Source organism: Lunatimonas sp., from assembly GCF_020832325.1.
GTDB lineage: Bacteria > Bacteroidota > Bacteroidia > Cytophagales > Cyclobacteriaceae > Lunatimonas.
Window position 1 is genome coordinate 1 of record NZ_JAFIEU010000028.1, and the last position, 57,671, is coordinate 57,671.

47 protein-coding genes and 3 tRNA genes (1 of these 50 running past the window's edge) are annotated in these 57,671 nt (G+C 47.7%); 25 read left to right on the forward strand and 25 right to left on the reverse strand.

What is annotated here, in order from left to right:
- Positions 1 to 366: 366 nt before the first annotated feature.
- Together JJU34_RS10425 and JJU34_RS10430 are read right to left on the reverse strand one after the other, a co-directional pair.
- Positions 367 to 1,749 carry a RagB/SusD family nutrient uptake outer membrane protein gene (locus JJU34_RS10425; RefSeq protein WP_228692301.1) on the reverse strand — a complete coding sequence of 461 codons (1,383 nt, stop codon included), beginning with the start codon at positions 1,747 to 1,749 and terminating at the stop codon, positions 367 to 369.
- 19 nt (positions 1,750 to 1,768) lie between these two features.
- Positions 1,769 to 4,738, reverse strand: a complete 2,970-nt coding sequence (locus JJU34_RS10430; RefSeq protein WP_228692302.1) for a SusC/RagA family TonB-linked outer membrane protein — start codon at positions 4,736 to 4,738, stop codon at positions 1,769 to 1,771.
- Between the two features lie 525 nt (positions 4,739 to 5,263).
- Between JJU34_RS10430 and JJU34_RS10435 the strand changes: the two genes are divergently transcribed.
- Together JJU34_RS10435 and JJU34_RS10440 are read left to right on the forward strand one after the other, a co-directional pair.
- Positions 5,264 to 5,932: a YdcF family protein gene (locus JJU34_RS10435; protein WP_228692303.1), complete on the forward strand. Its 669-nt coding sequence runs from the start codon at positions 5,264 to 5,266 to the stop codon at positions 5,930 to 5,932.
- A 203-nt stretch (positions 5,933 to 6,135) separates the two neighbouring features.
- Positions 6,136 to 7,836 (forward strand): hypothetical protein, encoded by a 1,701-nt coding sequence (locus JJU34_RS10440; protein WP_228692304.1) that lies wholly within the window; start codon positions 6,136 to 6,138, stop codon positions 7,834 to 7,836.
- 50 nt (positions 7,837 to 7,886) lie between these two features.
- On the opposite strand, the gene gldD is transcribed toward JJU34_RS10440, so the two are convergent.
- The 3 genes from gldD to JJU34_RS10455 form a co-directional block, all read right to left on the reverse strand.
- The gene (gene gldD / locus JJU34_RS10445) at positions 7,887 to 8,528 is read right to left on the reverse strand and encodes a gliding motility lipoprotein GldD (RefSeq protein WP_228692305.1); all 642 of its coding nucleotides are present in this window, start codon (positions 8,526 to 8,528) and stop codon (positions 7,887 to 7,889) included.
- Between the two features lie 105 nt (positions 8,529 to 8,633).
- Positions 8,634 to 10,112, reverse strand: a complete 1,479-nt coding sequence (guaB, locus tag JJU34_RS10450; RefSeq protein ID WP_228692306.1) for an IMP dehydrogenase — start codon at positions 10,110 to 10,112, stop codon at positions 8,634 to 8,636.
- A 193-nt stretch (positions 10,113 to 10,305) separates the two neighbouring features.
- Positions 10,306 to 11,496: a class I SAM-dependent methyltransferase gene (locus JJU34_RS10455; RefSeq protein ID WP_228692307.1), complete on the reverse strand. Its 1,191-nt coding sequence runs from the start codon at positions 11,494 to 11,496 to the stop codon at positions 10,306 to 10,308.
- Between the two features lie 343 nt (positions 11,497 to 11,839).
- Here JJU34_RS10455 and JJU34_RS10460 point away from each other — a divergent pair, with 343 nt between their 5' ends.
- From JJU34_RS10460 to prmC, 3 genes are read left to right on the forward strand one after another with little or no spacing between them, the layout of a single operon-like run.
- Positions 11,840 to 12,124: a hypothetical protein gene (locus JJU34_RS10460; protein WP_228692308.1), complete on the forward strand. Its 285-nt coding sequence runs from the start codon at positions 11,840 to 11,842 to the stop codon at positions 12,122 to 12,124.
- A gap of 29 nt (positions 12,125 to 12,153) precedes the next feature.
- Entirely contained in the window at positions 12,154 to 12,486 is a 333-nt protein-coding gene (locus JJU34_RS10465) for a magnesium citrate secondary transporter (RefSeq protein ID WP_228692309.1), read from the forward strand.
- A gap of 7 nt (positions 12,487 to 12,493) precedes the next feature.
- Positions 12,494 to 13,339 carry a peptide chain release factor N(5)-glutamine methyltransferase gene (gene prmC, locus JJU34_RS10470; RefSeq protein ID WP_228692310.1) on the forward strand — a complete coding sequence of 282 codons (846 nt, stop codon included), beginning with the start codon at positions 12,494 to 12,496 and terminating at the stop codon, positions 13,337 to 13,339.
- Here the strand turns inward: prmC and JJU34_RS10475 are convergent.
- Positions 13,334 to 13,954: a thiamine pyrophosphokinase gene (locus JJU34_RS10475; protein WP_228692311.1), complete on the reverse strand. Its 621-nt coding sequence runs from the start codon at positions 13,952 to 13,954 to the stop codon at positions 13,334 to 13,336. The genes prmC and JJU34_RS10475 overlap by 6 nt on opposite strands.
- 201 nt (positions 13,955 to 14,155) lie before the next feature.
- On the opposite strand from JJU34_RS10475, the gene JJU34_RS10480 reads away from it, so the two are divergent.
- From JJU34_RS10480 to JJU34_RS10505, 6 genes are all read left to right on the forward strand, one after another.
- Entirely contained in the window at positions 14,156 to 14,668 is a 513-nt protein-coding gene (locus tag JJU34_RS10480; RefSeq protein WP_228692312.1) for a 3-hydroxyanthranilate 3,4-dioxygenase, read from the forward strand.
- Positions 14,669 to 14,960: 292 nt separating this feature from the next.
- A complete protein-coding gene (locus JJU34_RS10485) occupies positions 14,961 to 15,590 on the forward strand; it encodes a hypothetical protein (protein ID WP_228692313.1) in 630 nt (209 codons plus the stop codon).
- Positions 15,591 to 15,862: 272 nt separating this feature from the next.
- Positions 15,863 to 16,993, forward strand: coding sequence for an ImmA/IrrE family metallo-endopeptidase (locus JJU34_RS10490; RefSeq protein ID WP_228692314.1), 1,131 nt, complete (start codon positions 15,863 to 15,865; stop codon positions 16,991 to 16,993).
- A gap of 5 nt (positions 16,994 to 16,998) precedes the next feature.
- Entirely contained in the window at positions 16,999 to 17,274 is a 276-nt protein-coding gene (locus JJU34_RS10495) for a DUF4411 family protein (RefSeq protein WP_228692315.1), read from the forward strand.
- Between the two features lie 289 nt (positions 17,275 to 17,563).
- Positions 17,564 to 18,850 carry a kynureninase gene (kynU, locus tag JJU34_RS10500; protein ID WP_228692316.1) on the forward strand — a complete coding sequence of 429 codons (1,287 nt, stop codon included), beginning with the start codon at positions 17,564 to 17,566 and terminating at the stop codon, positions 18,848 to 18,850.
- Between the two features lie 48 nt (positions 18,851 to 18,898).
- Positions 18,899 to 20,251: an NAD(P)/FAD-dependent oxidoreductase gene (locus JJU34_RS10505; protein ID WP_228692317.1), complete on the forward strand. Its 1,353-nt coding sequence runs from the start codon at positions 18,899 to 18,901 to the stop codon at positions 20,249 to 20,251.
- Positions 20,252 to 20,329: 78 nt separating this feature from the next.
- Here JJU34_RS10505 and JJU34_RS10510 read toward each other — a convergent pair whose 3' ends face one another.
- The gene (locus JJU34_RS10510) at positions 20,330 to 21,268 is read right to left on the reverse strand and encodes a pyridoxal-phosphate dependent enzyme (RefSeq protein WP_366512694.1); all 939 of its coding nucleotides are present in this window, start codon (positions 21,266 to 21,268) and stop codon (positions 20,330 to 20,332) included.
- Positions 21,269 to 21,311: 43 nt separating this feature from the next.
- On the opposite strand from JJU34_RS10510, the gene JJU34_RS10515 reads away from it, so the two are divergent.
- From JJU34_RS10515 to JJU34_RS10550, 8 genes are all read left to right on the forward strand, one after another.
- On the forward strand, positions 21,312 to 22,355 hold the full coding sequence (locus JJU34_RS10515; RefSeq protein ID WP_228692318.1) for an RluA family pseudouridine synthase: 1,044 nt from the start codon (positions 21,312 to 21,314) through the stop codon (positions 22,353 to 22,355).
- A 193-nt stretch (positions 22,356 to 22,548) separates the two neighbouring features.
- Positions 22,549 to 22,693, forward strand: a tRNA-Asp gene (locus JJU34_RS10520).
- 139 nt (positions 22,694 to 22,832) lie between these two features.
- Complete coding sequence (locus JJU34_RS10525; protein ID WP_228692319.1) at positions 22,833 to 27,164, forward strand: hypothetical protein; 4,332 nt, start codon at positions 22,833 to 22,835, stop codon at positions 27,162 to 27,164.
- Positions 27,165 to 27,258: 94 nt separating this feature from the next.
- Positions 27,259 to 28,287, forward strand: a complete 1,029-nt coding sequence (gene pheS / locus JJU34_RS10530; protein ID WP_228692320.1) for a phenylalanine--tRNA ligase subunit alpha — start codon at positions 27,259 to 27,261, stop codon at positions 28,285 to 28,287.
- A 161-nt stretch (positions 28,288 to 28,448) separates the two neighbouring features.
- Positions 28,449 to 28,925, forward strand: a complete 477-nt coding sequence (locus JJU34_RS10535; RefSeq protein ID WP_228692321.1) for a hypothetical protein — start codon at positions 28,449 to 28,451, stop codon at positions 28,923 to 28,925.
- Between the two features lie 186 nt (positions 28,926 to 29,111).
- Positions 29,112 to 29,585: a hypothetical protein gene (locus JJU34_RS10540; protein ID WP_228692322.1), complete on the forward strand. Its 474-nt coding sequence runs from the start codon at positions 29,112 to 29,114 to the stop codon at positions 29,583 to 29,585.
- Positions 29,586 to 29,757: 172 nt separating this feature from the next.
- Complete coding sequence (locus tag JJU34_RS10545) at positions 29,758 to 30,633, forward strand: sugar phosphate isomerase/epimerase family protein (protein ID WP_228692323.1); 876 nt, start codon at positions 29,758 to 29,760, stop codon at positions 30,631 to 30,633.
- A 10-nt stretch (positions 30,634 to 30,643) separates the two neighbouring features.
- Complete coding sequence (locus JJU34_RS10550; protein ID WP_228692324.1) at positions 30,644 to 33,499, forward strand: PVC-type heme-binding CxxCH protein; 2,856 nt, start codon at positions 30,644 to 30,646, stop codon at positions 33,497 to 33,499.
- Between the two features lie 96 nt (positions 33,500 to 33,595).
- On the opposite strand, the gene JJU34_RS10555 is transcribed toward JJU34_RS10550, so the two are convergent.
- The 11 genes from JJU34_RS10555 to JJU34_RS10605 form a co-directional block, all read right to left on the reverse strand.
- A complete protein-coding gene (locus JJU34_RS10555; RefSeq protein WP_228692325.1) occupies positions 33,596 to 33,883 on the reverse strand; it encodes a hypothetical protein in 288 nt (95 codons plus the stop codon).
- A 384-nt stretch (positions 33,884 to 34,267) separates the two neighbouring features.
- A complete protein-coding gene (locus tag JJU34_RS10560; protein WP_228692326.1) occupies positions 34,268 to 36,028 on the reverse strand; it encodes a restriction endonuclease subunit S in 1,761 nt (586 codons plus the stop codon).
- 167 nt (positions 36,029 to 36,195) lie between these two features.
- A complete protein-coding gene (locus tag JJU34_RS10565) occupies positions 36,196 to 37,635 on the reverse strand; it encodes a class I SAM-dependent DNA methyltransferase (RefSeq protein ID WP_228692327.1) in 1,440 nt (479 codons plus the stop codon).
- 9 nt (positions 37,636 to 37,644) lie between these two features.
- On the reverse strand, positions 37,645 to 39,144 hold the full coding sequence (locus JJU34_RS10570; protein WP_228692328.1) for an RNA-binding domain-containing protein: 1,500 nt from the start codon (positions 39,142 to 39,144) through the stop codon (positions 37,645 to 37,647).
- A 1-nt stretch (position 39,145) separates the two neighbouring features.
- Positions 39,146 to 41,527, reverse strand: coding sequence for an EcoAI/FtnUII family type I restriction enzme subunit R (gene hsdR / locus JJU34_RS10575; protein WP_228692329.1), 2,382 nt, complete (start codon positions 41,525 to 41,527; stop codon positions 39,146 to 39,148).
- 207 nt (positions 41,528 to 41,734) lie between these two features.
- Entirely contained in the window at positions 41,735 to 43,636 is a 1,902-nt protein-coding gene (locus JJU34_RS10580) for an exo-alpha-sialidase (RefSeq protein WP_228692330.1), read from the reverse strand.
- An 89-nt stretch (positions 43,637 to 43,725) separates the two neighbouring features.
- Positions 43,726 to 44,130 (reverse strand): DUF983 domain-containing protein, encoded by a 405-nt coding sequence (locus tag JJU34_RS10585; RefSeq protein WP_228692331.1) that lies wholly within the window; start codon positions 44,128 to 44,130, stop codon positions 43,726 to 43,728.
- Positions 44,131 to 44,247: 117 nt separating this feature from the next.
- Positions 44,248 to 44,790 (reverse strand): RNA methyltransferase, encoded by a 543-nt coding sequence (locus tag JJU34_RS10590; protein ID WP_228692332.1) that lies wholly within the window; start codon positions 44,788 to 44,790, stop codon positions 44,248 to 44,250.
- A 54-nt stretch (positions 44,791 to 44,844) separates the two neighbouring features.
- On the reverse strand, positions 44,845 to 46,005 hold the full coding sequence (locus tag JJU34_RS10595) for a hypothetical protein (RefSeq protein ID WP_228692333.1): 1,161 nt from the start codon (positions 46,003 to 46,005) through the stop codon (positions 44,845 to 44,847).
- Positions 46,002 to 46,835, reverse strand: a complete 834-nt coding sequence (locus tag JJU34_RS10600) for a hypothetical protein (RefSeq protein WP_228692334.1) — start codon at positions 46,833 to 46,835, stop codon at positions 46,002 to 46,004. Before JJU34_RS10600 ends, JJU34_RS10595 begins: the two co-directional genes overlap by 4 nt.
- Positions 46,836 to 46,843: 8 nt before the next feature.
- The gene (locus JJU34_RS10605; RefSeq protein WP_228692335.1) at positions 46,844 to 47,422 is read right to left on the reverse strand and encodes an RNA polymerase sigma factor; all 579 of its coding nucleotides are present in this window, start codon (positions 47,420 to 47,422) and stop codon (positions 46,844 to 46,846) included.
- Between the two features lie 214 nt (positions 47,423 to 47,636).
- On the opposite strand from JJU34_RS10605, the gene mutS reads away from it, so the two are divergent.
- From mutS to JJU34_RS10635, 6 genes are all read left to right on the forward strand, one after another.
- Positions 47,637 to 50,237, forward strand: coding sequence for a DNA mismatch repair protein MutS (gene mutS / locus JJU34_RS10610; protein ID WP_228692336.1), 2,601 nt, complete (start codon positions 47,637 to 47,639; stop codon positions 50,235 to 50,237).
- A 154-nt stretch (positions 50,238 to 50,391) separates the two neighbouring features.
- Positions 50,392 to 50,464: transfer RNA gene (locus tag JJU34_RS10615), tRNA-Gly, on the forward strand.
- Between the two features lie 74 nt (positions 50,465 to 50,538).
- A tRNA-Leu gene (locus JJU34_RS10620) sits at positions 50,539 to 50,622 on the forward strand.
- Positions 50,623 to 50,713: 91 nt separating this feature from the next.
- Complete coding sequence (locus tag JJU34_RS10625) at positions 50,714 to 51,169, forward strand: hypothetical protein (protein WP_228692337.1); 456 nt, start codon at positions 50,714 to 50,716, stop codon at positions 51,167 to 51,169.
- Positions 51,170 to 51,451: 282 nt separating this feature from the next.
- A complete protein-coding gene (locus JJU34_RS10630; RefSeq protein WP_228692338.1) occupies positions 51,452 to 51,673 on the forward strand; it encodes a hypothetical protein in 222 nt (73 codons plus the stop codon).
- On the forward strand, positions 51,666 to 52,028 hold the full coding sequence (locus JJU34_RS10635; protein ID WP_228692339.1) for a nucleotidyl transferase AbiEii/AbiGii toxin family protein: 363 nt from the start codon (positions 51,666 to 51,668) through the stop codon (positions 52,026 to 52,028). Before JJU34_RS10630 ends, JJU34_RS10635 begins: the two co-directional genes overlap by 8 nt.
- A gap of 262 nt (positions 52,029 to 52,290) precedes the next feature.
- Here the strand turns inward: JJU34_RS10635 and atpG are convergent, their stop codons facing one another.
- The 7 genes from atpG to JJU34_RS10670 all read right to left on the reverse strand — a co-directional run.
- Complete coding sequence (atpG, locus tag JJU34_RS10640) at positions 52,291 to 53,166, reverse strand: ATP synthase F1 subunit gamma (protein WP_228692340.1); 876 nt, start codon at positions 53,164 to 53,166, stop codon at positions 52,291 to 52,293.
- Between the two features lie 44 nt (positions 53,167 to 53,210).
- Positions 53,211 to 54,791: a F0F1 ATP synthase subunit alpha gene (gene atpA, locus JJU34_RS10645; protein ID WP_228692341.1), complete on the reverse strand. Its 1,581-nt coding sequence runs from the start codon at positions 54,789 to 54,791 to the stop codon at positions 53,211 to 53,213.
- Positions 54,792 to 54,825: 34 nt separating this feature from the next.
- On the reverse strand, positions 54,826 to 55,386 hold the full coding sequence (atpH, locus tag JJU34_RS10650; RefSeq protein ID WP_228692342.1) for an ATP synthase F1 subunit delta: 561 nt from the start codon (positions 55,384 to 55,386) through the stop codon (positions 54,826 to 54,828).
- A gap of 3 nt (positions 55,387 to 55,389) precedes the next feature.
- Positions 55,390 to 55,884 carry a F0F1 ATP synthase subunit B gene (atpF, locus tag JJU34_RS10655; protein WP_228692343.1) on the reverse strand — a complete coding sequence of 165 codons (495 nt, stop codon included), beginning with the start codon at positions 55,882 to 55,884 and terminating at the stop codon, positions 55,390 to 55,392.
- 69 nt (positions 55,885 to 55,953) lie between these two features.
- Complete coding sequence (atpE, locus tag JJU34_RS10660; RefSeq protein WP_010854327.1) at positions 55,954 to 56,211, reverse strand: ATP synthase F0 subunit C; 258 nt, start codon at positions 56,209 to 56,211, stop codon at positions 55,954 to 55,956.
- A gap of 43 nt (positions 56,212 to 56,254) precedes the next feature.
- On the reverse strand, positions 56,255 to 57,283 hold the full coding sequence (atpB, locus tag JJU34_RS10665) for a F0F1 ATP synthase subunit A (protein WP_228692344.1): 1,029 nt from the start codon (positions 57,281 to 57,283) through the stop codon (positions 56,255 to 56,257).
- Between the two features lie 18 nt (positions 57,284 to 57,301).
- Positions 57,302 to 57,671, reverse strand: partial view of a hypothetical protein gene (locus JJU34_RS10670; RefSeq protein WP_228692345.1) — the 3' portion only. It continues 17 nt past the right edge of the window; 370 of the gene's 387 nt are visible here — the last part of the coding sequence; the start codon falls outside the window, past its right edge; its stop codon occupies positions 57,302 to 57,304.

Consider the following 57,671-nt stretch of genomic DNA (forward strand, 5'->3'; position numbering starts at 1 on the left):
ATTGATGGTCGTGTTGCTCTTTGGCTGCCCGGAGGATTTTGAAAGAAAGCTCAACCAAATGAAAACCAGACATAAAAAACGTAAAAGAGACATCGACCGGTATTACAAAAACGATGGCTAGTTTAACTTAGTAAAGTAGTATTAAAAAACGGATATTGTTCTCATCAAAAAAATGATTGCTACACAATCCATTAAATTTCTAAAGCGCTAAAAACGGAGGCTAGTTGTTTCGTATCATAGATAAAAGTCATCTGTAAATTAACGAAACGAAAGTAAGAATTATTTACATTATTGCAAGCGACCCAACAAAAAAAAGAGGCTGTATGTAAAATTAGATACAGCCTCTCGTGTAGGGTATTGCTAGGATTAATTGCCTCGATAAATGTCCCAGCTTACTTCAGCTTGTGGATGCGGGAACTGTCGGAAGATCGTCCCGTTGTCGTATTGGGTAGGAATCTCACTTAACCTGTCGTAGCGCCTTGCGTCTATCCATCGGTGGCCCCAGGGTTCTGCCCAAAGGGAGTATCTACGTTGGTATAGAATCTCATCGATAAGTGCCTCCGTGGTGGTAGTGCCCGCATAGTCTCCAATACCAGCAGCGTTTCGGATCACATTGATGGCCTCCACCGCATCATCGGACTGACCTAATTGCGCGTGGGCCTCCGCCTTTAACAAGATCAACTCTTCGTTTCTGATAAACGGAACGGGTGCGGTATTCGTCTCCCATCGGTTATCCTGATGCGTTCCAATCAAAGCACCGGCAGCATCCGTGGTGATGGTGATAGGTGTAGTACGCTCGAAAAACTTGCGGCGTACGCGGAGATCTCCCGCCGTAGTGTCTGCCAAAACGGAAGGATGCACCACGATCATCGTATTCACCGCAGCGTTTCTTACGTAGAACAAGGGGTTGAAGACGTCTGGCGGGCCGGTATAAGGGTGTGCAGGACCTCTCTGAAGGTTACCATTCAGATCCATAAACGATGCATCCAGTGCGGTCAACACGCCCTGCCAGTCTTTACGGTAAATATTCAACCGTGCTAGGATCGCGTAGTTCACTTGCCTAAGTGCGGCGAGCGTGTTAAATCCAGCAAAGCCTGGAGTCAGCATCAATGGGAAATTTCCGGTACCGGCTGCCTGAAAGCTTTGATCGGCTTCCAGAAGAAGGCTTCTCGCGTGGTCAAGCGCTTCTACGTAGGGGACAAATCCACCGGGGTTCAGTTCATCTGCAACGTCGATTCGGATACCATTGTCATACACGAAGTTTGCCGGTATCATAAATTGATACCCCTGGATCATTTTGGCAAAGCCTATTACTGCTTCTCTTTCTTGGGTACTTATAAGATTCGTATTTGACGCAGATTCTATCAAGACCCTACCCTGTAGGATTGCTTGGTAGGGGGAGAAGAAGGAACCTCCACCGGTGTTTCCAAAGCCAAAGTAGGAACGATCCGGAACACGTCCGGCCTGACCTAACCAGTCAGTTTGGAATCGCGGATCCGATGCATTCAAATACCAGATTTCACGGCCAAAGGTGTTCCATGCCTGGGAGACGTTGGTTACGTATCCCCTATGCCTGGCTTCCAAACCTGTTAACACAGATTGGATTTGAGAACGCGTCGCATTGTTGGTGACGCTTGCTACGGAGGGATTGTTGGGATCATCTATTGGGTCCAACTGCAATGGATTGCAACCGGCAAGCAATAAACCTCCTAAAGCCAAGCTTGATATATAGGTTATAAATCTTTTCATTTCTTTATAGGTTTAGTCTTTAGAAGTCCAAGTTGATGTGGAAGAAGATTCTCCTTGGAGTTGGGTAAGGAGCAATGTCCACGTTGTTATCCACAGACCTTGCTCCAAACGTAGACGTCTCCGGATCGTATCCGAAATAGTCTGTGAACAGGAACAGGTTGTTTCCGGATACCCCCAAACGGACGTTCTCCAGCGCGTTTCCAAACATATTGTTCAGGGTGGTTTTCGGAACCGTGTAGTACAGTCCTACTTCCCTGATTTTTATAAAGGAGGCATCCTGTACCCACCTTGCTGCATTATTAAAGGGTGCTGGCGGTCGTTGCCTTCCGTTGGGAATGCCGTCACCGTTGTCATCGTCAAACCAACCCGGCGTAGTTCCTCCCGAGTCGGACAAGAAAGAGGTTAAGTTGATGTTTTCTCCTCCTTGACGCCATTCCGTCATGATGGACAGCTCCAAGTTTTTCAGGATGTTAAAACTGTTAAACATGGACATGTTAAACTTGGGTTGTCCGTCGCCCCAAATGGTAAATCCTCCGGGTACGCTGGCGTCTGCCGGTGTACCAACAATCGTGGTGGGAGAATATCCCTGCGCATACAAGAAGGTACCCAACCCCGATCCAAAAGCACCTTGGGTATAGGTAGGTATACCCAAATAGGTCATGTTCAGTCGGTTTTGCCAGTAAAGCACTCTGGAGAACCATTTGAAGTTGGCGTTGTCTACTACGGTGGCCGATAAGCCCAGCTCGATTCCTTTATTCTGGAGTTCCGCCTGATTACTTGGGGTAGACGATAAGCCGGTAGCAGGCGACAAATTCAAGTTCTGAATATTGTTCTGTGTATTTTTGATGTAATAGGTTGCTTCCAATGCGATTCGGTTGCTCAGAAACGCCATGTCCAATCCGAACTCAAGTTCCGTGGCAGTTTCAGGAAAGATGTTGGTATTGCCCACTTGGGTTCCCACTACAGATCCCAACATACCCCCAATACTGGAAGCAGGAAGCGGCGTAAACACGTTGCCAAATGCTACCGGACCGGCGGTTTCACCATAAGCGATTCGTGGCTTCAGTTGATTAATTGCGGGCACGTCCCAAAAATCAAAGTTGGCAATGTTCACAGCCAAAGAGGCTCGGGGAAACGCATAGAACTTTTGATAATCTCCATTTAGGGTGGATTTGTCCCATCGGACACCTACGGTACCTACAATTTTGTCGTCAAAATTGGCTTCTTGTTGCAAGAAAACACCCGCTTCCTGCACCATGGTCTTCTCGTCAATGACGATTTCCTGGATATTTGCCTGCTTGAGGTTTGTCTGTCCGGCCACCAGTCCGCGGCCCCGGTTAAACAATGCGCTGTTGTTAAAGTCAAGTCTGACAATACCCGCTTGCGAATTCATGTTTACCTGACCCAAATTCCAGTTATAAACCAACGCAGCTTGGAAGTTGGTATTAAAGCTCTCCTGCCTGCCCACATACAAATCGCCGGGATTTGCCTGGCCTCGCTGATACTGTAAGAATTCCGGCAAATACACCATGGTGCTGTTTTGGAGGTAGTCCAAACCTCCCGCCACGTTTGCTCTCAGAAAGCTATTGTTGGTCTTAATGAGGTCAATGTCCATGTTGAACGCCTGCACAAAACGGTTTACCTCGGAGTTGTTTATCCCATGGTCGGTTACGGCTACAGGGTTTTCTGCAAAATAAGGGTTGATTGGATAGTCACCATTTGCATTTGGCCGTAGGTCAAAGTAGTTCGGCACGTAGGCAATGCTATATCCGATACTCGCTCCTGAGTTATTTTGATTGCCGGTAAACCCACGGTCTGTATTAGACTGAATATAGTTGGATGAGAAGCCCAGTTTAATCCGGTCAGAGAGCTGATGGTCCACATTCGCCCGGATAGAGTACCGGTCAAAACCGGTATTTCTCACGGTACCGTCCTCGGAAGTAATGTTTCCGGAAAGAAAAAATTTGGTTTTGTTATTACCTCCAGATATGTTGAGGCGCGTATTGCTTAATAACGCTGTGTTGTTGTAGAAGAAATCTTCGTAGTCTATGCGCGTTCCCTGCCGGAATCTCTCGAGCTCAGTAGCCCTTCTTGCCTCCGTGGTGAAGAAAAAGTTGATCTTTTCTTCGCTCCAGTCATCCACACCCAACAGCCTAAGGGGAGTTGCAAAACCGATGTCCTGGGACAAGGATACCTTGGTACGACCTTCGGCCCCTCGCTTGGTGGTGATGATGATTACACCGGCATTGGCTCGCGTTCCGTAGATCGCTGCTGCGGAGGGGCCTTTTAAGATCTCAATGGACTCAATGTCTGCCGGGTTAATGTCTGCAAGTCGGTTGGCCCCGTCGTCTTGGGTGTTTGCACCTGCTCCGGTTACTGCCGCTCTACCGGTTTGCTGAAAGGAGTTGTTGATATATACCCCATCCAAAATAATCAGCGGCTGAGAGGCGCCGATCAAACTGGAAATACCCCTCAATTGAATGGACACCCCTCCCCCGGGAGCGCCACCATTGGAGCGGATAGTCGCCCCAGCTACTTTACCGTACAGCGCACCGTCCGTAGTTTGTATGGTGGTAGTACCGGTCAATTCCCTAGCTGATACCGAACTGACTGCATTTGCCAGATTGGAGCGCTTCACGGTAGACGCCAAACCAGTAATCACGACCTCCTCCAAGTTGGTAGCATCCTCTCGGAGCGACACCTGTAGGTTGTTATTGGTCGGGCTTACACTAAACGTTTGGCTCAGATAGCCCAACGAGGAAATCACCAGTGTAGCACCTTCGTTGCTGTCAAATGAAATGCTGAATCGGCCGTCGATATCAGCCACCGTACCACGCGTGGTATTTCGGACCAAAACACTTGCGCCAATGAGTGATTCTCCGGTACGGTCATCGGTAACTACTCCCGTTACCGTGTATTGGCCAAAGGCCATTCCCATACTGAAAACCATCAATGCCAAGCTTAACGAAAACTTGTAAATTTTTACCATTGATTTTGTTTTGATTGTTAAAAACTAAAACTGAACTAGTACTGTATACTTACTTACTCCTCTAAGGCAAAGTCACTTGCAATGTGATAAACTATATTATTTTGATTTTAGTGTAAACAAAAAAATGTTATTATAGTTCAATTAGCCTGAAAAATCATCTGAGAATCATTTCTGGTTAAAAATAAAAGGGATTGTTGGCAACGTATTATCGAAATGAACATGTGCTAGACTTAGTGGATTCGTCTGATTCCGAGGTTTTGGCTGAAAGAATTGCTTGTTGCAGCACATTTGCCCAACGTAAACTTCTAATCGTGAATTCCGAAAAATAACGCTAAGGATAACGCGTGGATGATCCTCCGAATGATTGGTATCAATAGTGTATTTTGGCCTTTTTCAGAATTTTATTCTGTCTATTAAATATCTGGCTTTTGCCGATTCAACTGGATACGAGGCATTTTACGCAAAAATGGGTTGAAAATGCAGCCTTTATCTTCTAGTTTTGCTTTCAATCATCCAACTATTCGCATGACGAAAAACCTGCATGGAATACCCCTCTCTACCTGGAGCTTGGCTAAAGTACTCTGGGATTACCATCACACTCACCACCAATTAGAGCACGCAGAGTGTATTCTCGTTTTGGGCAGCAATGACACCCGTGTGGCGGAGCGTGGAGCGGAGTTGTTTCTGAAAGGATATGCACCGTTACTCGTTTTTTCTGGGGGATTGGGAAATTTCACGCAGGGACTTTGGAGCGAACCTGAGGCGGATAAGTTTGCCAAGATTGCCTTTCGTATGGGGGTACCAAAAGAAAATGTGTTGATCGAAAATAAGTCCACCAATACCGGTGAGAATATCCGAAACACACAGCGGCTACTTGCCGAAAAGGGTTTGAATCCGCAGCGCTTTATCGTGGTGCAGAAGCCCTTTATGGAACGTAGGAGCTTAGCCACCTTTCTAGTGCATTGGCCGGAAAAGGAGCTCATGGTCACTAGTCCGCAGATTCCCATGGAGGATTACCCCAACGATGAGATCAGTCCAGAGTTGCTGATCAATGCCATGGTGGGTGACTTACAGCGCATCAAAATCTATCCAAAAAAAGGTTTTCAGGTCTACCAGGAAATCCCCCCAGCCGTTTGGGCCGCGTACGTAAAGTTAGTAGGCTTGGGTTATGATAAGCACCTTGCAGTAGAGTAAATCTTTTTGAAAAATGACCTATTCTACTACCTAATCCCCTGTATAGCTATTTATTGAGGCCTGTAGGAAAACTATTAGGATGCGTGCAGCTAAAAACAATTTTCTTTGAATTTTTGCAGAGAAAATTACTATATTGGTTCTCTTTCTCAGAAATACCCACGCCGAGAAACACTACCAACTACCACCCAAACACCAACCTGCCCATGAACCCTCGCATCTCCCAAGCTGCCGGTATGGCTTTCCTGTTCTTATTTGTGGCACTTTTTGGCCTCAAATTTAAAGAGTCCAAAGAACCACGATCCACTAAACCGCCCAAGTTGTCCCCCCGACTGGAGGCAGTGCGGCAATTTGCCGAAACAGTCTTAGAACATGCAGGGGATACGTATCGTGCCACCCATACTCCTCTGTTTGTGGATGGGTTACGGGTGGCAGATTATACACCGGTGAAGTGGCTGCACGAGGGCGAGGCTTGGATACCCTCTAACCTTGCCAATCAGCAAAACCTATTTCGCACATTTGTGGGATTGAGTAGGCTTACCGGGAACTCCCGCTACGAGGATGCCGCAAAAGCTGCTATCTCCTATGGCTTTGATCATCAGCAACACCCCAATGGGTTGATGTATTGGGGAGGACATCGGTTTTTTGACCTGGCATCGGGGCGTTTTGTAGGAGAGGGCTACCGCCACGAGTTTAAGTTTACGCTGCCTTACTATGAGTTTATGTGGGAAGTGAACCCCGAAGCATGCAGGACCTTTATGCGATCTTTCTGGAATGCCCACATGCTGGATTGGGAATCCATGGACATGAACCGGCACGGAGCCTACGAATCCACGCTCGGCAGCCTGTGGGAGCGTTTACCGGTCGATGGTCCGGCTTTTTTTGAGGGAGATGGCCTGACATTTATCAACGCAGGTACCGACCTGATCTATGCAGGTTACATGCTTTATCAGCTAGAAGGAGAGGAAGGGGCATATACGTGGGCGAATCATCTGGCCAAAAAGTATGTGGAAGCCCGGCACCTCGACACGCAGCTTGGTGTGTATCAATACAGCAAGCCCATTCGGAAAGACACCCCTCCAGCCACCGGGCCCCTTCCCACCACCTCGAACTTCGGAGACCGGGCCGAGAACCAGTTTTCCGCGGATTTTGGAGAAGTAACCCGTGAAGGCTACCTGCTGCGCAACCCAGGAGCAATCTACGGGCACAATGCCATTATTCAACTTCAAATGGCAGAACAATTGGGAGATCGTGGCAAGGAACTTCTTGGCTGGACCCTGGATGGGCTCAAAGCCTGGGCAAAATACGGCTACGATCCCGTCCGGAATTACGCTAGACCCATGTGGGCCGACGGAACAGACCTGTCCGGTTATGAGATAAAGCGGGATGGCTATTATGGAAAGGCCGGTACGACGTTTCAACCTTCGATCGTCCCACCGATTCTACTTTGGTCCTATGCCTTGGCCTTTAGGCTTTCCGGTGATCCGGAACTAGGGGAAACGATGCGCCATATGGCGAAGGGTTTTGATTTAGGGGATTGGGGTACTTGGGGAGTACCGCCTAACGTTAACCTAGGGACTCAGGCCGCTGACCCCTTGATACTGTATGCCTTGCTGGAGCTCTGCAAGGCTTCAGACCGCCCTGAGTTTCGGCAACTTTCCGAGCGCATTGGCGATAACATCCTGTATCAGCGCTTTCGACGGGGGCTTTTCACGCCTAGCGCCGATCACGTGTATGCCAGCGTAAATGCGGTTGAGCCGCTTTCTTTGTTGGCCTTAGAAGCCATGTTGTTGGGAAAGGAAGACTTGGTCCCTGCTTACAATGGGGGCAGCGGCTATTTTCACGGACCCCACGACGGTAAGGGGAGAACGACGGATCAGGCAGTGTTTTGGAGTGCCAAAAAGTAGTCTTGCGGCTAGTGGCAGGATTTGTCAAGTAGATCCGTAGCTTGTGCTTTCTATTTTTGACGGGCTGCCAATCCTGCACCGGCAAAATCTAATGTGTTGATCAGGTGCATCACGTCCGACTTAATATATTCGATGATCGGAGCGAGGGAGTCATTTTTGACGGCCGTGTTGAAATAAAGTGCACCCCTGAGAAAATGACTCGTGGAGTCGGTTACAAAAAATTGAAACTGGGTTGGCACCTCTCCGCTTAGTTCGGCCACCAAACCCGTATACCCCGCTGGGTTACGAACCACCATCTCGTCTATGCCATATGCCTTTACTTGATGTTTGGAGGTGAGGGAAATCGCATCGTCCAGGTAGGCCTTGAGGGTTGCTCGTTGCCCGTCTAAGGATTTGTAAGTCAGGTGTACCCTAGCGTCCCATTGCGGATAATGGAGGTTGATCCAACTTTTCTCTTCCGGGTTAAAGCTATCCGGCTCCACTTGCGCGTGCCTGGAGTACTCGAATTGGTAGGGTAGATTTCCCTCTAAGGGCAAGAAGGCCGGATCCGGCAGATCGATCCGATTGTAGCCCTTGGGTTTGGGAAGGTAATCCGACTGGCAGGAAACCGAGAATACCGCTAGGCCAAATAGGAGGATTAGCGCACATAAACCTAGTCGGTCCTTGCCGAGGTAATGCTTAGTCATGCTCATACGTAGTGTATAACTGCGATTCAAGGGTCTGTAGTATACCATACAAAAAAAGCCCTGGAAGAATTCCAAAGGCTTTTCTTGCATACCTAAATTTCAAGCGTAAACTTACATCTTCGCACTGTAGTTAGGTGCCTCCCGGGTGATGTTTACATCGTGCGGGTGAGACTCTCTGACTCCAGCAGTGGTGATTTTTACAAATTTGCCGTTTTTCTGTAGATCATCTATCGTGGCGGTACCGCAATACCCCATTCCAGCCTGCAATCCTCCAACCAATTGGTACAATACCTCAGAAACCAGACCTTTGAAAGCCACTCGGCCTACAATGCCTTCCGGTACCAGCTTTTTGATGTTGTCTTCGGCATCTTGAAAGTATCGGTCTTTGGATCCGGATTCCATGGCTTCCAGAGAGCCCATGCCTCGGTAGGATTTGAATTTTCTGCCTTCGTAGATGATGATTTCGCCAGGTGCCTCCTCCGTTCCGGCAAGGATGGACCCGATCATGACCGAACTCGCACCGGCGGCAATGGCCTTCACCACATCCCCAGAATACCGGATTCCGCCATCTGCAATCACACCTATGCCAGTACCCTTTAGTGCCTGGGCGCATTCAAATACCGCAGAAAGCTGTGGCACGCCTACTCCTGCGATGACGCGCGTAGTGCAGATACTGCCCGGGCCTACACCGACCTTTACCGCATCTGCACCTGCCTCTGCCAATGCCAGGGCGGCCTCCGGCGTTGCGATATTTCCCACGATTACGTCTAAGTCGGGAAATGCATCTTTAATCTTTCTGCAAGCATCGATGACACCTTTGGAGTGCCCATGGGCAGTGTCAATGGAAACAACGTCTACCCCGGCTGATTTTAGCGCTTCCACACGGTCCACAATGTCAGCAGTAACCCCTACCGCCGCGCCTACCCTCAAGCGACCAAATTCGTCCTTGCAGGCATGTGGTTTGTCTTTTCGCTTTAGGATATCCTTGTAGGTGATCAGTCCGGTTAGTCTGCCTTCCTCATCGATTATAGGCAGTTTTTCGATCTTGAATTCTTGCAAAACCTCCTCAGCCTGTTCCAGCGAAATACCCGCTTTGGCTGTGATGAGGTTCTCCTTGGTCATTATCTCGCGGATATCCCGGTTCATGTCCTTGATAAAACGCAGGTCACGGTTGGTAATAATTCCTTTCAGGAACCGGTCTTTATCCACCACCGGAATTCCACCAATGTTGTATTCTTTCATAAAATGCTCCGCATCTCGCACTTTGGAGTTGATATCCAACGTGATGGGATCCAGAATCATTCCACTTTGAGACCGCTTCACCTTACGGACCTGGGCTGCTTGCTTTTCGATGGGCATGTTTTTGTGGATGAACCCTAAACCGCCTTCCAAGGCAATGGCTATCGCCAACTCTGCCTCTGTAACGGTGTCCATAGCCGCAGATACCAAGGGAATTTCCAGCTTGATATTTTTGGTGAGATAAGAAGAGGTGTCTGTTTGTCGGGGAAGTACCTCGGAATAACCCGGTACTAGAAGCACATCATCGTAGGTGAGTGCTTCAAAGAGAAATTTATCGGAATTTTTGTTCATGGCAAATGCGTTAGGGAACCGTATTTGCCCGTCAAAGATACTATGTTTTTCATATGTAAATCAACTGTTTTTAAAAATTTCTATCAAAGGATCAAAAAATACCCTCCATTTCAGGAATTTTCTTTGGCCTGAGCGGCCAACGTCACAGGCGTCTGTCTAAGATTGGCTACCACATGGAGGTAAAAAAAGCAGACTAGCCTATTTTTTCCATCCGGGCAATGTAAAATCCGTCGAAACCACTCTCGTGTGCCAAGACTTTTTGGTCGTCCAAAAGTTTGAAAGATTTACCCGCTTCTGACGCCAAAAACTGCGCTACTTGCTTTTCGTTTTCCTCTGGGAGAATGCTACAGGTAGCGTATACCACCCTGCCGCCCACCTTTACCATGGAGGTGTAGTTTTGTAGGATCTCCTGTTGTATGCCCTTTACCCGTTCGATTTCTTCCGGGCTTAGCTTCCACTTGGAATCAGGGTTTCGCTTGAGTACACCCATTCCCGAACAGGGGGCATCGAGTAACAGGCGGTCGGCTGTATTTCGGAGCCTTTTGATGGTTTTACTTCCTTCGATGACACGTGTTTCGATCACGGAAACACCGCCCCTACGGGCTCTTAGTTTGGTGTTTTTCAGCTTGTAGTCCAACACATCCATACTCAGAATGCGTCCTTTATTTTCCATCAGCGCCGCTAAATGCAGCGACTTGCCTCCGGCACCCGCACAGGCATCTATTACCCTCATGCCAGGTTCTACGTCCAAGGCTCTGGCCACTAACTGGGAGGACGCATCTTGAACTTCGAAGAAGCCTTCTTTGAAATAGGTGGATCGGAAAATGTTTTGCCGTTGTTCCAGCACCAGAGCGTCCGGATAACCGGCGGGTTGGTAGTTGCCAATACCCTCGGACCGCAATTTTTCGCTTAATTCTTCCGGGCTGATCTTGAGGGTATTTACCCGCAGCACTACGGGTGCCGGTTCATTTAGTGCGGCGATTTCTGCATCCCACTTGGCTCCCAGGGACTGCTCTCCGATCTGATCCATCCAGTCCGGTATGGACTCAAGTACGGAACGCTGCTGGATTTTTTCTAGCCTGCGTTTGATCTGACGTTCATCCAATCCATGGAACTCCTTCCAATCTGGGAGGTTTTGTCCTTTCCAAAGCAAGTAGGTACCCAGCATCTTATACAAGTCCTTGCTGGGGCTCAGTGCTTGAATCAACCGCCACCAACGTACCATTTCATATACTGTCTCAGCAACAAACCCCCGGTCCCGGGCACCCCATTTGGGATGGGATTTTAGTGTCCGCTCTATTACCTTATCTGCATAACCTTGTTGGTTAAATATGGCTTCTAAGGCCTCGATTACACCCTGCACAGTGTTTTGATGGAGTTTCATCTGTCTATAATTGTTTTTTAATGGTCAGATGGAATCTCGCATGTTTGATAGTCATCCCAGTGTGTGACGGATACGTTATGCTCGATTTCATGTGTCTATAATTGTTTTTCAGCGGTCACAACTTGTCCCGGTCTATCGGGATGCCTTCCTGTCGGCAAACAGGTCGGATGGCTTTTTCCCATCCCCTGTGTGGGCACATATGCGAATAGCCATTTCGGGCCAACTCATTCATTTGAGCCTGCAAATATACGGATTTACTCTCCGTATGACCTAATCCGTGTTTTTTGGCACCTTCAGGTCGGTTGCGACTCAGTTTGGCAGGAATTTGGTATATTTGTTCGGTATGGGAGAAAAAAAATGTCCACACTGCGGAGCTTGGTCCAAGTGGAACCAAGATATACAAGATAGTTGCGAGCACTGCGGCGGGAAATTGGGCGGTGCAGACCTGGCTTTCCACGAAAAGCGGCTGGCTCAGGAGAAAGCAAACCGGGAAAACTGGATTTTTTACATCAAAGAAACCGACAGTGGCTTTGTACGGGCGGTTAAGACAGTGGGTAATTTTTTCTACACCATATACATCGCCATCATTACATTCCTAGCCTGGCTCATCGCTGTATTGCCCGGGTAATGGCTGTTTGGAAAAATCCCTTTTTTCTTGTGCCCTGCGTCATTTTTTGGGTGAATCAATACCTCGAAAAGGCTCTTGCAATCTTTGTCCCACTGGTACACAGCTACCTGGATGATCTGCTGGCTATGCCCGTTATTTTGGGAATTACGCTACAGGTGTTTCGCTGGGTTCATCCAACGGGGGAGCAATTTCGTTTTTCCACCATGCAGATCGTGGTGGGCGTAGCCTATATCAGTCTGCTTTTTGAAGTGCTGCTTCCCATGTGGTCTGAGATTTACGTGCGGGATTTTTGGGATGTGGTTTGCTATGCGGCGGGAGCCTTCTATTTTTACTTTTTCATCAATAAACAACCCACTGAATAGGTACCTGATGGCTATACCAGTAAGACAATTATTTCTCACCGATCGGGAGAGATTATCACCGACCTATTCCAAGGAAGAGTCAGAAAACCTGGTACTTTGGTTAATGGAACATTACTTGGGAGTTGCCAAAAAGGATCTCCTGCTGAACAAGGTGCTTTCCGAGATTCCAGTCACTTACCATGCAGCCATGGACCAGTTGATAGCAGGTAGACCTATCCAATACATCCTTGGAGAAGCCCCTTTTTATGGGAGAAATTTTTTGGTAAACGAAGCGGTACTCATTCCGCGAAGAGAAACGGAGGAGTTGGTGTACGGGGTTATTCAAGGACATCGGGCACCGGATCTGCGTGTGTTGGATATCGGTACGGGCTCGGGCTGTATACCTGTCACGTTGGCCTTGGATTTGCCAAATGCGGAGTTGTATGCCGTGGACATCAGCGAGGACGCCCTGGATGTAGCGCGGCGCAATGCCCAGCTGCACGGGGTAAAGGTGGTATTTCAGCGATTGAATATTTTGAAAGAGGCATTGCCTTGGAAAGATTTGGACATTATCCTTAGCAATCCCCCCTATGTAACAGAGCGTGAGAAGGATCAGATGAGTGGCCACGTCTTGCAGCATGAGCCCCATCTGGCTTTGTTTGTACCAGATCAGGACCCGCTGAGGTTCTATAGAGAGATCGCAGAAAAAGCATGGAAGGCGCTAAAGCCAGGGGGCATGTTGTTCGTGGAAATTAACGAAGCTTTTGGATCGGAGACGGTTAATTTGATGCGTGAAAGCGGATTTACGCATGTGTCACTCAAAATGGACATGCAGGGAAAAGACCGCATGGTGCAGGCTCAAAAGGGGTTATAGGCCGGAAACAAAAAACTCTCCCACCCAAAATAACTCCGTACTTTGTAAGCGGATGGTTCCCTCCTCCACTTCCAAAAAAGTGGCATGCCGGATCTGATGAACCGTACTTTCTTGCTCTGTGCTAACTTCCACGAAGCTGTTTTCCCTTCCATGCAGTTGGATACTGCCTCCTGGTACCCATTTCTTGAAAGAGGGATCTTTTACCGGAAAATAACGCAAAGGTCCGTCAAAAAGGACCAAGTCCAATTGCTCCAGATAAGGCTCCAACAAGAACGCTTCCCGGTGATCCAAACCGATTAAGTTCACGGCTTTTTGGCCGGCGCGTATCATGAATTCCAGCCCAGCCACTAAAGGGCTTCTGCCTTCCCTATCCACGAGTGTCAGGGGAAATTGGGCATCGACGAGCTCATTGAGGGGTATAGCAAGGGGTAGTTCAGCAACAACCGCGTCAATCTTGATGCCGTGAGAAGCCAGTTTTTCTGCCACCTCCTGCGTGGCAACCACGGTAGGTACCCATTCCAAGAGCTCGCCGATTACCTCGGTATGCAGGCTTTCCAATCGAAGAATAAAGAGTGCTGGTTCTTGGTTTTCCCGTACGAAATGGTGTGAGGACATAATTAGAGAAAAAACGGTTGCGGACCTGTAAAGGTAACGATTGACAAACATTTATTCACTTCGTTGGGCTGGAGCTTTTTGAGAAGACCCTAGGCAAATTATTCCGGGACTTTTTGCGGATAGGTGTTTTATGGCTACTTTTAGGGTGGTGTAGACCACCGTTTTTACACATCCCTTTTAGAATCAAAACGCACAATACCTATGGCCATTTCCCAACCCATAAACTTCACCAAATGGATAGAAGCTAACCGCCACCTACTCAAACCACCCATCGGTAACCAAGTCATGTACAAGGGTAATGACGACTTTATTGTCATGGTGGTTGGTGGGCCTAATTCCCGAAAGGACTTTCATTACAATGAGGGGGAGGAGTTTTTTTACCAACTAGAAGGAGAAATCACCCTGAAAGTGGTGGATGAGGGGGAGGTGAAGGATATCGTGATCAAGGAAGGAGAAATGTTTTTGCTGCCAGCCAAGGTACCCCATAGCCCCAGAAGACCGGCCAATACCATCGGGCTGGTATTTGAACGGTACCGAAGGCCCGGCGAGAAAGACGGTTTTATCTGGCACTGCGAAAACTGCGGCCAAAAACTCTACGAGGAATACCAAGTGGTGACGGATATCGTCAGTCAGCTACCTCCCATAATGGAGCGGTTTTGGAGCGATCCGGCCCACACCACCTGCAGCGCTTGCGGCACCGTAATGGCTAAGTGAGGCTTTTGATAGCCGGCGCTTGTAAATCCAACATATTCATTATATTTACAGAAATCAGCGGTTTGATATGGGTAAGGGTAGTTTTACGTGTGATTTTTCAGTAACGTGCTCATCGGAGAAGCGTTGCACGGCCCGTTTTTTTTGGCACAATAGGGCTTTTGTAGGTTAGTCCCCTGCCACTTGGTATGGTGGGGGAAAGAACACCCAAGCTAAGTAAGGTTCCGCGTATGTAGGCCGGTCTATTCTGCCGGATCAGGAGCCAACATGGTCAAACTTCAACAACAGGCAACTTATGAAATGGGTTTATAGTGTCAAAAATAAGATGATGGCTGCGACATCATTGGCCTTGGTGCTGATGTTGGTGCTGATGAATAATTTTTCAGAAAGGGAAAACACCCTAAAAGTGAATAAAGCCATCCATTCCATCTACGACGATCGATTGATCGCGGAGAGCTGTATCTTCCATTACCTAAATCATTCCCACCAAATCATCGAGGCGATAGACGATGTGGGTGCAAGTTCGATGGAAAAGCGGCGTGCAGTGGATGAGCGGCTTCGCGAGGTCCGAATTATTCACGAGGATTTTATGCAGACCACCTTTACCGAGCTGGAGTCGTTGGATTTTGAGGCGCTGACGGCGCTTTATGCTGACATGGAAAAGGCCTCTGCCAGCGGCAATATGGTGCAGGTAAAAAAATCCGCCAAGGAAACCATCGGCTTATTGGAGGCACTATCGGATATTCAACTGGCAGAGGCCGAAAGTCAGATCCACGAGATTAACCGGATAAACAGTTCCACCATCCTACATTCCTACATGGAGGTTGCGGTACTTATCGTGATTGCGGTGTTTATCCAAGCGCTGGTGTTGGCTTCCAAGTCATTGAAAGAGGAGGTGGTCAAGTCGGATCCTAGCTTAAATTAGGCTAGAGACGAATTTTGAGCCCACGTTACAGCGTAATCGTTTGGCGGAATTAGAAACAAGTTGTAGGAGACTGTTAAGTCAACAAAAATCATCTACAAATTGGGAAAAAGTCTCTTTCATACTTTTGATTTTTAGTTTGTTAAAAATAATTTCTGAGACACGAACAGGTGCCAGCTCGTGTTAATGCCACGATCTAAAACAACTGAACTACCCAAGGTCATAAAAGCAGGTTTGATAATCGCAAAATTAAACTATATAAGTAAATTTAGGGCATGAGAAATGAAGTAAATGTAAATAGCAACATACTTACCTGGGCTATTACCCGGGCTGGATATGATGTGCCTGCATTTGCCGAAAAATTTCCCAAAATATTAGAGTGGCTGGAAGGGCAAAAGAAACCTACTGTAAAGCAGTTAGAGGAATTTTCCAAGAAAGTTTACCTGCCTTTTGGTTATCTGTTTTTGCAACAACCACCGCAAGAAAGGCTCCCCATCCCTTTTTTCCGCACTAACGGAAACCAACGAGACCGAATCAGCATCAATGTGTATGATACCATTTTGCTTTTGCAGCAAAGGCAAGATTGGTTGAAAAACTATTTACAGGACAATGACTTTCAGCGTTTGCCTTATGTTGGAAAGTTCAGAAACAGCAATGATGTAGATGCCATTGTGGCGGACATTCGTCAAACACTCCAATTATCTGAAAATTGGGCAAGTCAATTCAGAACTTGGCAGGAAGCCCAAGACCATTTGGTGCTGCATATTGAAGACAAAGGAATCATTACCATATTCAACGGCATAGTTGAAAATAATACTCACCGACCAATTCCAGTTGACGAGTGCAGAGGTTTTGTTTTAGTTGACGAGTATGCTCCTTTCATGTTCGTAAACAATTCCGATTTCAAATCTGCGCAGATGTTTACCATTGTGCATGAGCTAGCCCATATTTGGACAGGTCACAGTGCAGGTTTCGATTTCAGAAGATTGCAACCAGCCAACGACCCGATTGAAATTCTTTGCGATAAAGTAGCTGCTGAATTTTTAGTCCCTGCACAGGAGTTTGATGAAGTATGGAATCACAGACCAAATAATTTCGCTTATGCTTCCCGATATTTCAAAGTGAGTGAAATTGTAATTGCACGCAGGGCTTTAGACACTGGAAAAATCACGAGACTACAGTTTTTTGATTTCTACGAAGAATATTCCAAACTGGAATTTGCAAAGAAAGAAAGGCAAGGTTCTGGTGGTGACTTTTACGCAACTACAAAGAAACGAATCAGTATCGCATTTGCCAGTCATGTTAATCAGGCTGTTAAATCTGGTAATTTATTGTATCGTGATGCCTATAAACTTACGGGCCTAAAGGGCGACACGTTTGAAAATTTCTTCTCTAGACACCTATAGCACGGATGGCAGTATATGTCCTAGATAGCAACTTTTTTGTTCAAGCTCATCGGTTTCATTATTTGCCAAATGCGTTGAATGAGTTTTTGGATGCTTACGAAGCAGATGCATTTTTAGTTGCTTTTTGCCTTGCAGAACCTGCTAGCAAAATTGTAGTAACACAAGAAGTAAGTGAGCCAAACAGAAAAAATAAGGTCAAGATTCCTGATGCGTGTATAGCTTTAAATGTTTTATATGTGAATACAATTGAAATGTTCAGACAACTGGGGGAAACGTTTTAGATCATGCATCAACCATAAAAATACCATATTTTCATGGGCCAAAAGTGTGGTAAGTTTTACATCTTCAAATTCTAAAATTACAATAATAGCCAAAAGAACTGCTAAACTCAACCAAGAAGCGATCGCGTTATCTTTAAGCTAGCATGCGTTTCGTACTTCATTTGGAACCGGAATTCATTTATTAGGCAGCGGCTGAGAAAAATGGATTAGGCCGGGTTTCAATCTGGCATTTCTCCTTATATTTGCCCGTGACGACCATGTTCGGAAACAAGCCTAAAACCTGCTTTACATGCCTCTCCAAGCCTTTCAGTACGCCGAGTCTTTCGCCCTGCGCATGGATGAACAGGACCCGTTGCGGAGATTTAGGGAATGTTTTTTTATTCCGGAGCAAAATGGAAAGCCAGTCATCTACCTGTGCGGAAATTCCCTCGGCTTGCAACCCAAGCAGGCAGCCAACTATATCCAAAAGGAGCTAGACTCCTGGGCCAGACTCGGTGTGGAGGGCCACTTTCAGGGAGAGAATCCATGGGTTTATTACCGAAAACGATCCAAGCACGCTTTGGCTGCCCTAGTGGGATCCTCAGAAGAAGAGGTGGTTGCTATGAATCAATTGAGTACCAACCTCCACCTGCTATTGGTTTCATTTTACCGGCCCAAACCCGGGAAATACAAAATTCTAACTGAGTCTGGGGCATTTCCCTCCGATCAATATATTCTGGAATCACAAACCCGTTTCCACGGATATGCCCCTCATGACGCCATCATAGAATTGACCCCGCGGGATGGTAAACACACGCTGGAGACAGACGATATATTGGAAGCCCTAGATCGCCATTCCTCTGAACTTGCCCTGATCATCATGTCCGGTGTGCAGTATTACACCGGGCAGCGTTTTGACATGGCGCGTATCGCGGCGGCGGCACAGCGAAAGGGCATTCCCGTTGGATTTGACCTAGCGCATGCGGTAGGCAATGTTCCTTTGTCTTTGCACGCGTGGGGCGTTGACTTCGCTACTTGGTGCAGCTATAAGTATTTGAATTCCGGCCCAGGAAACGTTTCCGGCGTTTTTGTACATCAACGCCATGCCAGATCCTTTGACCTGCCTCGATTTGCCGGTTGGTGGGGACACGAAGAATCCGAGCGCTTCCAGATGAAAAAGGGATTCAAGCCCATGCCCGGTGCCGATGGATGGCTACTTTCTAACGACAATGTGTTAGGGTTGGCGGCCCACCAAGCATCACTTGATCTTTTCATGGAGGCGGGTTTAGATAATTTAACCAAAAAGCGTGAACAAATGACAGGCTATTTGGAGTTTATACTATACCAACTAAACGAGCGTAAAAACGTTATCGAGATTATCACACCCAAAGACCCAAATTCGCGGGGTGCGCAGTTGTCGCTGTTTGTGCATAAAGAAGGAAAAGCACTCTTCGAAAAAATCTCAGAAGCCGGTGTGGTTTGTGATTGGAGAGAACCGAATGTGATTCGGATTGCGCCGGCTCCATTGTATACTAGTTACGAAGACATTTATAAATTTGCAGTAGCTTTCGAAAAAGCACTACATGCGATCGACTGACAAAACCCTAAACCTATTCAATCACCCCTTTCACGAAATTACCATCTCATGAGTCAACATACGAGCATACTCGGTGCAGGCCTGATAGGCTCCCTTCTGGGCGTTTACCTGAAAAAGCGAGGTCTAGACGTGCATATATACGATAAAAGACCAGATTGGCGTACCCTTCCCTCCAGCGCGGAAGGAAAATCCATCAACATGGCTATCAGCCATCGTGGTTGGAAAGCACTGGAAAAGGTAGGCCTAAGGGAAAAAGTGGAGGCCCACACCATCCCCATGTACGGAAGAAGGATACACGACGAACATGGTACTACCTATTTTCAGCCTTATGGTAAGCACGATGAAGCCATCTATTCTGTCTCTAGAAATATCTTAAATAGCGTTCTACTCGACGAGGCTGAGCGTGCAGGTGTTGAGCTACATTTTGAGCACAAAGTGGAGCATGTAGATGTAGCCCAAAACAAGGTCTATTTCTCACTGCCCGATGGGCAGGCCAAAGAGGGAGAAAGTTCGGTGATCATCGGTGCCGATGGAGCATTCTCCTCCTTGCGAAATGCCATGCAGAAACAAATGCGATTCAATTATCGGCAAGAATATATCAGCCACGGCTACAAAGAGCTAAGTATTCCCCCTACAGCTGATGGAGAGTTTGCGATGGATCCGAACGCCCTACATATATGGCCTCGGGGAAATTTTATGTTGATTGCGTTGCCCAATCAGGACAAATCCTTTACTTGCACCTTGTTTCTTCCCTTTGAAGACGAGAAAGTCTCTTTTGACAAGCTTCGAGATAAGCAGGATGTGGAGGGCTTTTTCAAGACGTACTTTGACGATGCCTATCAATTGATGCCCACACTCACCGCAGATTTTTGTAAGAACCAGACGGCAGCGTTGGTCAATATCGAGTGTTACCCATGGACAATCAATCATTGCTTGCTGATAGGTGATGCAGCCCATGCCATTGTGCCTTTTTACGGGCAAGGAATGAATAGCGGGTTTGAGGATTGTTTTATTTTAGATGGCCTAATAGAGAAGTATGGCACATTTTCTTGGGATTTGGTATTTGAAAAATTCCAAAAAACACGCAAGCCCGATACCGATGCGATCTGCAAATTGGCAATGGATAACTTCCGGGAGATGTGCGACCGTGTGGCGGACCCCCGTTTCCTGATCCGAAAGAAGATCGAAGCCAAACTTCACGAGATGTTTCCTTACGAGTGGGTGCCTTTATACAGCATGGTCACCTTCACCGATATCAAGTATTCCGAAGCCTATGCCATTGGTAAGCTGCAAGAGGCCGTATTGGACAAAGTCATGAGAGACCCCTTTATCGCGCAAAAATGGGAAAATTTAGACTATCATGCCATTTTGGATAATGTAGAGACTTCCAAGGCGGTCTAGTTAGGATCTTTTAACCGGTATTTGCACATGGTGCCATCCCAAGCTAACTAGGGATGGCACCGTTTTTTGTCGATGGGTTTAGTCCGGATAGAGTCTTTGGTTCCACCGCCACTCAAATCCAGCAATCCCCTGTAGTCCCCCTGAATGGATCATCAGGATACGACTGCCCGGAGGAAAGTAATCTTTTTCCAAGAGATCCAGGATACCCATAACCATCTTTCCCGTATAGATAGGGTCCAAGGGGATGCCTGTTGCGCGGTTAAAATCCCGCATGACTTTTAGCAATGTTGCATTGTGCTTAGCATATCCACCGCAGTGGTAATCGGTGAAAATTTCCCATTGCCCCAAAGGTTCAAGTTGGTGTTCCAAAAGTAAAGCTTCGAAATCCTTGAGGACAAATTGTCCTTTTAGCGAGGAAAATCCCAGTACCCGCTGCTTTGGCGCGGCAGCAGCCAGTATCCCGGCGAGTGTGCCTCCGGTGCCAATAGAAGCACATACAGTATCAAATGTCCGGTCCGAATCGCTCAGTATTTCCTGACACCCTAAAATAGCCAAGCCGTTGGTGCCACCTTCGGGGATCAGGTAGAAGTCACCAAAGCGCTCCCGCAGCATTTCCAGCACCCAAGAGGTTGACTTTTGGCGGTAGGTGCTGCGCGCCATAGGAAATAGGGCCATACCCATCTCGCTAGCGGCACGAAGGGTTGGGTTTAGAGGTTCGTCAACTTCCCCTCGGATGCAGCCGACAATCTCCAGACCAGCTAGGTGCGCCGCGGCGGCGGCGGCATAAATGTGGTTCGAAAAAGCACCCCCAAAAGTAAGCAGTCGCTTTGCGCCTTTGTTTTGGGCATGGACGATTGTATGCTTAAGCTTGTAGTACTTGTTGCCCGAAAGCAGCGGGTGAATCAGATCTAGGCGCTTTACATACCACTCCACTTTTTTGGTTTCCAAGATGGGCAGGACAACTTGCTGAAGGGGTGTTTGGGCGGCGGCAGGGAACATACTCAATGATTTAAACACCAAAAGTAGGATTTTCTACCCATGTATGGGTTAGATTTGCGGGATGATAACAGATTTGCAAGGCGAGGATGATTTTTCGGAAGAGGACGATTCCGAGGTAACCCACTTTGAACTCAAGGTGGACAAGGGACAGGAGATGGTGCGTATTGACCGTTTTCTCGCGGATAAGACGGCCAATTTTAGCAGGAGCAAAGTACAGCAGGCGATCGATAACGAAGTGATCAAGGTAAATGGTCTTCCCGTCAAGTCTAATTATAAGGTAAAGCCGGGTGATTTGATCAGCTACTGGCTTGCCAAGACGCCCCGTCCTACCGATGTGGTACCGGAGCCCATTCCCTTGGATATCCTATATGAAGACGATCACCTGCTCGTGGTAAACAAACCGGCAGGTATGGTGGTACACCCTGCCCATGGCAATTGGACAGGAACTTTGGTCAACGGACTCGCCTATTATTTCAATCAATTGCCCGAGTTGCCCGGAAACTCCGGCAGACCGGGTTTGGTACACCGTATAGACAAAGATACCAGTGGCTTGCTGGTGGTGGCCAAATCCGAAAGAGCGATGACCCACCTCGCCGAGCAGTTTTTTGTCCATAGCATTGAGCGAACCTATCTGGCACTCGCTTGGGGTGAACCCGCAGAAGATCAGGGAACCGTCGATGTCCCGATCGGGCGCAGCGCCAAGGACCGGAAAGTCATGGATGCATTCCCCGAAGGAACCTATGGAAAGCGGGCGGTCACTCACTGGCAGGTGCTTAAGCGCCTTCGATACGTAAGCCTCCTATCCTGCCAACTGGAAACGGGTCGTACCCATCAGATTCGTATCCACATGAAATATGCCGGCCACCCCCTATTCAATGACGCGACCTACGGTGGGGATAAGATCCGAAAAGGCACCCAGTTTTCAAAGTACAAGACCTTCGTCCAAAATTGCTTCAAGATGCTTCCCCGGCAGGCCCTTCACGCCAAGTCACTGGGTTTCGTTCATCCCATTACCGGCGAAAAAATGTACTTTGAAACCCCCCTCCCACAGGATATGGCGGACGTTATCCGTAAATGGGAAGAATATGTAAACCAAATGCCCTAAAAAGTCTTTAGGAAATCAATAAAAATCCCTGCCATATTTTATATGGTTTTATGTAATACGCACGAATAAGGCCTTGTTTTTAAAAATAATGTAAAAAAACATCTTTTTTGATCAATTAATTTTCTTAAAAGGATGCTTTTATTAGATTTGTTGCAACAAAAGCAAACGCGCTTAAGGTTACCACAAACGATCCTGTAGGATGTTGAAATTGGCAGACAAGCCCTCCTGTCTCGGGGGTGGAGGATCCAGATTTATCTGGTGCACTGGATAAAGCACACATCGAGCTCAATGTGTTGCCTAACAGCTCCGTGGAGGTTCGAGTCCTTCTCCTACAGCCATATACGAAACCGTACCAAAGAAACGTTTATAGAGGAAATGACTACTTTCCGACTGAACGTTTCTTTTTTTTTGCCTTTGCGCATGATCCACTATTTTTTGAATTATATTGATTTAATTTTGTGTTTGTAAGAAGTTGCTATGGGCGTTGTTACCGAGGATAAAATACGTGTAAAAAAGGGAATGCGGGTGCTGTTGTACGTGCTGCTCTTTCTGATTGTCTTGGTGGCTGTAGCCCAGGCCGTCTTTTATTTTGGTTCCGATCGCCTGCTTAGGGGATATGTTCAGCGTCAGGTAGACGAAGTATCCGGTGGCAAATACCACGTTGAGTTTGAGGAATTTCAGATTTCCCTGCTGGAGCGCGGCTTTTACTTGAAGGGGTTTTCGCTTAGCCCAGTAGACAGTACACTCTTCGAAGAAATCCATGCGACCGTTTATAAGGTGGAAATACCGGAAATTAGTGTCAAGGGATTGGGGTTCCGATTTGGCGAAAAAATCCTGACCGTAGGGCGGATTAGACTCAAGGAACCCATGGTTCGTTTTCAGCAGCCCAGCGACGGTGAAGAGGAGGAGGTAGAGGAAGTAACACCCTTACGACAGCTGGAGTTGGAAATTCAGCGGTCCTTTGGAGACAACCTCAAAGATATCCTAATCCGGGAGGTGTATATCGATGATGCTGACCTGTTACTAGTGAATTTTATCAGCCAAAAGTCCATCACTGCGGATGAAACCAGCCTTTATGTAAGGAACCTACAGCTTGCCCAAGTAGATCAGGCTATTCCTTTCAATGCGGAGGGGTTTGAATTTGATTTGAGGAACTTTGAAATGCTGCTGGCCGACAGTATTCATTTGGTATCCGCCACATCGGTGCGGATTTCTTCCTTAGACAAAGCGATCACGGTAGATAAAGTCCGCATCATTCCCGATCGGGATCGGGAAGCCGCAGTGTATTACGAGATTGATCTAGATAACCTAGAGCTGAGAGACGCGGATATTGATCAGATTTTTTATACCTCTGACGTGAACATCGGAAACCTGCGCCTAGTGGGGCCGCACTTTGTGCTTTATACGGACCGTATCGTCGCCGAGGGCGATGAATTGAATGCGGATGTAAATCTGTATGACCTGATACAGGATATTCTTTCTTCCATTTCTATTGAAAATCTGAACATTCAGTCGGGGTATTTTTTGCAGCGCGGTATTGAAGATCCAAACAAAAACCGGATAGAAGCGGAGGAGATTTTCTTCCATATGATGCAGGTTTATATAGGTTCGGACTTATCCCGCCGAGAAAACCAGTTTTTTTATGCCAATGAAGCCGAACTGGACATCTCTCAAGTCCGGTTGGCACTGGCGGATGGCATTCACTGGGTGACGGGAGAAAGTGTGATGATTTCTTCTATGGAGGATAAGGTTTCTATGGAGCGAATTCGGATTATGCCGGAGTTGGCTTCGGGAGAAGATCCTGACATACCCCTGTTTGAAATCGAGGTGCCCTTTCTGAATTTCAATAACGCCAACTTAAAGAAAGTATACAACGAAAACATTGTAGACGTGGAAGAGCTGCGCATCACGTCGCCCAGAGTGGTGTTTCGAGACCTGAAAGGCAAGGAAGGGGGGCAACCGGCGAGCACCGCTTCCATACAGGATTTGGTAAAGGAATACCTGAGGGCAGTATATGTGCAAAATTTGGAAATCACTGAAGGTAGACTGGTTATGGACAACCACCTCCGCGTACGGCAAGATAGTCTTTCCTTTGGAAATATTAACCTGCTGCTTCGCAATTTCCAGTTGGACGACAACGTGGAAGCGGATATGGACAACAAGCTTTTTTACGCCGAACACCTGCGGCTGGATATAGAAGATTACGCCTTGAAACTTTCCGATAACCTTCACCTTTTCACCGCAGACCGTATCCTAATTGACACCGAAAGTGAGCTGCTGGATATTGAAGGCTTTCGGTTAGCGCCATTTTCCAAAGAGGATGTGCCCGGACTGCTGGAGCGCTATGGCCGCACCACCATATTGGATATGGAGATACCCCGGTTTACCGCATACGGAGTAGATATTACCACCGCCTACTTTGAGGAAAAGTTGAACGTTAAGCACATTGATATTCCCTCCCCAACGATCAAGTGGACCCGGTTTATGCAAAAGGAAGAAGAGGAGGCAGAACCAGGGGGAAGGGTTGAGCGTACAGATCTGTTCAACCTACTTTCTACCTATTTCAGCGAGGTAAGCATAGACTCCTTGACCCTCAACCAAGGTTCTTTCGCGTACGACAACTTTGTCAACGAGGCTTTTCAGTCTTTTGCAGAAAACGATATTTCGGTTACCATTAAGAAGTTTTACCTGGACGAATATGTAGATATGTCTGAATCGGGGTTTCTCTTTGCCGAGGAACTGGATATAGGCCTGAATAACTACGTATTCAACATCGCGGATGGTAGGTATCAGGTGGTGGCTGACCGCATTGCCTTTAACTCGGCAAGGGAAGAGATATCTACTTTCAATGTGCGTCTAAGGCCTCAGAGAAAATTGGACGGCAAAGTTAGCATTTCGGCCACGATACCGGATATGAGCTTTGGAGGCGTGGACTTGGAGGCTTTTCTATTTGAAAACCGGCTAGAACTTGACCGCCTACGTTTGGTGGATGCAGATGTAAAGCTATCCATCAATCGGACGGTAGATGACGACGACGACGCCGGCCCAACGAGAAGGGACCGTAGCCTTCCCAAAACCATCGATGCGGTGCAAATTGGAGAAATCAGCGCCCAAAATGCTCGGCTAAATGTTTCCTACAACGAAGATGGCAAAGACATAGACCTGATCAAGACAGGTATCAGTATAGCGTTTTCAGGATTTATGTTGGATTCCGTCAAGCTGGCAGATGGAGACATCGCCGCCTTGTTCCGAAACATGGCCTTGGAGGTGGATGATTTTTCACTAGCCCTAAAAGATAGCGTCCACACGGTAAATTTCTCCAATATTGAACTGGATGTGGACAAAGAACTGATCATATTAGATAATCTAAAAATCACCCCGAAACGCTTTGATACGGAGAAGGGACGCCCCGTGATACAAGCGACTGTTCCCCGGGCCAGTATTACTACCAAATCCCTGCGGACGTTTCAACGAACCGGAGATCTAGACATCGCCCTATTGCTCCTGACCAATCCCCAATTATACGTGTACTTGGACAAAGACGAGATAGCTGTGCTCAAGCCGGAAGAGGAAAAGGAAAAAGTCCGTCAGGCAATATTACAGTCCTTCAATATCGCATCCCTTCAGATACAAGACGGTGAGTTGAGCATACGGGAAAAATCCAATCAAGAGGAAATCAATGGCCTAAGAAACATCAGCATGATGCTGACGGAATTGAGCTTTGACCTCACCAAGCCTCAGCAGATCAACACCCAGTTTTTACTCAACAACGACTACCAGTTCGAACTGAACGACTACGAAATCAAGCTTCCCGATAGCCTCAATACCGTTTTCATCGAGAAGATTTTATTGAGTCAAGATCAGCTGATCGTGGAAGGAGTGTCGTTGATGCCACGTTATGGGCGGTATCACTATGCCCGCAGGGTAGGCGAGCAAGTGGATGTCGCTGAGGTGCGGATAGAGCGAATGGTTTTTGACGGGTTGGTTGTAAATGCCTTTATTGATAGCCAAAAAATCGTCGCATCCTCGATGCGGATCAGTAACCCCACGGCATTTATGTTTCGAGATAAGCGTATGCCCCGTGCAGAGGATATTTTCCGGAAAATGCCGCAGCAGCTCATGCGGGAAATTGAAGCCTACGTGGAAGTGGAAGAGATACTGGTGGAAAACGGATCGGTGACTTACGAGGAATTTCCGGAAAACGGGATGATTCCCGGCCGTATTTCCTTTACCAGCATGGAGGCATCGCTGCGGCCCTTTCAACTCAGCAAGGAACAAGGCCCAAGGGAAACCATGCGACTGGACGCAACCATGATGCTAAACCATGCTGCCCGACTAAATGTGAACCTGCTTTTGGGCTTCGATGATCCGTATCCCGTTAAGGTAGAAGCATCTGTGGGCGAGTTTGAGCTATCCGAGATCAATTCCATCCTAGAGACCAATGCCTTTATCACCGTCGAATCGGGACTCATTCGGGGAGGGGAATGGCACTTTACGGCTGATAAAAATCGTGCTATTGGAGAAATGACCCTGCGCTACAACGACCTGAAGGTGCGTTTACTGGACGAGCGAACCCTCGAGGTGGCACGCGGCCGAAAGGGTGTGCTTACTTTTGTGGTGAATGCGCTCGCGCTGCGCAGCAATAATCCACGGAAGCTCTTTAACCGCTTGGTAAGCTCCAACATCTATCACCGTAGAGATACAGATAAGTTTATATTCAACTACATGTGGAAGGCTACTTTTTCGGGGTTGATGGGAAGCTCGGGAATCTCCCAACCCAAAATTCCCAGAAAAGAGGAAGACGAGTAGCACATAGTGACGGACACGAAAAGTACTCCGGACAAAGTAGAAGGCCGTGCCATTTTTTTTTTAGATTTGCAGTTCGTTAACTTCCCTAAGGGCTATGCACAAAGAAAAAATTGAGCAAATCAAAGCAGAAATAGCTGCCGCCAAAGCCAGTACCACCGACGAACTGGAAAAATACCGCATGCGCTTTATCAGCAAGAAGAGTGTGGTAGGGGAGCTTTTTGCTCAGATGCGCGAGATTAGCCACGAGCAAAAGCGGGAATTTGGCCAAGTTGTAAACGAAGTAAAACAGCTCGCAGAGCAGAAGTTTCAGGAGTTGATCGAGTCGGTCGGTAGCGGTAAGCAAAAACGCGGAAACGGGCAGGTAGACCTCACCCTGCCGCCGACAAATATTCCCATAGGGGGTATACATCCCCTCACGGCCACAAGGCAGCGGATCATTGAAATTTTTGAGCGTATCGGATTCAACCTGTCCGAGGGACCGGAGATCGAAGACGACTGGCACAACTTTACAGCCTTGAATTTTCCCGAAAACCACCCTGCCCGCGAAATGCAAGATACCTTTTTCATCGAGAAAAATCCGGATATCGCCCTGCGCACGCATACGTCTTCCGTGCAGGTACGGGTAATGGAAAAGGAGAAGCCACCTATCCGAACCCTATCGCCGGGGCGGGTATTCCGCAACGAAGCCATTTCTGCCCGCGCACATTGTATTTTCCATCAGGTAGAGGGCTTGTACGTGGATCGAAACGTCAGCTTTGCCGACCTCAAACAGACGCTTTACCACTTTGCCAAAGAAATGTTCGGAAAAGAAACCAAGGTACGGTTTCGCCCCTCCTTTTTTCCGTTTACGGAGCCCAGTGCGGAGATTGATATTTCCTGTCTGATCTGCGGGGGAAAAGGCTGCAACATCTGCAAGCACAGTGGATGGGTGGAAATCGGCGGATCCGGCATGGTGGATCCCAATGTATTGGAAAACTGTGGGATAGACTCCGAGGAGTTTACCGGGTTTGCCTTTGGGATGGGCATCGAACGAATCGCCATGTTGAAGTACCAAATAAACGACCTACGTCTTTTTACCGAAAACGATATCCGGTTTTTGCAACAATTTAGGCCCTTGCTGTAGTTTTGATTCATCGGGGACTTGAGCGGTTTGACACATGAAGGGTTGATTATTTCATCGGCAAGCTGAACGGTAAAGACGTAGATTTCTCCAAGTTACTACTTAGTAGCTAGGTTAGCAGGCTATGTCGAACATGATTCTTTGAACAAAGTGATTACAATTGCATGAAAAAAACGTTACTCGCTGGATTGTTGTCGCTATTACTCGGATTGGTCCAAGCGCAGGAAAAAGGGGATTTCCGGTTGCACTTTGGAGGGGAATTTGGAACATGGCCGCAGCTTTTTTTTGGAATGAATGGTGGAGTAGAGTATGTCTTTATGGACAGGCTCTCCGTTGTGCCAAATTACAGCCGCTTCTTTCCGGAATTTGGCCATGCCAGCAGCCTAAATCTGGATACCAGGTACTATTTTACCGAGGGGGCACTGAAGTGGTATGGCATGGGAGGCTTCACCAATGCGTGGAGTCTTCTTAATCGCCCAGGGGTTGGGATGGTTAGAGTCAATACGCAAGGTCCCAACCTAGGTTTCGGTGGCCTGCTGGCCTTTGACAATCGATTGGCACTGAACCCTGAACTTAAATATTGGAGTCAGCGCGAGGGCCGTTTTATTTTCACGATCAGCATGGTTTACTTCCTAAATTAACACCGAGTTTGCGTTGCGATTTAAATTGCAGGGTCAACATGCGAACTGGCTCGTATAGCTAAAATTTGAATCATCGAAAAAAATTGTTTCAGCCAAGCGAAAATATATCCCAAAAGGTTTTGGCATTTCAGTGAATTGGATTGAATTTTGATACTACGAATCTCTCTAAATTAAACTTTGTTGTATATGAAAAAGGTACTATTCATTGGATTGTTTTCACTGGTATTGGGTGTAGCACAGGCACAGGAAAAAGGAGATCTCCGTTTGCAGGCTGGTGGGGAGTTTGGGTTTCGATCTGAGTTTTTTGGGCTAAACTTCGGGGGAGAATACCTCTTCACCGATCAGATTTCCGCAGCTCCGAGTTTCACGATCTTCTTTCCGGAAATTGGCAATGCCAGCAATCTCAACTTGGATTTTAGGTATTATTTTACCGAGGGGGCATTGCAGTGGTACGGATTGGCGGGTTTTATGAATGCTTGGAGCAGCGTTAATATCCCCGGCTTTGGGCAAATAAGCAGTAGCACGCAGGGTGCAAACTTGGGTGCGGGTGGCGTGCTGATGTTTGGGGATCGTATCGCTTTCAACCCCGAGCTGAAGTATCAGGCCCAGCGGGGTGGTCAGGCTGTGTTCAAGCTAGGGCTTGTTTATTTTCTGAATTGACAGCGGATATCAGGTAAAGTCCGGACTAGGTATCCGGTTTTCAATCGCTAATGACGAAAAGCCCTATTGGGTGGAAAGACGTAGGCTTTTCCCCAATAGGGTTTATTTTTTGAGGTCGGTGCCGATTTGGCAAAGTTTTCATATCTTAAAGTCCCATTTACCTATACTGCCCATGGATAACCTCAACCGACGTGACTTCATCCGCAACGGCCTGCTCTTGGCGGGTGCCGGTTCCCTCGCTTCCTTTCACTTCCGGGACCCGGTTTATTCCAGTTCATTTGCCTACCCCATTGGTGCCTGCGATTGGTCCATCGGAAAAACCAGCGATCCGGATGCATTTCGGCTGGCCCGAGAGATTGGACTGGACGGGCTACAGGTCAGTTTGGGTACCGTCAAAAACAACATGCATCTCCGGCAGCCGCAGATACAGCAGGAATTTTTGGCGGCCGCCCGCGCCAGTGGGGTACGAATTGGCAGCATGGCAATCGGAGAACTCAACAATGTCCCCTATAAATCGGAATCCATTACCCAAGAATGGGTACACGACTGCATCGATGTGGCTGAGGCGCTCGGCTGTGAAGTAATTCTGTTGGCTTTTTTTCACCATGGGGATCTCCGTGACGACCCTGCCGGTAAGGCCGAAGTGATCCGTAAATTACGGGAAGTTGCGCCAAAAGCGGAAAAACAGGGTATTTACCTAGCCATAGAATCCTGGCTTAGCGCGGAGGAACATGTGGAAATCATCGAATCCGTGGGATCCAGCCACGTGCGGGTATACTACGACGTCGCCAACGCCACTGAGATGGGCTACGATATTTACAGGGAGATGAAGCTGCTCGGGACAGAATATATTTGCGAGATCCACATGAAAGAAAACGGACAGCTACTCGGTCAGGGAAAAGTTGATTTCAAACGCGTCCGGGAGACCCTAAAGGACATCGGATATCAAGATTGGCTCGTCATAGAGGGAGCAGTTCCCTCGGGTGGACAGATGTTTCCCGCTTATATCGAAAACCGCCGGTTTCTCGCGCAGTTGATGAACGCCTAATTTGAATTCCATGCTATTTTCAAAATCCCATCCCTGTTATCTCCTGCTCATATTGAGTGCATTTTCCTGTAGTTCGAAAGAAGAGGCAGCACCGCTGCTTTACGTTCCGGATGATTTAGAAGTAACTATCTGGGCTTCTTCCCCGCAGTTTTTCAATCCTACCAACCTCGATGTGGATGTTCACGGCCGCATTTGGCTCACGGAGGCGGTGAATTACCGGGATTTTCGAAATGCAGATGCGCACATGGTACACGAGGCGGGCGATCGGATTGTCATTTTGGAAGATACCAATGGGGATGGGAAAGCGGACAAATCCAAGGTATTTATCCAGGATGAAGACCTGCGTGCTCCGTTGGGCATTGCCGTCGTGGGCAATCAGGTAGTGGTTTCCTGTTCCCCGTCGATCATCATCTACACCGACGAAGATGGCGACGATGTGCCCGACCGAAAGGAGGTTTTTCTGACTGGCTTTGGAGGGCGGGATCATGACCATGGGTTGCATGCCGGCGTGCTTGGCCCCGACGGCAAGTGGTATTTTATAGCTGGAAATAAAGGCCCCCACGAAGTTACCGACCGGGACGGTGTCACCGTACGCGCGGGAAGTGTGTACAACGAGTATACCCCCTACCCCGAGGAAAACAGACCCAATCTCGTGAGCGATGACGGGAATATCTATACCGGTGGGCTGATCGTTCGGGTGAATCCGGACGGAACGGGGCTGGAAGTGATGTCCCACAATTACCGCAATGCGTACGAGGTAGCGGTAGACTCCTTCGGTAACATGTGGCAGAGCGACAACGACGATCAGACTGCATCCTGTCGTACTACCTGGCTGATGGAAGGCAGCAATGCGGGCTTTTTCAGTGCTACGGGTGACCGAACTTGGCAGGCAGATCGACGGCCTGGGCAAACAGTACCCCTGGCGCATTGGCATCAGTACGATCCCGGGGTGTTACCGGCAGGAGATATCTATGGAGCGGGATCGCCGACTGGTGTGGTACGCATTGAGGGCGATGAATTAGGCAAGCACTACCGGGGACTCTTACTGGCTGCAGATGCCGGGCGCAACATTATTTTCGGTTACCATCCCAAGCCAATGGGTGCCGGATACAGTTTGGAGCAGCGGGAAGCCTTTATTTCCTCTGTGGATAGGGACAATACCGGCTACATCTGGCACGAGCTGGAGGACGACGACCGAAAGTGGTTTAGGCCTAGCGACGTGGTGGTGGGCACAGATGGGGCCCTCTATGTGGCGGATTGGTACGATCCCATTGTAGGCGGCCACCGCATGATGGATAAAGAGGGGTACGGCAGGATTTACCGCATTGCCCCAAAGGGCAAAAAACTCCAACGTCCAACCTACGATCTTAGCACCACCGATGGCCTAGTGGAAGCCATGCGCAGTCCCGCACTCCATGTCCGGGCGCAGGCCATGGATAAACTACGGGCTGAGGGAGTAAGCGTAGTCCCTGCCGTCCAGAAATTATTGGACGATCCCAACCCCTTTGTGCATGCGAGGGCCCTCTTTTTATTGGCATCACTGGGTGATGCAGGGAAAGAATTGGCAAAATCCTTTTTACAGGATGCGAATTCGGAGCTGGCCGTGGCGGCATTTAGAGCACTTCGTACAAATGGAGTGGATCCCGCGACGCTAACGGCACAGGTAATCGGGTCCGGCAATCCGGCCCTGTACCGAGAGGCGGCAATCTCCTTGCGGCATCTACCGTTTTCCCAGTCCGAAGCCTTTTTCATGCAGCTTGTGGAAGCCCATACGGGCGAGGATCCCTGGCTAGTACATGCCTTGGGGATTGGACTGCGGGGGAATGAGACTGCCTTTTGGGAAAACTGGTATGAATCCAAGGGGCGGCCCGATCCCGTGAATTGGTCTGCTGCCATGGAGCAATTGGCGTTTGAACTACATCCACCCACCGTAGTGCCGCATATCGTGAGGAGGATTCAAAAAGGAAACTTGTCCCCAATGGAAGCAACCCGGGCATTGACCACCCTGGCCTTTATACCTACGATGGAATCGGTAGAATTTATGCGCCAATTGGCAGCTGATTCGAATTCGGCGAATTACCGTGAGGCCCTTTGGTGGTTGCAATTCCGAAAAACGAACGAATGGGAAGCAATGTTGGCCGATTGGCGTCCACCTGCTTCAGTGCTTCCTCCTTCCCAAGAGCCTATACAGCACTTGGCAGATATTGCGGCAGATACGCTACAGTCTTTTGCGGATAGGCTTGCAGCAGCGGAGGAGTTGGCGGAAACCTCGCAGGGGCGTCTGCATTTGCTTTGGTTGGTATTGGAAAAACGTTTGGATGTCTCTTTGATGGAGGCCGTAGGTGAGCGGGTTCATCTGGACAATGTACCGGCGGTTGGAAGTCTGATGGGCAGGTTTTTTCCGCTGGAGGATTCCGATGCCATCACCCTAGAATCGGTGCTGGAAGTACACGCTGATGCGGAACTCGGTCGGGTGGCGGCCGTACGGCACTGTGGAATGTGCCATGCTTTTGGCACCTCGGCCAGCGAGATAGGACCAAATTTAAGCGAGATTCACCTGAAGCTGGACCGGCAGTCCTTTATCCAGTCCGTGCTAGACCCGGATGATGCCATTGCCTTTGGCTCAGAGGCCTTTTTGGTAAAACTGAAAAACGGGGCCATGCTATACGGCATTTTGCAGTCGGCGGGACCGGTGATCACCGTAATGGAGCATACGGGGAGGCAATATACATTACCTGCATCCGAGGTAGCCGGGAGAAAGCAGTTGCGCCACAGCCTGATGCCAACCCCGCAGGCGATGAACCTCGACGCGGAACAGCTGGCGCATATTACGGCGTACATGATGCAGGGTAGTTCAGGGCAATAGGTAGAGGAGTGCAAAGCGGCCTCCGGTCGATTTGAAAGGTAATGAGGCGTTACTTTAATCTTTCCGCCAAAAATCCCATTACGCGTTGGCGTATTTCTACTGCACCAGGTGCATCACCGGATTCTGCTTGGTCTGCGAGATCCCAGAAACGGTGAGATAGAGGAGAAAATGGAAAGCAATGAAGGTACGCATGGTCTTTTGGGTTTGGTTGGAAAGATAGGGGTTTTTGAGGAGAAGATAGGGAGGTAAATCGTTTGCAGGAAGGAATTTCGCTAAATCGGCATCGAAAGGAGGAGTCCCAAGATTAAAAAATGCATTTTCCCGAAACATAGGCATATCTTCTAGGATATTGCCCAATTTGCACCCATCCCAAAGGGATGACATGGTTATGGATCCGTAGGGTGCAGCGTTTATTCGACCCCGTTGGGGTCGCACCTTTTCATCTCGCCTGCCTTTCTATAAACATGTGACCCATTCTGGGTCATGGATATTCAGGAACAATGCCAAGCGTGGGCCAAAGTCCCCTACTTCTTCAAGCAGTAGGGTGTTAAAAACAAAGCCAACCTAGAATTCAATGGGCAAACCCGATGACGAGTCGCTATTCAGCGGTTCGTGTTGTTCTTTCCATCCCGAAGGGATGACAGGTTTATAGAAAATCATTATCGCAACATTTATTCGACCCCATCGGGGTCGTACCGCTCTATCGCGCATTCTTTCCTATGAAGATATGACATCTTCGGGGTCTGTTTTGTTTCCCATTTGCTTTATCTAAACCACCTCCCTCAAACAACTCTGCATCCAATCCTCTTGGGTGGTGTGGTGGGTTTCGATTTCTTGTTCGAGCTGATCGCATAGCGCCATCAAGCCATTGACTTTTTCTACTATAGCTTTTTGTTCTTCAATTGGAGGCAGAGGTATCGGCATGGACAAAAATTGAAATTGGGTTACGTTATTCATAGACGTGCTTTTAGCTGTCGTTAAGGAAGAGTAGTAGTCTTTGGCAATACGAGACTTATTTACTTTATCTACGTATTCTTTGAAAACAAGAGCCGATGTAATAACTCTTATAGTTTTATCACTTAATAATAAATTACTATCAATTGACTTAACTACGCATGAATTTCCTGCCATTTCTTTTGACCCACTTGCTCTGCAATAGATAAAATCTCCTACATTGATTTTTTTAGATATATCCAAAGGCTTAACTAGAGAAAAATACTTGTTCTCTGACTCTAAAAATTCTCCAGTGGTAATAGCACTGGTTTTAATTATACCCCATTCATCTTCTAATACTTCCCTTGAGAAACATTTTAAGCTTTTACCAGCTTCAGTGCGCATTATAACACAATTCATCCTACACCAAAGCCACCCCTCCGGCAATTCATAAGGAATCTCGTCTTCTGAAATAGGAGGCAAAGGTTTTCCCTTTTTAATCCTTCCGGCTTTGATCAGTTGCTCTTTCTCAGCTTTGATTTTTTCTAGCAATAAAGAAGCATGTTCGAGTGGCGGTCCCTGAGCTTGCCGAAGGGCGCGCCAGTGGTGAGTTAGTTTGCCTTGCACGGCCAGTTGGAGGATGGCTTCGCGGAGCTTTTTGATATTCGCCTTTTCGGTAAAGAAGGTGCCAAACTGACGTTTCAGAAACTCCCATTGGCTTGCCACATCCTGTTCGGAGGCTTGGGTCAGCTGATTCAGGGCCGAAGTCACAAAGTCGGCCTTGAGCTGAATTCGCTCCTTAGTCAAGGCTTCCAATTGCTCCACCTCGGCAAAGAGTTGATTAACGATTTCGACAATGGCCTTTTGCTCGGCGAGGGGAGGGAGTGAAAATTCCAATGATTTAACTGTTCCGGTACTTAATTCAGTTTGTTTGGTACTGCCAGAAACTCGTCCCGCTACCAATTTCTGAACTTCAGGGCTAGCCGCGAAAATCCACAGGTAATCAGTACAAATAAACTGTTTAAACACCCGAACTACTGTTACGTGAGAATCTGCGACAACTTTTTCAAATTCAGAGCCAGGATAAGTTATTACTCTTCCAATAGTTCCATCACCTGTTGAGTTCCAAAGTAAATCTCCATTAATCAAAAATCTCTCTCGTCCATATTTTTCAAGAGAGTGTTCTGTTATAAATCTAGCTTTTGAGATATCAAAACCAGACCACTGTACACATTTTTGCGAAACGACAGGAAATTTGGGCTCTTCGGTATAATTTGGCGATTTACCTCTTTGTATATATTCAGATACTTCGATTAACCGACACCATGTCCAGGCCCTAGGTATCTCATATGGAGTTTCATCCCCCGAAATTTTAGACAATGGCAACTCCTTTTTAATTTTCTTTTCCTTGATTAATCTTTCCTTTTCTACCTTAATTTTTTCAAACAAAACCGAAGCAGGTTCCACCTCAGGATTTTCCTCCCTCCATTTTTGGGTGAGTTTCCCTTGTACAGCTAGTTGCAGGATCAGGCCTTTGAGCTCTTCCGCATTTTGGGGATGCCGGGTCAGTTCCTTAAAATGTTCCAGTAGTTGCATAGTATTCTTTGCGTCATTGCGAGGAGCGAGGTACGAGCGACGAAGCAATCTTTTCCATGGATGAGATTGCTTCGTCGTACCTCCTCGCAATGACGTTCTATAGTTTGCTTTTTGTTGCTCCTCGCAATGCCGTGAAAAAAGCAGGTTTCTTGGTTCGCATGGACGTTTTATTTTAAAGCTTCGGTCAATACGTTGATAATCTCCTCCTGAATGGCGGAGATCTTCTTTTCGGTGGCTTGGTACTTTTTCAGCAGGACTTCGGGACTATCGAGGTCATCGGCTTCCTGATGGGGATTTTTCATATCGAGGTTGAAGCCACGAGCGGCGATTTCTTGGGCAGACACCTTCCAGGCATATTGGCTGTAGGCTTCGTTTTCCCGGTCATTCCACCAGGCTTTTTCGAGGTCGAATTCTTTGATATGGATGGGTTTGCCTTTGTTGTAGCTCTTGACTCCCTCGGGATAGGGATGCTCGAAGTACCAGATATCCTGAGTTTGTCTTCCTTTTTCAAAAAAGAGCAGGTTGGTCTTGATGCCCGTATAGGGATTGAAGACGCCATTGGGTAAACGGACGATGGTATGCAGGTTGCAGCGTTCCATCAGTTCTTCTTTGATGCGGGTTTTCACACCTTCACCGAAGAGCGTCCCATCCGGCAGGACCACGGCGCACCTTCCTCCATCCTTTAGCAGGCGGATAATCAGGGCCAGAAATAGATCGGCGGTTTCCTTGGTGCGAAACTTCTGAGGGAAATTGGTCTCCGTCCCGTCCTCTTCCACCCCACCGAAAGGCGGGTTGGTGAGGATAATGTCCACCTTGTCACTCGCTCCCCAGTCTGCATAGGGCTTGCTGAGGAGATTATCTCTCCGCACGGCAGGCACATCAAAGCCATGGAGCATGAGATTTGTCGTGCATAGCAAGTGGGGGAGGGGCTTTTTCTCGATGCCACGGATGGTAGATTGGAGGTCGCGTTCGTCTTGGTCGTTTTGGACGAGTTGCTTCTTGTGATCGATCGCACAGGTCAGGAAGCCGCCTGTACCGCAAGCCGGGTCGAGGACCGTTTCCTTGAGTTGGGGATTGACGATATCGACCATGAATTGGGTCACTGCACGCGGGGTGTAATACTCTCCCGAGGAACCCGCAGACTGCAATTCCTTGAGGATGGTTTCGTAGAGGTCGTTGAAGAGGTGACGGTCTTTGGAACTGTTGAAGTCGATTCGGTTGATCTGATTGATTACCTGACGGAAAAGCGTTCCGTTTTTCATGTAGTTGTAGGTGTCCTCAAAGACCGAGCGGATGATTTTGGCCTGAGGGCTGATGCTGATGTCCAATTCCTTGAGGGCCGGAAAGAGCTCATTGTTGATAAAGTCCATCAGGGCATCGCCGGTGAGGCCCTCCTCGTTGGCTGCCCAGTTCTGCCATTTGAATCGCTCTGGAATTGGGCTTCGGTAGTCGTCGATGGTGATTTCCCATTCTTCTTCTTTATCGGAAAAAATCTTCATAAACAGCATCCAGACCATTTGCGAGATGCGCTGCGCATCGCCGTCGACTCCTGTGTCCTTCCGCATGATATCGCGGATGCCTTTGATATTGGTGGTGATTGTGGTCATTAGGATGATTTATATATTTCTATCCTGTTTATCTTTCTTGAGTAGTTGTAAAAAGGCAATTCCCCGATTAGTTATTCGATATTGTTGGTTTTTACTTTTGGGCTTTTCCGGGATTGTCCATTCGATTAATGACTTTTCCAACAAGTTATTCAGGGTCTTTTTCAATGGTCCTGAGATGTTTTTTTGCCCCAAGTTTGAAGCTATTCCCTTGGTGTTAATATCCTTAGTTGAAATTACTTTTATAACTTTTGTGAAAAGAGACTCGTGCTCTAACTCGTGCTCTAACTCGTGCTCCAACTCGTGCTCCAACTCCTGTTGCAACTCCTGTTGTAACTCCTGTTGCAGTAAATAATGGGTATTTACAAAGCTCACCCTAAAAGCCATCCCAGGTTCGCTCCAGTTGAGCTTTATTTCCGGATATTCTTTTAAATCATCCGCTATCAGCTGCAATCCATTTCCCCATTGTTCAATCAGGCCGAGTCGTTTGAAAACAGGAGCAAGTACTTTATTTCTCACGTCAGACTGTCCGGCAGACATCTCGTCAAAATCTACCGAAGGCATCAACTTGCCAGGACTCGTGATTTCCATTTTATCGTCAAAAATGGCAATTTTTATGTCTTTCCCGGTGAGTGAATAGTCTCTATGGATGACTGCATTTCGAATAACTTCACGTAGCGCTATGATGGGGTATTCCCAGCGGTCGTTTCTGTAAACACCATCATAATTTTTAGTCCCTTCAGAAATATGACGTTTCACAAAATTCAAGGCTAGCTCGGCATGGCCAATAATACTGCCTGAAAAAGATTTTTGATCTATAAAATTACCCGGTTTAGTTCCTTTGAACCGGGGGCATTCAATTTTTGCATTGGGAAAAAGCTGCTCTTTAAGTTTATCATTTGAAAGAAGAATAAGTGCATTAGAAGCTCGCTTTTGCCCCTGTTCATCGACAATAAGATCGAGTTTTTCAAGAACATTCTCGGTTAATTCTTCCTTTGTTTTCTCCTTAAAGAAAGTCGCGAATTCATCCAAAGCTAATTCCCGAAAATCTTTTGAATAAGTGAGTTCCGCATCAAAAGAGATATTAGCAGCCAATCTCTCCAGACGCAGTATGGTATCCCTATCACCTAATCTATTGGATGAACCTACGCGAACAAAAGTACCGCCCTCTTTTCCTTTATTTTTTAAAAAGTAGGGAGGGTTATTTCCTCTATGGATGTACACTCTGATGATGTGCTTACCTTCTTCTGTAAGGAATGAGACCTCTGGTTGAACAACAGGCGTGCAGGAGTCATGGATAATGTTGCTGATTTTATTTTCTACTCTGTCCAATTGGTTCTCAGAAATCCCTACCAATTCTCTGGGATTGTTTTTGATTCCAATAAATACCTCTCCACCTGCATCGTTTGCAAAAGCAATCACTGTCTTGGCAAAGTCTGCATTGGAAGGCAATTCTTCTTTGAACTCCAGCCTCCTCCCCTCAGGCAATTTTATCTTATCCGCTAATTTCAAGTTATGCCGATTTATAAATTTCCTTTTCCAATTCCTTAACGGCCTCCTCAAAATCCTTTCCTTTTCCAAAAGCACGTACCAGTTCCACCGGTGAACCTAACTGATTGAGCGGCTGTACCTTCAGCACTGAACCCTGCTCGATGGTGGTGATTCCCTCTTGCTCATACTTATCCAAAAGCGCATGGAGTACGGCTTGGGCTTGTTCCCCATATTTGGCAAAGTAATTCCGCTTGCGCACTTGCTCGGCCCGTTCCCTTCGCGTGAGGGGAGGCTGATCAAATGCCACATGGCAGATCAAATCAAAGTCGTCCAATTCTTTTCCGACCTCTTCCCGGAGCGCTTCCAAGAGAATCCCCTGCTCGGCCAGTTCGGCCAAAAGTACTTCTTTTTTCTCAGCATCTGTCCAGCGCTGTATAAACTCATCGAGTGAACCGAAACGCTGATCGATGTTCTTTCGGGTGTAATCCTTGAGCGACTCGGTTATTAATCTTCCGTCGGCGCCAAAGTATTGAACCCGTTCGTTGATCACGGTCACAATGACATCATTGACATAGTACTTTCTCGGTTCGGCATCCGGATCCTCTTCGTCAATGCGTATGTCCGGCGGAGGAGATTTTAGTCTAGGTCTTTCTGGTTCGCCCACGGTAATTCCATCGTCCTCCTCTTCATATCCCCCCTCTTCCGGCGGTACAGGAGAATCCTCTATTCCCGGTTCATAAATCTGCACGGGCTCTCCATCAAAATCCGGATCGGCAAAAAGGTTGGTGGCTTTTCTGAAATCCATGATGGTGAAAAAAAGCTTTCCCTCTGCTTCTCGGATTCGGGTACCCCTGCCGACGATCTGCTTGAATTCGGTCATGGAACCGATGTTGGCTTCCAGCACGATCAGCTTGACCATTTTGGTGTCGATCCCTGTAGTCAGCATTTTGGAGGTAGTAGCAATCACAGGGAAGCGCTCTTCCACGTCGGTAAAATTGTCCAGTTCCCGTTTGCCCACTTCATCGTCGCCGGTGATCTTGACCACATATTGAGGATAGTTAGAAACCAAATCTGCATTGGCATTGATCAGGGCTTGGCGCATGCGTTGGGCATGCTCGATATCGATGCAGAACACAATCGTCTTGGCAAATCGATCAGTGGCTTTGAGAAATTCGGTGATCTTCTCAGCAATGACTTGAGTTCGCTGATCGATGACCATTTTTCGGTCATAGTCTTTCAGGTTGTATATCCGATCTTTGATCTCGTGCCCAAATTTGTCCAGCATCCCTGAAGTGGGTCTCCAGCCCTCGTCCAGATTGGTGGTGATTCGTACTACTTTATATGGAGCCAAAAATCCATCCATAATCCCTTGTTTGAGGGAATAAGTATAGACAGGCTCTCGATAATAATCCATATTGGAAATATCCTTGGTTTCCTTGGGAGTAGCGGTCATGCCGATTTGGGTAGCCCCTTCAAAATAATCTAAAACGTCCCTCCAGGCAGAAGCTTCGGATGCCGAACCCCGATGACACTCATCCACCACGATCAGATCAAAAAAGTCCCTGCTGAATTCCTTGTAGGCGTTTTTCTCTTCCTCGTTGCTGGTAAGGCCTTGGTAAAGCGCGAAGTAGATTTGGTAGGACTTGTCAATCTTTCGGTTTTTGATGATGTGCATGATATCATTTCCGAAAGGGGAAAAGTCTCCGTTTTTCGTCTGGGTAAGGAGGGCATTCCGGTCTGCTAGGAAAAGAATCCGCTTTTTGATCCCAGCTTTCCAAAGTCTCCAAATCAGGTTGAAAGCAGTGTAGGTTTTGCCTGTTCCGGTCGCCATGACTAGCAGGATCCGATTTTGGCCTTTGGCAATGGCTTCAATCGCACGATTGACCGCATTGGCCTGATAATACCGCAGATTCATCCCCGAATCATCCGTGTAATAATCCTGCTCCACTACCTCTCTTGCCTGATGCGTCTCAATTCCTTTGTGCTTCAAATACTTTTCCCAAAGCTCCTCTGGAGAAGGAAATTCGTCCATTGTCAATTCTCTTTCCCTTACTTCCAGATTGGTCTTGTCATGGAATACAAAAGAGTCTCCATTGGAAGTGAAGACAAAGGGAAGCTGAAGGATTTCTGCGTATTCTAATGCCTGCTGCATCCCCGAACCGACCCCTTTTTTATTGTCTTTCGCTTCGACGATGGCTATCGGAATGTCTTTTTTGTAGTACAGAATGTAATCCGCTCGCTTTCTTTTACCTCGGGTGTGCAATGAGCCTTGGACGATGATTCGTCCATCGGTAAAAAAGACCTCTTCTCGGACCTGCTTTTCGATATCCCAGCCCGCTTTTTTCAACGCTGGTGTGATAAACTTGGTGCAAATATCCCGCTCAGAAAGGCTCTTTTTGTACATGATGAAAAGTCGGAAAAAACGATTTAAGTCTAAAGATAAGGCATTGAGCCAAAAAACCTGAATTAGCACCTAAAAACGTGCTTCAAAAGGAGCGATATCACAGACCTCAGTACAGCGGGAATACCGTCTTTTAGACAATCCGTTAGCTGATTCCGCTCCTTTCCAGACGAACTGACCACCTCATATATTCCCTTTAAATGCGGTACCTTATTCCTTCTTCAGGTGCTGTTGATTTGCGATGGCCTCGGTCACCAGCAGGGGCCGGTTGAAAACACGTACTTGGATCACTTCACCGCTCAACTTGGTGCCGATCTGTAGTTCGGAGGATCCCTGTGGACTCTTGAAATAGGGACTAAATCTTCCCCAGCCAAACTGCCGCTCATCGCCGCCGTCATTGAACACGCCATCCACCACAAATGAGATGATCTTGGGCCCTCCGTCCACTATAATGCTCGCTACGTGCTCTTTACCCGTTTTCAACGTCCCCGGATCGCTGTCCCATACCGCACGTGTTTGGCCATCGTTCATCTGGATCTCCAACGTACCCCTCTCGGAAATGGCAACCCACCACCCTTTACCGGATGAATCCCGTGCATCCAGCAATACCTGGCCTCCCTTCAGGCTAGCTAGCGTGAACCATAACTCTAGGGTAAACCCAGACCTAACATTCAAACCCCTAAAATCAGACGTATTGGGATCTTGTGAACGAAACGTGGGCATGCTCGGAGCAGGGACCACCTGGGGAAATCCACCGCCTTCATACTTCCAGTTTAGAATCAGGCCTTGCTCGGTATTGGATTTGTTGTCAGGTTGCCCCCAAAGTATCTCCAAGAATTTAGGGTCGATTTTATGTAAACGGGCAATGTCTTTTTGGGTTTCCGTGATATAATAGTTTCCCTCTTCTTCTACTAAATCTGGATAGCTGATTCGGATCAGGGGGTCATCATCATACAGCAATACCTCCGGCTGTGACCAACGAATTACCTTTCCCTTCTCACTGTCGACCTCTATACCTCCCGATACCCATACCGGGTTCCGGTCGTTGTAGCCGATTGCGCTGGGATTTGGATGTTCTCGGATAAACCTTCCTCCGTGGTTGTGAAACCAGTACAAATACTTGCCATTTTCAACCTTCCAGGCAAAGTTGGCTGCCCTCGGGTTCTTCATCAGCCTTCCGTTCGCAAACCTCATGTATTGGGGTGCATCCCAAGTCCTACCCTCATCCCGACTGTAGCTGTATACCGGATGGCCATCAAGGGACCGGTACACCGCGAAGAAACTTTCGTCGCTCAAAATGGAATAACTATGCTCTGCAGCGATTGGCCCCCCACCGGCAGGTGTCCGTAGACCGATGTCGCCATCCGGTAGCGTACGCCAAATGGCATCCCTTGGATCCTCTACGGCAAAGAGGTTTTCGCTCTGCAGCAGTACGCCCTCGTTGGAGGTGAAAAAACCTTCACCAAAACCGCCCACCTTGGTAAGCGGCACGAATGCGCTCCCTTTGTGCGCGAATGCCTTCCCAACGTTCCAAAAGAAACGAATCGCACCTCCATACACATTGTTCCTGTCGATCTCAAACTCCCTTACGGGTATAGTGATCCTATCTTTTGACCAGGTTTTGCCGTGGTCGTCCGAATATTTGAACACGAAGTACCCCTGACTGTCCACCCTCCGCACAATGCCATCCCTATATGGTGGGTTATCACCTTTTATTTCCCTTACGTTGTCTGTATTGTGGTTATAGAAAACGAAAATACGGCCGGATGGAGCCTTCAACAGCACCGAATAGGAGGCTTCCGGTCCATCACTAGGTTCTATTTCAACCATCGCTTCCCAAGTTTTGCCCCTGTCGAGACTTCGCTGACTGATGATGTGTTGTCCCCGGTCGCCCTCGTGGCCCAGGCCGGTAGTCATGACGCACAGCCACGCGCCGTCGTCGGTTTTTAAGATATACGGTTGGTCGCTGTACGTCTTATCGGGAATGATGATACCATTTTGGAGGTTGCGCCAGTCGTCGGTCTGCGCAAGCAAATCATAAAGAGGGTTTGCTAAAAAAACAACAATGAAAAACAACCTAAATAGTATGAACAGGGAAAGTGTCTTCGTCATATTCAATGCAGTTTTTTTGAAATCGAATTAGGGATTTTTGTGCGGGGTTCATCACGAGGTTACCGTGCAAATCCTTACCAATGGGAATTTCACACCTTTCTTCTCCACACAAAAGCGTACAACATAAGCACTTTGGAATACCTCACATTCCACGGCGTGAATAGGACTGCGGGGATAAAGATCATCAAATAGTAATGCCACAATTTGGGACTTTCGAAGATAAGGTAGGTGAGCACGCCAAATACTACAAAAATGGCTACTCCAAACGCGTAGGTAATAAACAGCGAGATTTGATAAAAGCCGGGTTCAGGCATGAAGTCATAGCCACAGACTGCACACTGTTTATTCAACTCGTTAAAGTTCCGCATATCGAGGGCACTGGATCTGAACATTTGCCCCCGGGTGCATACCGGACACTTGCATCCCAGCAAAGACGGAAACAAAGCGGCTCTTTCCTTCGTCCTATCTATCTTAGGTGAATTCACGTTTTGCATGGTATCTATTCTTTTGAATGTGGAAGCAAAACTGGTTCAGTAGCATTACGGGATAGATTCAGGAGAAGACCCGTTACCTGGCAACCTCGCGCTCCTTGGCTAATAGATGCTAAAAGGTCAATCCTTGTCAAATATCCTCATTTTACCACCAATATCCCACAGGGTGATCCCAATGCTCACAGAAATATTGAAAGAATGCTTGGTGCCCAGTTGGGGGATTTCTACCACATGGTCGACTTCGGCCACTACTTTTTCGTCTACTCCGAAGACTTCGTTTCCAAATAGCAAAGCATGGGTAATTCCGGGCTGTGGCTGAAAGTGATTGAGGGAGACGCTGTGAGAAGCTTGCTCCAAGGCCACAGTCTGAATACCCTCCTGTTTTAGCTTCTTGACCAGTTCCAGGGTATCGGGCACATGTTCCCATTCTACCGACTCGGTGGCGCCTAGCGCAGTTTTCTGAATCTCCCGGTGGGGTGGTTTTCCGGTAATGCCGCAGAGGTATACCTTTTGGACACGGAAGGCATCCCCGGTACGAAAGGCAGAGCCTACATTGTTGAGGCTGCGGACATTGTCCAGTACCAGGATCAACGGACTTTTTTCCACGGACTTGTACTCCTCCACCGACAGGCGGTCCAGCTCGTCCATACTCAATTTCTTCATGCTTCTATCGCGTTTTCCGGACGCAAAGATAACAGTATCGACCTACAAATGGAGCTATTCATCCACTTGGATCCGGTCCAAGGCTTGTTCCATGGTCAGCTTCCCGGCATTTAGGTCCAATAGATCCCTCACATCGACGGTTAGGTGTACAAGTTCGGGAAGTTCGGCGCGTGGGTATCCCGCAAATCGAATGCTGAAGACCAATTTTTCGTCTTCTCCCAAGCTTTTGAGGGTTCGGCCGTAGGTGAGCATGTTTCCTTTTAGCTCTTCGATAAACTGCGGATATTCCTCTTTTAGTTTCTCCGAATCCGGCTCCTGGCTTCCAGCACTCCCCATTCTATCCCGCATAATAAAGCTATACATACTTTCATCCGGTCTCGTGAGCATATTGAGGTGGTAGATCACCCCAAAATCAGGGATGCGGTCGTAAAATGCATATCCGGTGTAGTAAAAGGTCTCGGAAAGGTCCGGACGGTATAACCGGTCGAAGATATTGGCCAAAAGCTCCAAATCCTGCTCACTGGATTGGTCTCCGCCGGCAAAGCGTATTTTGGAACGCATTTCTTCCCGCGTAATCTGTCTATTTTGGTACGCGATCAAATCCCCGAATACGACCTCGGCGGCAAAGCGTTGCTTCCGTCCGGTGACATTGGATGCTTGAAATTGAGGCACGAAGCGACCACCGGAAATAAAAGGCGAGCGTTCTTCCACGATTTTGATCCGGTCTTCGGGACCCAATTGGGTGATGAGGTGGGCGTAGTCCAGAAAGTACTCCACAACAAGCTCCTTAGAGCGCAAAGTACGCGCCTGCTCCACGCTATCACGGTCCAGTGGTTTGCCCGTCCTAAGCGTATTCATTCGAGTGCTGTCCAATAACGAACGTCCGATACGGATTTGTGATCCCTGCTGGGGCACAGTTCCTGAAAAAGACCTCGCATTAGTGGTTGGCATAAATTGAATGTTGGGTGCTACCGATACGGAGGCATGGGCCGGCAGGGTCATCATTACCCCGTAGCCGCTGAGGTATTGGGCTTGCCGTCGATCGTCCCGACGGCTGACCAGAAATTCCTGATCCGGCTCAAAGAGGCTGTTAAGAATCGCACTGGCCACTTTCAGTTCCCGCTGCATGCGCTCGCGGTCGATCTCCTGGCTTATGGCAAACTGGCTGGTTCCGGATAGGAATACCAGAAGGAAGATAATCATGCTCGATTTCATGGCTGCTTGGGTGTAGAGGTGTCTGATTCAGCCAGCAAGAAGATTAGGAGGTCATTGATTTCTTGCTGCCGTTGTTCGTTTTCGTATTGCATTCCATTCAGTCTTTCCAACAGAAATACCAGATCTTCCTCGCGAAGCTGTTCGAGGGTCTGCGAGAAATCCTGTAGAAGAACTTCGGTATACTGCTTTTGTACCAGCGCAACCTCTTCCCAGTAGGTAGCAAGTTGGAGGGCCTGTTCCTGACGGGCGGCCTGGAAGTACGCATCCATGCGCCGTTCCAACCCGGGTCCAATCTGACCGATCCACTGCTGCTTTTCATCCCGTAAACGCTGGTCCAGTTTCCGATCAATGATTTCCTGCACTTGGCGAAGCAATGAGTCGGAAGGAGAAGCTTCATAGGTACCTCGTGGGCTTTCCGCTCTTTCCTCTGCTAGCGTGGTTGCCGCTACCATTTGGGGGGTTGGAGGCATTTCACGTATTCCGAAGCTTATATACAGGCCGTCGCTGCTCCACTGTAGATGGAGCTCCGTTGCCCTGGCCGCCACCATCAGACACACCAGGGCAATCACCAGGGTAGCAGCATACTGAATGGGCTTGGGAATGGTGCGTCGCACCGGTCGGGTAGTTTGGGGGAGTTCCGGCAGTGCCATGGGTGGAGGGCTTTTATCCTCCAATCCTTTCAGGCGCTGCCGAAGGGAGGCAAATTGCTCCAGCTCCCGTCTTGCATCGGGGTTGTTTTGGAGGTATTGGGTCACCTGTAGATGCGTCTCGGCGTCCAGCTCACCGTACAGATAACCCATCCAGGTCGTTTCATCAGGGACAAAGCTCATAAGCGGTATCATTTGGGGTGGTAGGAATAACCACTCAGCGTTTCTTTTAAGTGTTTGAATGCGTAATACAGGCGGGATTTTGCAGTGTTTTCCGAGATACCCAAGGACTCGGCGATTTCTCTAAATTTCAGTCCCTCGAATTCCTTCATAATCAACACCTCCCGCTGCACCTCCGGCAGTCGCAAAATGGCCTGTTGCAACTGAAACGCTGCCTCCTGCTGAATCATTTGCTGCTCCGGATTCGTGTTGTTACAGGGGAGGTCCATGGCTTTCCTTGCTGCCTCACTGGACAGGTCGGAGAAAGCAGGGTCCTTCCTGCGGCGCTTTTGGTGTCTACAGTTGTTTGCCAAAATGGTGTAGAGCCAAGACCGGAATTTTTCCGGATCTTGGAGGGTTTCGATTTTATGGTGCACCGCAATGAAGGTTAGTTGCGATACCTCCATGGCAAGGTCGTGATCCCCCAGAAATTTCAGCGCGTAATTGTACACCCGGGTATACCAATCGGTAAGCAGTTGGCTTTTGGCAGATGAGTCACCGGACATCGCTCTGGTTACTAGGATAATATTGACGGTCTGGCCGTAGATCATTGGGGTTTGTAGTGCGGGCTGTATGGGTTCGTTTGATAGTAAGATGCCGCAGCGGTAAAAATAGTTTTATTTGCGCAGATTATTTTTTGGAGAAAGGCTCGGGGGAATATTTGGTAGCCTTGGGAGAGCTGAAGGGAAGGACTGGACCCTACCATTTTTCTTTGTGGGATGGATCGAGTAAATTCAGGGTTTCATTTACGATCAATACGGATTTATGGCTAAAGCAGCAGTGAAAGAGACTCCGCTCATGAAGCAGTACAACGCCATCAAGGCCAAGCACCCCGGTGCCTTGCTGCTGTTTCGGGTGGGAGATTTTTACGAAACGTTCGGAGAGGACGCGGTGAAGGCCAGCAAAATATTGGACATCGTGCTGACTAAGCGGGCCAATGGGGCAGCGTCTCATATTGAATTGGCCGGCTTTCCACATCATTCCTTGGACACCTACCTGCCCAAACTGATCCGGGCAGGCAACCGGGTAGCCATCTGCGACCAATTGGAGGATCCCAAGGAAGTCAAGGGCATTGTAAAGCGCGGCGTGACCGAGCTGGTTACTCCCGGGCTTTCGTTTAACGACAATGTGCTGGACAAGCGGCGGAACAACTTTCTGGCTTCCATCTATTTTGACCGGGAGGCCTTGGGCGTCGCCTTTCTGGATCTCTCTACCGGGGAGTTCATGGCGGCACAAGGGCAGCCAGCCTATATCGAGAAGTTGCTGCAAAGCTTTAGTCCCTCCGAGGTGATCTACTCCAAGGCGGCAAAGACCCGTGCGGCTGAATTTCTGAAAAGTGACTTTACGACTTTCCACTGCGAGGATTGGGTATTTCAATACGACTATGCCTACGAGCGCCTTACCCAACATTTTCAAACCAACTCTCTCAAGGGCTTTGGAATCGAAAACCTCCCCCAGGGGATCGTAGCCGCAGGAGCGATTCTCTATTATTTGGAGGAAACCGAACACAAGGAGGTAAAACACATTGCCTCCATTTCCCGCATTGCGGAGGAAAAATACGTGTGGCTGGACAAGTTTACCATCCGCAACCTGGAGTTGATCCACCCGCAGCAAGAGGGTGGCGTGCCGCTGATCCAGATTTTGGATCACACGCACACACCCATGGGCAGTCGGATGATGAAAAAGTGGATGGTACTCCCTCTCAAGGAGAAGGAACCGATCGTGGAACGGCAGCGGATGGTGGAGCACTTCTTCCAAAACCCCGCTTTTCGCGAGGAGATCGTCTCTCACCTAAAGCATATCGGGGACTTGGAACGTCTAATTTCCAAGGTTGCCGTGGGGCGCATCAACCCCCGGGAGATGAATCAGCTCAAAAAGGCCTTAAAGAATACGCTCCCCATCAAGACACTGCTTAGTTCGGAGAACAACAGGTCCCTGAAGAAGCTGGCGGATCAGCTCAATTCCTGCGAATTTTTGCTTGAAAAGATAGACAAGGAGCTGATGGAGGATGCGCCCATGCTTACCCATCAGGGTGGCATCATCAAAAACGGTGTGGACGCCGATTTGGACGAATACCGAAAGCTGGCCAATTCCGGTAAGGACTACCTGGTACAGCTACAGCAGCGGGAGGTGCAAAAGACCGGCATCAGTTCCCTCAAGGTAGCCTACAACAAGGTCTTCGGCTACTACCTGGAAGTGAGCAATACCCACAAAGACAAAGTGCCCCAAGAATGGATTCGCAAGCAAACGCTTGTAAATGCGGAACGCTACATCACCGAGGAGCTCAAGGTCTACGAGGAGAAAATCCTTCATGCGGAAGAGCGGCTGATTGCTTTGGAGCAAAAATACTTTAACCTCCTGGTGCAGGATGCCACCGATTACGTGTCGAGCATTCAACAAAACGCCCGGATCTTGGCAACCTTGGATGTATTGCTATCATTTGCGCAAGTGGCCGCAGAGAACAATTATTGCCTGCCCAAGATGGCCGACACGGAATCCATCGAAATCAAGGATGGCCGACATCCGGTGATCGAGAAGCAATTGCCGATCGGTGACGCCTACGTGCCCAACGATATCTTTCTGGACAATGCCACGCAGCAGATCATCATCATCACGGGCCCCAATATGGCGGGTAAGTCAGCCCTGTTGCGGCAGACGGCCCTGATCGTACTGATGGCGCAGATGGGAAGCTTTGTACCTGCCTCTTATGCCCGTTTGGGCATCATTGACAAGGTATTCACCCGGGTAGGTGCTTCAGACAATCTCTCCAAGGGTGAGTCCACTTTCATGGTGGAGATGACAGAGACAGCCAGCATTCTCAACAACCTGAGTGATCGAAGCCTGGTACTTATGGACGAGATCGGCAGGGGCACATCCACCTATGACGGAATATCCATCGCCTGGTCCATCGTGGAGTACCTGCACAACCAACCCAAGTGTCGGGCCAAAACGCTCTTTGCTACCCATTATCACGAATTGAATCAGTTGGCAGAGGACTTTCCCAAGGTAAAAAACTTCAATGTCTCTGTGAAGGAGCTGGGCAACAAGGTGATTTTTATGCGGAAGCTGGAAAAGGGAGGCAGTGAGCACAGCTTTGGGATTCATGTAGCCCAGATGGCCGGTATGCCGAACCCGGTGGTACTGCGGGCAGCGGAGATCATGAAGCACCTGGAAAAGGACAAGGACCTCAAAGGGCAGCGCGACAAGATCAAAGATATGCCAAAGAATAATTATCAATTGAGCCTTTTTGAGATGGATCCCAAATTTAAGGCGGCACAGGAGATGCTGGATGCGATCGATATCAATACCATCTCGCCCGTGGAAGCCTTGCTAAAACTGAACGAAATCAAAAAGACCCTCGGCTAGGGGTATGTTTCCCCCTAAAAATCAAAGAGGTACTCGGAAGGGTGTCGACTAATTACAAATATTTGCTTGGAAATATTGCCTTTTATAAAAAAGCAGGTAAATTTGCATTCACATTAAGGGCGCATCGTACGGTTGCGTTTTTTGAATCTTAAAAGCGAAAGTAGCTCAGTTGGTAGAGCACGACCTTGCCAAGGTCGGGGTCGCGAGTTCGAATCTCGTCTTTCGCTCTGCTAAAGCCCTCTACCAAGGGCTTTATTCTTTATGGGCCCTTTAAATTGAAGGGATACCTAAAAGAAAAAATGCCGGGATGGTGGAATTGGTAGACACGCAAGACTTAAAATCTTGTGACCATTTGGTCGTGCGGGTTCAAGTCCCGCTCCTGGTACACTGATTATAAGTAAGTTAGGCCTTTCAGAAATGAAAGGCCTTTTTTTTGTTGCTCAATAGCCTCTAAGTCTATAGAAGATTTAGTTGAGATGCTGTGCACATCGCTGCTGGATACGGAAAAGTGCGAATCAGGGCAGTTCAAGGCACTATACCACCACAGGTGGAGCGAAGAGAAAGCCTACAAACTGCTCAAGTCCAGGGCAGAGCTTGAGAAGTTCTCCGGAAAGACCGCCAGGGCAGTCCGTCAGGATTTCCATGTCAAGGTATTGGCCATGACCATGTGCTCCATCTACGCCCATCCGATAGAGGAAAAAGTAAGGATGGAATACAGGGCGGACAAAGAGCGAAAACATGACCATAAGATCAACAGAACCCATACACTGGCGTCATTTATGGATCTGCTGATGCCGATGTTCCTGAAAAGAAAATACAGGCAGGCAGTAGAGGCATTTGAAGATACCGTATACAAAACCCGGGAAATCATCAGACCCAATCAGTCAGAAAGGCGGGACAAGAAGCCCAAAAAACCCACACATGAATTATAAGCCAATTTGATCCTTAACTAGACGACATTGAAATAGCTTTAGTCAAGGTGGGATCAATCAAAAATATGAATACTTGCAATTTTAGGACAACATCTACGGCAACATCTTGAATGATATGAAAGAATACTGATGGACTGTTATTCCATTAAAATACTGAAAGCATGATATAAAACAGACTATTTGACACCATATTTTGCATGATTTTTCAATAATAAAATTGACAGTTCTAATCACAAACGCCATGGTGAGTTTGAACTTGGTGGTCGAAAGTTCTTTTTCCACATGAAGCCAAAGTTTCCCAAAAAGGTAACCCCTGAGTTTCTACTGGTTGACTTGGTCAATAATTTAGACACGTTGGCCGAAGACAAAATGGCTGTGCTTTCAAAAGCGAAAGAAAGAGCAGCAACACTCGATCCTGTTAAGTTGAAACGGACTGTATCAGCCTATGGAGGCTCACGAGCAAAGAAGGTTTTTTCGCCTATTGTAGAAAAGCAACATGCCTGAACAATATCTGCATGAGCGCAAAGATTTTATTGATCTCCTGAGAATTCTCGAACAAGAAACGGGCATCCAAATCCAATTGATCGAAAAAGATTACTGGATCATGCATATGCTGTGTGGCCTCAAAAAGCAAGGCTTTGAATTTGAGCTCAAGAGTGGAACGTCCCTGTCCAAAGGATATCATATTATTCACCGCTTTTCTGAGGACATCGATATTCATATCAAAGCCCCTGCTCATTTGGGTGTTAATGAGAATCCAAAAAGCGATAAACCTAAAGCCATACAATCGAGAAAAGACTTCTATGACTGGTTGGCCGAATTAGGAGCGTTCTATTTGCGCTTAACCCTTAAAACCTAGAAAGCCTTTAGAAAAACAGTTGTGGAAAACCGCTGACAAGCTTCGGAAAAATATTTGGGTTTGAACCAGTCCCGCGGGTCACCTGTTTTTTCCTTTAACCAGCATCGATTGCATTCCTTGCTAACCCAACTCCACCAATTCTTAATGGCTGAAGTGGAAAAATGTACCTGTGACCAAAAAAAATCGGAAATGATAAAAAAAACCCCACCAAAATTTTCAAGTTCTGGTAGGGTTAATGTACTAGCTCTTTTAACAACGGTTATTAATCACTGCTTTCCAGCGCCTCGGCACCCGCCACAATCTCCAGGATCTCGTTGGTGATGGCTGCTTGGCGGGTACGGTTGTAGACCAGTTTCAATTGCTTGAGCAAGTCGTTGGCATTTTCAGTTGCCTTATCCATTGCCGTCATCCGTGCACCATGCTCGGAGGCATTGCTGTCCAGAATGGCTTTGTAAAACTGAATTTTCAGCGAGTTAGGCACCAATTCCTCGATGATATAATCGCGGGAAGGCTCTACGATGTAGTCCTGCTGGCTAGCAGCGGCATCTACCACTTCGTTCTGCTCGATGGGTAGAAACTGCTCGGCTTTCACCACTTGGGTAGCCACATTCTTAAACTCGTTGTATACAAGGACCACCTTATCAAACAATCCCAGTTCAAAGGCGTTCATCACATGTTCTGCTGCCACCTTTACCCGATCAAACGAAACATCTGCAAAAAGCAGCGCATAATCATCTATAATCGGGTAGGAACGTTTCTTGAAATGGTCGAAGGCCTTCTTGCCAATAGGCATCACCGTGATCTGCTTACCTGCGTAGGTCGTTTCCAGTTCGAGAGAAGCTGCTTTGATCACATTGGAATTGAATGCACCGCAAAGTCCTTTGTCGGAGGTAATGGGTACAAAAAGTACCTTCTCCACTGTTCGCTGTTGTGCGTATACGATATCCGTGCTGCCCTCAGATCCTGAGGAAATATTGTTAAGTATAGCAGTCAGCTTCTGCGAATAAGGCCTCATCTGGACAATTTTGTCCTGTGCCCTACGCAGCTTCGCCGCAGCCACCATCTTCATCGCTTTGGTAATCTGCTGGGTCGAGCTGACCGAATTGATTCTTTCTTTTACTTCCTTAAGGTTCGCCATGATCGTTTACTGTGCCCTTGATGTACGTTTATTCCCATTAGGGATTAAGCTGACGCGTATTTGGGTGCCAACTCGGCCGTAGCTTTCTTTAGCAACTCGCCGGCAGTATCCAAGTCTCCTTTACGGATAGCGGCAAGCGCATCTGCATACTGTGCGTTTACCAAGTTATAGAAATCGCTTTCAAAAGCTTTCACTTTTTCTACCGGAATCTTGTCCAAGAAGCCCTTAGTAGATAGGTAGATGATTGCCACCTGAAGCTCTACCCGTACCGGTGAGTACTGCTTCTGCTTTAGGATTTCTTGGTTTCTTCTACCTCTTTCAATGGTTCGCTTGGTAGTAGGATCTAGGTCGGAACCGAACTTGGAGAAGGCTTCCAGTTCACGGAACTGCGCCTGATCCAGCTTTAGGGTACCGGCTACTTTCTTCATTGCCTTGATCTGAGCATTACCCCCTACACGGGATACGGAAATACCCACGTTGATCGCTGGTCGAATACCGGAGTTAAACAGGTTGGTTTCCAAGAATATCTGTCCGTCCGTAATGGAAATCACGTTGGTGGGGATATACGCAGAGACGTCACCTGCTTGGGTTTCAATGATCGGCAGAGCGGTCAAGGAACCGCCACCTTTCACCAACGGTCGAATCGACTCAGGAAGGTCGTTCATTTGGCTGGCGATTTCATCCGATGCGTTGATCTTTGCGGCACGCTCCAATAATCTGGAGTGCAGATAGAAAACGTCACCGGGATACGCTTCACGTCCCGGAGGTCTTCTCAACAGCAGAGAAACCTCACGGTAAGCTACTGCTTGCTTCGAAAGATCATCGTATACCACCAAGGCAGGTCTTCCGGTATCGCGGAAGAATTCGCCGATGGCAGCACCGGTAAATGGTGCAAAGAACTGCATAGGAGCCGGATCAGCGGCAGCAGCACTTACGATAACGGTATACGGAAGTGCTCCGCCTTTTTCCAAGGCAGCCACAACGTTGGCGACGGTGGAGGCCTTCTGTCCAACGGCTACGTAGATACAGAATACAGGCTCTCCCCTGTCGTAAAATTCTTTTTGGTTTAGAATGGTATCGATCGCTACGGCGGTTTTACCGGTCTGACGGTCACCGATGATCAGCTCCCGCTGTCCTCTACCGATCGGAATCATGGCATCAATGGACTTGATACCTGTCTGAAGCGGCTCGTTTACCGGCTGTCGGTAGATAACGCCCGGGGCTTTGCGTTCCAAAGGCATCTCGTAAAGTTCACCGGCAAGGGGTCCTTTTCCGTCTATGGGCATACCCAAGGTATCCACAACGCGACCCAACATGCCTTCGCCCACTTTAATGGAGGCAATCTGACGGGTTCTCTTTACGGTATCTCCTTCTTTTACTACCTTGGAATCACCAAACAATACCGCACCGACATTGTCTTCTTCCAGGTTCAACACCATGGCCTTCATGCCGCTTTCGAACTCAATCAATTCACCGGCTTGGGCTTTGGAAAGTCCATAGATACGGGCAACACCATCACCTACTTGAAGGACGGTACCCACTTCTTCCAGTTCCGCTTGAGTCCTGGCTCCGGAAAGCTGCTCTTTCAGGATAGCCGAAACTTCATCAGGTCTTACATTTGCCATTCTTATATCGAATTATAGGGTATACTAGTATCAATTAAAATTTCTTCTCGTAAAGGTTCTGGGTGAAGTCCAGTCTCAGCTTGCGAAGCTTGCTGTGGATAGACTCATCGTATTGGCGGTCATCCACCTTCAGCACGAATCCACCGATCAACTTGGCATTTACCTTTTCGATCAGCTCTACGCTTTCCTTGCCAGAGATGTCTTTCACGATATCCACAAACTGCTTCCGAAGCGCTGCGTCGATGGGAAAAGTAGTGGTTACCTCTGCCAATTGGATACCCATTTGGATATTGTACTGTCGGTGAAATTCACGGGCCATTGCTGGCAGAAAGGATTCTCTTCCCTTTTGGGATACCAATTTCACAAAAGTTAGGGTCAATTCAGACGCACTGCTTTTGAAAATAGCCTCCAACACGGTCAGCTTCTTTTCCGAGCTCACAATGGGGCTTTTCAGCATCGCAGCCAACTCCGGGTGAGCTGCTTCTAGCTCCAGGAGTTGGTTCATATCTTGGTGTACCTGGTCTAAAATGCCTTTTTCGACAGCCAGTTCCAGCAACGATTTCGCATATCGGGAGGCGACTCTAAATTCGGACATGCGTTAGTTGAGTTTAATTTCCTTTACGAATTCTTCTACCAATTTCTTTTGCTCAGGTTCTGCAGACAATTTTTGGCGCATCAACTTCTCGGCTATCAGCAGGGAAAGCTCGGCTACCTGGATTTTAACATCCGTGAGAGCTGCTTCCTTTTCTGTCTGAATTTGCGCTTTGGCTTCGGCTACCATTTTAGCCTCTACCTTGGATGCAGCCACGGTGGCTTCTTCCATGAGTTTGGCAGCGTATTCATTGGCAGACTTTAGAATCTCGTCCCGTTCAATTCTGGCCTCCTGAAGGATTTTCTCGTTTTCTGCCACCAAGTTAGCCATCTCTTTTCTGGCTTGTTCGGCTGACAAGAGGGCCGTTTCAATGGTACCCTCTCGTTCTTCCAAAGCAGAAAGAATCGGCTTCCAGGCATATTTAGCCAGGATGATGAATAGGATGGCAAAACCAATCGTTTGCCAGATAATCAAACCTAAATCAGGACTAATCAGATCCATAACGCTATATTTCTTCTTGTTTGTTCAATGTGAAAAGAGGGACTGGCCTATCGCCAATCCCCCGATTTTTTAGAAAGTAAGGTTACCGTTCAATGCAATCAGTAGACATACTACCACTGCAAACAGGGAAACCACTTCAATAAGAGCTGCGATGATCAGCATGGCAGTCTGGATTTTTCCAGCAGCCTCTGGCTGACGTGCAATTCCTTCCATGGCTTGTCCACCGATACGACCGATACCAAGACCTGCGCCAATCGCTACAATTCCGGCACCAATACCCGCACCCATAAGTGCAAAACCGGCAGTCAATAATAATGAAGTTAACATACGTGTGATTTATTTATGAATAATTGAACAAAGAAATTCCAAATCAATGATGATCGTCATGCGCATGTTCCGCTACAGCGGCACCGATGTACATGGCAGAGAACAAGGTAAACACATACGCCTGTATAGTGGCCACCAATAACTCAATGATATTGATAAATACCACCATAAGCGTACTTGCCACCCCAACTGCATAGGACTCAAACACGAATATCAACCCGATAAAGCTCAGTATAACGATGTGCCCCGCAGTGATGGCCACGAAGAGACGGACAGTTAGTGCAAACGGCTTGGTAAACAATCCGATGATCTCCACCGGCACGATAATTAACAACAGCGGCAAAGGTACGCCCGGGGTAGCTACCACGTGCTTCCAATAGGCCTTGTTTCCGTTCAGGTTGGTTACCAAGAACGTGATAATCGCCAAGGTGACCGTCACAGCGATGTTTCCGGTTAGGTTAGCCGCACCGGGCATCAGTCCCAGCAAGTTGCCTATCCATATAAAGAAGAATAGCGTCAAGAGGTATGGCGTGAACTTCTTGTATTTAGGTCCGATATTGGGAATGGCGATCTCGTCTCTTACGAAGATCACAATCGGTTCGACGAAGGAAGCGATTCCTTTGGGAGCCTTGTTGGGGTTATTTTTATAATGTTTGGAGGCAGATAAGAGCAAATAAAGGGATACTGCCAAAACCAAAAAGAGCATAGCTACGTTTTTGGTAATGGAAAGGTCGATAAACGACCTGCTTTCATCCACTGCCTTTAACTTGTCGTGTTCGTCTATGAAATATCCGTTATGTTCTTTCCCAAAATGATGGGTTTCCGGATCCAAAAAGGCGGAGGAAGAATAGAACTCAAAGCCGCGGTCGGAGGAGTAAATGATGACGGGAAGCGGTAGTGTGATGTGGGTATGTCCTATGGTAGCGAAGTGCCATTCATGGGAATCCTTGATATGGTGCATGATGAAACTTGTCTTGTCTTCATCTTCACCGGAAGCAGCTATTGCCTGTGCCGAAAAAGTCAGAAAAAATACTGACAATAAGGCAGTTAAGCATACAAATTTGCGGACCATCAACTTCTTTTGTTTTGCCTATTTCAAATGAAGGCGCAAATTAGTTATTAAGCTGTATATATCAAACAATAAGTACAACAAATAAATGATAAAGAAATTAACGACAAACCAAAGTAAATTTTCATCTTCTCCCCATAAAAGCACAAAAACAAACAGCAGACTGACTATTAATCTGAAAACCGTGCTACCTAAGATTATAGACACAGAATTTAATTTGTCGTTTTTTAGTAAATGTATTGAAAACATGCCAGTTATCGCCGTCAGTATGGCAAAGAAAAACGTGATCGCCCAGATCTGACGGTGAATCCAAGGACCGGGTGCCAACCATTGCAAAGCAACAATAGCAAGAGATACTAACAGGGTTACTACGACCAGTTGGATAAGCAGT

What these genes read in the sequence shown, in the direction of transcription:
- JJU34_RS10505 (WP_228692317.1), top strand. Translation starts at nt 18,899, where the DNA reads ATGAGTCAACATACGAGCATACTCGGTGCAGGCCTGATAGGCTCCCTT.
- JJU34_RS10440 (WP_228692304.1), top strand. Translation starts at nt 6,136, where the DNA reads ATGAACCCTCGCATCTCCCAAGCTGCCGGTATGGCTTTCCTGTTCTTA.
- JJU34_RS10630 (WP_228692338.1), top strand. Translation starts at nt 51,452, where the DNA reads ATGAAGCCAAAGTTTCCCAAAAAGGTAACCCCTGAGTTTCTACTGGTT.
- JJU34_RS10490 (WP_228692314.1), top strand. Translation starts at nt 15,863, where the DNA reads ATGAGAAATGAAGTAAATGTAAATAGCAACATACTTACCTGGGCTATT.
- JJU34_RS10560 (WP_228692326.1), bottom strand. Translation starts at nt 36,028, where the DNA reads ATGCAACTACTGGAACATTTTAAGGAACTGACCCGGCATCCCCAAAAT.
- atpB (WP_228692344.1), bottom strand. Translation starts at nt 57,283, where the DNA reads ATGGTCCGCAAATTTGTATGCTTAACTGCCTTATTGTCAGTATTTTTT.
- JJU34_RS10515 (WP_228692318.1), top strand. Translation starts at nt 21,312, where the DNA reads ATGATAACAGATTTGCAAGGCGAGGATGATTTTTCGGAAGAGGACGAT.
- pheS (WP_228692320.1), top strand. Translation starts at nt 27,259, where the DNA reads ATGCACAAAGAAAAAATTGAGCAAATCAAAGCAGAAATAGCTGCCGCC.
- atpG (WP_228692340.1), bottom strand. Translation starts at nt 53,166, where the DNA reads ATGGCGAACCTTAAGGAAGTAAAAGAAAGAATCAATTCGGTCAGCTCG.
- kynU (WP_228692316.1), top strand. Translation starts at nt 17,564, where the DNA reads ATGCCTCTCCAAGCCTTTCAGTACGCCGAGTCTTTCGCCCTGCGCATG.
- JJU34_RS10585 (WP_228692331.1), bottom strand. Translation starts at nt 44,130, where the DNA reads ATGCAAAACGTGAATTCACCTAAGATAGATAGGACGAAGGAAAGAGCC.
- JJU34_RS10460 (WP_228692308.1), top strand. Translation starts at nt 11,840, where the DNA reads ATGGGAGAAAAAAAATGTCCACACTGCGGAGCTTGGTCCAAGTGGAAC.
- JJU34_RS10565 (WP_228692327.1), bottom strand. Translation starts at nt 37,635, where the DNA reads ATGACCACAATCACCACCAATATCAAAGGCATCCGCGATATCATGCGG.
- JJU34_RS10580 (WP_228692330.1), bottom strand. Translation starts at nt 43,636, where the DNA reads ATGACGAAGACACTTTCCCTGTTCATACTATTTAGGTTGTTTTTCATT.
- gldD (WP_228692305.1), bottom strand. Translation starts at nt 8,528, where the DNA reads ATGAGCATGACTAAGCATTACCTCGGCAAGGACCGACTAGGTTTATGT.
- JJU34_RS10480 (WP_228692312.1), top strand. Translation starts at nt 14,156, where the DNA reads ATGGCCATTTCCCAACCCATAAACTTCACCAAATGGATAGAAGCTAAC.
- JJU34_RS10605 (WP_228692335.1), bottom strand. Translation starts at nt 47,422, where the DNA reads ATGATCTACGGCCAGACCGTCAATATTATCCTAGTAACCAGAGCGATG.
- JJU34_RS10435 (WP_228692303.1), top strand. Translation starts at nt 5,264, where the DNA reads ATGACGAAAAACCTGCATGGAATACCCCTCTCTACCTGGAGCTTGGCT.
- atpF (WP_228692343.1), bottom strand. Translation starts at nt 55,884, where the DNA reads ATGGATCTGATTAGTCCTGATTTAGGTTTGATTATCTGGCAAACGATT.
- JJU34_RS10425 (WP_228692301.1), bottom strand. Translation starts at nt 1,749, where the DNA reads ATGAAAAGATTTATAACCTATATATCAAGCTTGGCTTTAGGAGGTTTA.
- JJU34_RS10590 (WP_228692332.1), bottom strand. Translation starts at nt 44,790, where the DNA reads ATGAAGAAATTGAGTATGGACGAGCTGGACCGCCTGTCGGTGGAGGAG.
- JJU34_RS10430 (WP_228692302.1), bottom strand. Translation starts at nt 4,738, where the DNA reads ATGGTAAAAATTTACAAGTTTTCGTTAAGCTTGGCATTGATGGTTTTC.
- JJU34_RS10525 (WP_228692319.1), top strand. Translation starts at nt 22,833, where the DNA reads ATGGGCGTTGTTACCGAGGATAAAATACGTGTAAAAAAGGGAATGCGG.
- JJU34_RS10475 (WP_228692311.1), bottom strand. Translation starts at nt 13,954, where the DNA reads ATGTCCTCACACCATTTCGTACGGGAAAACCAAGAACCAGCACTCTTT.
- JJU34_RS10455 (WP_228692307.1), bottom strand. Translation starts at nt 11,496, where the DNA reads ATGAAACTCCATCAAAACACTGTGCAGGGTGTAATCGAGGCCTTAGAA.
- JJU34_RS10625 (WP_228692337.1), top strand. Translation starts at nt 50,714, where the DNA reads ATGCTGTGCACATCGCTGCTGGATACGGAAAAGTGCGAATCAGGGCAG.
- JJU34_RS10495 (WP_228692315.1), top strand. Translation starts at nt 16,999, where the DNA reads ATGGCAGTATATGTCCTAGATAGCAACTTTTTTGTTCAAGCTCATCGG.
- mutS (WP_228692336.1), top strand. Translation starts at nt 47,637, where the DNA reads ATGGCTAAAGCAGCAGTGAAAGAGACTCCGCTCATGAAGCAGTACAAC.
- JJU34_RS10600 (WP_228692334.1), bottom strand. Translation starts at nt 46,835, where the DNA reads ATGAGCTTTGTCCCTGATGAAACGACCTGGATGGGTTATCTGTACGGT.
- JJU34_RS10635 (WP_228692339.1), top strand. Translation starts at nt 51,666, where the DNA reads ATGCCTGAACAATATCTGCATGAGCGCAAAGATTTTATTGATCTCCTG.
- atpA (WP_228692341.1), bottom strand. Translation starts at nt 54,791, where the DNA reads ATGGCAAATGTAAGACCTGATGAAGTTTCGGCTATCCTGAAAGAGCAG.
- prmC (WP_228692310.1), top strand. Translation starts at nt 12,494, where the DNA reads ATGGCTATACCAGTAAGACAATTATTTCTCACCGATCGGGAGAGATTA.
- guaB (WP_228692306.1), bottom strand. Translation starts at nt 10,112, where the DNA reads ATGAACAAAAATTCCGATAAATTTCTCTTTGAAGCACTCACCTACGAT.
- JJU34_RS10555 (WP_228692325.1), bottom strand. Translation starts at nt 33,883, where the DNA reads ATGTCATCCCTTTGGGATGGGTGCAAATTGGGCAATATCCTAGAAGAT.
- atpE (WP_010854327.1), bottom strand. Translation starts at nt 56,211, where the DNA reads ATGTTAACTTCATTATTATTGACTGCCGGTTTTGCACTTATGGGTGCG.
- JJU34_RS10545 (WP_228692323.1), top strand. Translation starts at nt 29,758, where the DNA reads ATGGATAACCTCAACCGACGTGACTTCATCCGCAACGGCCTGCTCTTG.
- JJU34_RS10595 (WP_228692333.1), bottom strand. Translation starts at nt 46,005, where the DNA reads ATGAAATCGAGCATGATTATCTTCCTTCTGGTATTCCTATCCGGAACC.
- JJU34_RS10540 (WP_228692322.1), top strand. Translation starts at nt 29,112, where the DNA reads ATGAAAAAGGTACTATTCATTGGATTGTTTTCACTGGTATTGGGTGTA.
- JJU34_RS10535 (WP_228692321.1), top strand. Translation starts at nt 28,449, where the DNA reads ATGAAAAAAACGTTACTCGCTGGATTGTTGTCGCTATTACTCGGATTG.
- hsdR (WP_228692329.1), bottom strand. Translation starts at nt 41,527, where the DNA reads ATGTACAAAAAGAGCCTTTCTGAGCGGGATATTTGCACCAAGTTTATC.
- JJU34_RS10485 (WP_228692313.1), top strand. Translation starts at nt 14,961, where the DNA reads ATGAAATGGGTTTATAGTGTCAAAAATAAGATGATGGCTGCGACATCA.
- JJU34_RS10550 (WP_228692324.1), top strand. Translation starts at nt 30,644, where the DNA reads ATGCTATTTTCAAAATCCCATCCCTGTTATCTCCTGCTCATATTGAGT.
- atpH (WP_228692342.1), bottom strand. Translation starts at nt 55,386, where the DNA reads ATGTCCGAATTTAGAGTCGCCTCCCGATATGCGAAATCGTTGCTGGAA.